Raw genomic sequence first — 52,291 nt, forward strand, 5'->3', positions numbered from 1 at the left:
CCCCGCGCGCGCAACGATGCGTTGTAGCTGGACCAGTTCGTGGTGCGATAGCGGGCGGGTGATGGCTTGTTCATACAACGCGTCTAACGGCATGGATTCACGAAGTGAATCCTTCGCCGACAGACTTTTGCAACAACGCCCATCGTCGGCCTCGTGGTCATTGTGTTGTTCATCCTCGGCTTTTTCGGCCTTCGCTGAGTGCGGATATCTTTTGTAGCGGAACAATTGGAGGCAAAGCGATGACTAAAGGGAAAACCCCGAAACCCGACACTGCCGACCACGGCCTTGGTGCCAAAGGCACCATCTCTCAAGCCGGGCGTTCCGGTGGACGTTTGCCGCGTGACATCGGCACACAGGATGAGTTGAAGCGGGCAAACGAACGCCCCGCCGGCAAGACCCGCGTCACTAAATCCGACGAAAAAGGCGAGTAGTCGGAGTGCGTGTGACGCCACAAGGATCGTCTGATCGACGCGATCATGTCGTTCGCGAGAAAAGATGAAATGAGCTCATGACAGTGTCCCGGCCGGGGTGCGGAGAACGATGCGCGGCCATTTCAAATTCATATCAAGGACATGGGACCGACTGCACAGCAGTTTCTGGTTTCTGCCGTCGGTCATGGCAATCTCGGCCATGGCAACGGCTATCTTGTTGGTCATGCTGGATGCTCTTGAGGCCGCATGGCTCGGATGGATTGACGAATGGACTTATGCCTTCGGGCCAGAAAGCGCGCGGGCGATCCTGTCGGCTATTGCTGGATCAATGATCACGGTCGCCGGCGTCACATTCTCGATGACGATGCTGACCCTGCAATTGGCATCTTCGCAGTTTGGCCCCCGAATGCTGCGCAATTTCATGCGCGACCGAGGCAATCAGATCGTGCTGGGCACATTCCTGTCCACCTTCGTCTATTGCCTGTTGGTCCTTGCGTCCGTTCGGGGAAGCGGCGACTCCTACTTCGTGCCGGTGATCGCCGTGAGCTTCGGTATGATCTTGGCCGTCGCAAGCCTCGCGACGCTCATCTACTTCATCCACCACATCGCGACCTCGATCCGCATCGAGACCATTCTGGCGAAACTCGCGGTCGAGGCCCGCAAGACCGTTGCGCGGGTCTTCCCGGAGAACGGCCGCACGCCATCCGCATCATTTCCGGAGAAATCGCTCGAGGAGGCTTTGCCACCCGACTTTGACTCAGACAGCCGCTCCGTGGTCGCGTCGGGCGGCGGCTACATTCAGTCGATTGATCTGGACCGGCTTGTGCAGGTCGCCAGAGACCACGATCTTGTTGTCCGGATCGAGGGTCGGATCGGCAATTTTGTACCTGGAGCGGGTTCCCTTGTCGTCGCCTTCCCCTATGGCCGGGTCTCGGATGCCGTTGCCGACGACCTGTCCGATGCGTTCTCGTTTGGCCCCGAGCGCACGCCCGACCACGATATCGAGTTCTCGCTCAGGCGGATTGTGGAAATCGCACAACGTGCCTTGTCGCCGGGTGTCAACGACCCGACAACCGCATTTTATTGCCTGGACCGCCTGGGTGAGGTTTTTGGGACCTTGGCGGGTCGGCATTTCCCCTCGGGTCGGATCCTGGATCAAAACATGAAGCTGCGGGTTGTTTTTGATCCGGTGGCATTAGCGGAATTAGTCTGTTCGGCGTTTGCGGCGATTGCCCGGTACGGGATCAGAGACGCCGACCTTGTCGGACGACTGCTTGATGTCATGGAGAGATGCAGCCGCAGCGCGCCCGCATCGGATCGTGAGAAGATCATGCAACTCCATGATACGATCAGGGTAGGAAGCGCTGCTTCGGATTTCGAAGACGTGACCAGGGCGACGCAACCGGCCCGTTCGTGAGCGGCTACGCCTGACGTGACGCCGGTTTTCGGCTCAGAAATCGGGCCAAAGGCGCGATCGTGAGCCCTTGAACGATTATCGAGAACACGACGACGATAAAGGTCGCGGTGAGGATCAGCGGCTTCCAGTCGCTGTCCGGCAGGCTGAGCGCGAGGGCAACCGAGATGCCTCCCTTGAGCCCGCCCCACGTCATGATGGGCACAACCCCGCGCGAATACTCTCGGAATGGCCGGATCAGGACAACCGGAACCGCAACGGCGAAAAGGCGTCCAACCAGAGACAGGCCAATCGCAGCGACTCCAGCGGAAATCGTGTCGAAGTTCAGGGTGACGACGAAGACTTCGACGCCGATAAGAAGGAACAGAACCGCATTGAGAATCTCGTCGATAACGGTCCAGAATCCGCTCAGATACGCTTGGGTCTGTTCTGACATCGCATGTTTGATGCCGATATCCCCCATGAAGAGCCCGGCAACTACGGCCATGATCGGACCTGAGAGGCCCAGTGCGACTGCGAGCTGATAGCCCCCCAGGGCCAGCCCGAGCGAGAGCAGGATCTCCAGCGGATAATCGTCGATCCGGCGCATGACCCTGTATGTCAGGAATCCCAGGACGCCGCCGAGCAGCGCACCACCGCCAACCTCTTTCAGGAAGAACATGATGATGCCGAGCGTATCGGCAGCGGCATGCCTGCCGACCGGCTGGAAAGCCAGACCGACCAGTACCAAGAATACCACGTAGCCGACCCCGTCGTTGAACAGGGATTCCCCGATAATCTTGGCCTCCAGAGACTTCGGCAGGTTGGCTTCGGCCATGACACCGAGCACGGCCACCGGATCGGTTGGTGAGATCAGTGCGCCAAAGACAAGTGCCGCCAGCAACGGCATGCCGGTGACCCAATGGAAGCCAAAGCCGACGACTGTGACCGAGAGCGCCACCCCGAGCGTCGCCATGACTGCTATTGTCCAGGCCTGTTCCTGCAGATCCTCGAGGCGGACGTGGAGGGCCCCAGCGAACAGCAGAAGGCCGAGCATTCCTTCGAGCAGGGTCCGTGAGAACTCGGCTTCGGTCACGAACTGCCGCATTTCCATGGCGACACCGAGATCGGGGCGCAGCGCATCCAGGCCTAGGACGCCGAAGGATGCGGCAAGGGCGACGATCAGGATGCCGATAGCAGATGGCAGGCGGAAGACGATGTGATTTACCGCTCCGAACACGCCGGCGAACACAATCAGAAGCGTGCCGATCTGCAAGGCGTTCATCGGGACCTACGTTTTGCTGCCCGACGGTTTCCTGGCAGGTTCGGTCCTGCCATCTGGCTCGGGCCCACCCCAGCGGGGGATTGTCAGCTTGTTGTCAGGCCGGCGCCCCGGAAGCCGTCTGTCACCGGCTGTATCGGACGCATCAGCACCTAGACCCAAACCCGTTCCGGCATGTGTGTCGTCAGATGAGCCACTCAAATCAAAACCGGGTCGGTCGATCTTTTGAGTGCCTTCGTCTGGTGTGTGCGGTTCGTCTTCTACGGCCTTCCTGAGCTTGTGTTCGCCGGTTTCGTCTGGGACCTCCAGGGACCGAGACTTGGGTGAAGTGGCAGGTTTTTCGTGATCTTTCATGGTTTTCCTCCTTTTGTAGATAATGGAGCCTGCTCTCCGAACTTGGTGCGTGCGCCATCTTGGTCTGAACCAGGCGCGCCATCCGTAGAGTCACCCCCTGCGAACAGAATTCCCCCCAGCAATGATCCGTCGGAGCAATGCTGCCGCAGCCTGGTGCCTTTCGACATCGGTCGCGGAACCAACGGCGTTCTCATGGGTGGCAGCGGCATCCGTCAGAACGCCCATGATCTCTTTCTCGGGCAAAATCCCGGCGTCGTTCAGTGCGAGGAGCAGGGCCTCGCAAACTGAGAGGGCTGCCATGCCTGAATACATATGATCGTCTGTCATGGGGTTTTGACCTTTCCGGCGTGTGCGACGCCGAAAGACGCCCGCTGCTTGCAGAGCAGACTGGCAAGGAATCTGTTATGCTGCGCTGATCCACATCAGTCGTCGCTGCGGTTGTTTTGGCTAAGATTGTGTCAGGCGCTGGATGGGAACAAATGATCGAAAACACTCCGCTTGTCCGAAAGCTCGGCGCATTCGTCTGTGTCAGGCGCTGGATGGGAACAAATGATCGAAAACACTCCGCTTGTCCGAAAGCTCGGCGCATTCGTCGCCCTGTCGGACCCTGAATTGTTGGTGCTTGCGTCCTTGCACAAGCGCCGCCGCACCTTTGTGGCCGGGTGGGATCTTGTCCATCAGGGGCAATCGGATCAGGCCGCTTATATCCTCGCCTCCGGCTGGGCCTGTTCCTACAAGCTTCTTGAGGATGGTCAGCGGCAGATCGTGGATTTCCAGATCCCCGGCGACTTCCTGGGGCTGCGCAGTGTTCTTCTACATGTCTCGGATCACAGCATCGAGCCGGTGTCGGATATCGAGGTGACGGAAATCCACGTTGCAGACCTTTTGCAAGCATTTGCGCAAACTCCCCGGCTGGCCACCGCGGTTTTGTGGGCGGCGTCCCGGGACGAGGCGATGGTGGTCGAGCATCTGGTGGATGTGGGGCGTCGCGATGCGGCCGAACGCATGGCGCATTTCCTGCTGGAGCTTGGCGCAAGGCTTGCCTTGGTCGGACTGGGCAACAAGGACGGCTATTCCTGTCCGCTGACGCAATACCACCTGGCCGATTCGCTTGGGCTGAGCGCCGTCCACGTCAATCGGGTCCTGCGGCAGCTTCGCGAAGCAGGCATGATCACGTTTCGGGCCGGGTTCGTGGCGTTCGACGACTATGACCAACTGGTCAGGTTCGCCCAGTTCGATCCGTCCTACATGGATCAGAATGGGCCGCTTCTCCGCCGACTTCGCTGCGCATTGGCCTGCCGTCAGATGCGACCCAGCAGCATCAGGATGACCACGATGATCAGGATCGTGCCGAGCACACCGGTCCCGGCATGACCGAAGCCATAGCCATAGCCGCCGAAGCGCCCACTGAATCCGCCGACTAGAAAGATGATAAGAAGAACGATCAGGATCGTACCGAGTGACATGGCGCTTTCTCCTATGTTGGGGCGCGCTCGTCATGCGAGACGCTCCGATGGTGGTGTTGTCGGCAAGAGGTCGTTTCAGTTTCCCTCGATGGTCACGCCATGCTCGTTGATCTCGATGTCGATGCCGCTTTGGCGTTCCTGATAGTAGAGATAGCCTGCGCCGATGAGGCAGACCGCGAGGACTCCAATCAAGACGAGAAGAAGATTTCGGCTCATCGGAACTGCCCTCGCTGGCACGTGGAACTCTTGTCCAAGACGGAACACTGATCGCTAGGAGGCCGCGCTGCCGGGACCATTGCCTGCGAATGAGTGGACGCCCGAAGCACTGGGGCTCTAAGCGTCACGGATCGTATCCTTGATGCCGCCGACAGCGTTCTGGACCTTGCCCTCGACTTTCTCGGCTTCGCCCTCCGCTTCGAGCTTGGCATCGCCGACCGCCTTGCCGACGGCAGCCTTGACCTTGCCCTTGACCACCTTGGCGGAGCCGATCACCCGATCCTTGTCCATTGCGTATTCCTTTCCGAAGGTATGTGGTCGCCAAATCCGTTGCGACCAGGATTTATGCTGCCGGCGATGCCCTGCTTTCGCGTTGATGCCGGTCAGCGCGTGGGCGTGATCACGATTTCGACGCGACGGTTCTGCGCCCGGCCGACAGCCGTGGCGTTCGTCGTGATCGGTTCGTTATAACCGCGACCGGAATAGGTAATCCGCGAAGCGGACACGCCATCCCTAATCAGGATGCGGGCGACGGCCAGAGCGCGATCTTGACTCAGCTGTTGGTTATAGGCAGCAGAACCGACGTTGTCGCTATGACCCACAACACGGACCGTCGAGTTCGGGTGCGCATTCAGTGAACGTGCGACTTCGCGCAGGGCAGGCCGGAAACTTGAGGCTACAGTGGCGGACCCCGTCGGGAAGGTCACGCCTTCGGGCAGGATGACACGCAGCTGGCTGCCGGTATTGGTGATGACCGCGCCGCTGCCCGCCAGTTGTTGATTCAACTCGCGTTCCTGTCGGGCCATATCGGCCCCGATGGCGCCGCCCACCGCAGCGCCGATTGCGCCACCGATGATCGTGGAGCGCCTATCATCCCCAATGGCGTTGCCGATGACCGCCCCTGTCACGCCACCAATGACTGCGCCCGTTGCCGGCTGGTTGGCCGTGCCATCATTGTAGGTGCAGCCTGTCAGGGCGATAACGGTTGCGGCTGAGAGAATTCCAGCAATCTTGATCATGGAACTTGTCCTTTTGGAGCGAGCCTTTCCAGAAGATGACGTGGTGCCATGTTCCGAACCCCGCGATTGAGTCTTTTTCGCCTGTCGTTCCAAGGGCCGCATTAACCCTGATTAGCCCCTGGAAAAGAAAGCTGTCGCACCGCCAGACCCATTCGACGAGATTACGCTGTGATCCCAGGCTGTGGCGGCGGAGAAGTGATGGTCGGCGACCCGGATTGCCCCCGACAGTCGCCAAATGACCAAATAGCCAAATAAAAGTCGAGTGGCTCGGCCAGAATGACCGGCCACCCGAAACGTTGAATCGGCATCGCATCAAATGGCTTCGAAGAATTGAATGGGAAACCCTGAATTGGTTCCCCGTCTGCATCTGCCCGGCTTGCAAGGCCGGGCAGACACGTCGTTACATCACGCGAGAGCGTGAGTCGCGGCGTCCAGTTCCTTGTGCGTCGCGGCGTCGTTCTTGGCCGTATGGGCCTTTTCCGCAGCCTGATAGTGCTTCAGCGCCGCGTCCTTCTTCGGGCCGGAGGGCGCCTTGTCCCATGCTGCCTTCACGGTTTTCATCTTGTCAGCAACGTTGGCCGATTTGTCGGTTTCGGGTGTCATGGAACTGTCCTTTCGTGGACGGTCCGGAAACGAGAAACACGCGGGACGGGGGACATGGGAACAGTCTGTCCCACGTGTCTCTGGATCACTCGGACTGGTTACACGTTCACCTAAGTTCGGGTGAACACTGGGGACTATCGCGCCGCCCTCGTTCTCCCACACTGATGTAGGTTGGTCTGGACCTATTATTTCCGGTAGTTCCGGATGGAAGTTCACAAACCGGCGGAGTTTAGCCGACGTCCGGTTGATGATTGCCCGGGCGGCTCCACCCAGTGTTTCGCGGTTGTCTGCCGTTGACTTGGGAACACGCACAGAAATGGCAGATACAGGAAAAGTAACCTCGATATCTTCACCGCCAAGTGCTGTTTGGGCTCCGCCGAATTGGTCCAGAAGCCCCAGCATTGCTGTATTCTCGCTGTGGACCAGGGCATTGAACTCGGTGATTCCGCCTCGCTTCGCGAATTCCGCCAGCACTCCAAGCAGAAGACTGCCCAGCCCCTGATGTTGATGACTATCCGCAATGGTGACCGCAATCTCAGCAATATGCTTTTGATCGGGCAGCCGTAAATATCGAGCGATGCCAATCGGTTCTGGTATTGGTCCATCGATGAGCAAAGCGCCGACCGCGACGTGGTCCGGGTCGTTTGTGGCTGTAAACCTGTCCAGTTCCTTCTCGGTGAGGTTCTTGTGCGCCCCCAGAAACCGGAAGTACCTCGCACGACCGGACAAATGCGCGAAACCAATCTCCAACAGATGGCGATCTGCCGGTGTCACTTCTCTTACGAGAACGGACGCGCCGTTCTCGAGGGTTGTTTTGAAGGGGGTGAGTTTCACGCGTTGCCTCGAACGCCGGATACGAATGGTTGTTGTGCTGAAGTTTCATCTGTCGCGCGTCGCCCAGCTTTGGGCTGCTCTGCTAGCACCCGAGTCCCGGCACGACCCTCTATGATGGCGCGGGCATCTGTGAGCTGTCCAATACCGGCGAGTTTGCCGCTGGCTGTTGCGAAGGCCACCGCAGCAGCGACCTTTGGACCCATCGATCCGGGCGGAAGGTCAAGGTTCCCAAGTTTTGCCGGCGTTGTCGTGCTGATAGCGCTCTGATTTGGAGCGCCAAAATCTCGGTAGACGGCTGGCACGTCAGTCAGAAGCAAAAGCGCGTCTGCGCCGAGGCCAAGGGCAAGAAGGGCTGACGTTCGGTCCTTGTCGATCACCGCCTCGACGCCCTCCATGTCACCGCTCGCATTTCGAATAACCGGAATGCCTCCGCCGCCAGCGCAGATGACTATATGCTTAGCGTCCAAAAGAACCTTTATGGCGTCCAAACCTATGATGCGAAGGGGCATTGGCGACGGCACAATGCGGCGCATGCCGCCGTTTGCTTCCTGGACCATCTGCCAGCCGTGATCGCTGGCGGCCTGCGCAGCCTCTGTATCGGTATAGACAGGACCGATGGGCTTGCTGGGAGTGCCAAAGGCAGGGTCTTTCGGGTCCACCTCCACACGGCTGAGAAGAGTTGCACAGTGCGAACCCTTTGGGAGCGCGTTCATCAATTCCTGTTCGATCAGGTAGCCAATCATGCCATCTGTCTCAGCGCCCAGTACATCCAGCGGCCATGGTTTTTGAGGATCATAGGACGCACCTTGGAGGGCCAGCAAACCAACCTGTGGTCCGTTGCCATGGGCCACGATGATTTCGTGGTCACGCGCGAGATCTGCAAGTGCAAGTGCCGCGATCCTCACGTTCGTACGCTGTACGGCTGCGGTCAGCGGCTCTCCTCTGCGTAACAATGCGTTTCCGCCAAGGGCCACAACGATGCGCATGTCAGGCCCCCATTGTGGCGACGAGGACCGCCTTGATCGTGTGCATCCGGTTTTCTGCCTGATCGAAAACGACTGACGCTGCGCTTTGAAACACCTCTTCGGTCACTTCCATGGAATCGATCCCGAATTTTTGAAACGTCGCTTCGCCGACTTCGGTATCCCTGTTGTGGAATGCGGGCAGGCAATGGAGGAACTTGGCGTAGGGATTTTTCGTCTTTTCCATGACCTCGGTTGTCACGCGGTAAGGCGACAGCAGAGCGATCCGTTCTTCCCAGACGTCATCAGGTTCGCCCATGGAGACCCAGACATCCGTATAAACGAAATCGGCCCCCTCCAATCCTTCGGCATGCTTCTCGGTCAGGGTGATCCGCGCACCCGTGGTCTCGGCGATGGTGCGACATTGCGCGACAAGGTCATCGTCGGGCCAGCAGCTTTGGGGACCACACAGGCGGATATCCATGCCGATCAGGGCGGCGCCAACCATCAGGCTTGAGCCCATGTTGTTGCCTGCATCTCCCATGAAGCAAAAGGCGATATCAGACAGGTGCTTGTGCGTGAACTCGCGCATGGTCATCAGGTCGGCGAGGATCTGTGTAGGATGAAAATCGTCCGTCAGCCCGTTGAACACCGGCACGCCGGAGAACTCCGCCAGCACCTCGGCATCCTTTTGGCCGAAGCCGCGATACTCGATGCCATCGTAGAACCGGCCCAGAACCCGCGCGGTGTCCTTCATGGTTTCCTTGTGGCCGATATGGCTGCCGGATGGTCCCAGATAAGTGACATGCGCGCCTTGATCGTACGCCGCCACCTCGAACCCGCTGCGGGTGCGCGTGCTGTCCTTCTCGAAAATGAGGGCGATGTTTTTGCCTTGAAGCATTTGCTGTTCATATCCGCCTGCTTTCGCCATCTTCAGGCTGGCGGCGAGTTGCAACAGGTGCCGGATCTCCTCCGGAGTGAAATCGAGCAGCTTGATAAAACTGCGTCCATGCAGGTTCTGTGGCATTGGATGTTCCTCAAATGGGGTCGCGGATCAGCGGACAGGTCATGCAATGTGACCCACCGCGCCCGCGCCCAAGCTCTGATCCGGGGATGGTTATGACCTCGACACCCGCCTTGCGCAGAAGGGTGTTTGAATAGACGTTGCGTTCGTACCCGACGACAACGCCGGGCTCGAGGCAGACCACGTTGTTGGCGTCGTCCCATTGTTCGCGGGCGGATTCGTAAGCATCGCCGCCGGTTGGAACGGTGCGCAGGGTCTTGAGGCCAAGGGCGTCGGCCACGACCGCCAGAAACGGTTTCGTTTCGGCCTCCACGACGACGTCCTCGCCCTTGCCGGGGCGCAGGCTGTAGCAACGGATGGCATCGGTCACCTCGGCAAAGACCGTGACCAGATCGCGGTCGCAGAAGGTAAAGACCGTATCGAGGTGCATGGACCCGCGCGCACGGGGAAACTGACAGGCAATGACACGTGTCGCACCGCCACCGGCAAACAATCCACGGGCAATCTGGCCGACGGCCTGTGGTGTCGTGCGCTCCCCCATGCCGATCAGAACGGTGCCGTTTCCGATGGGCATGACATCCCCGCCTTCGACCGTCGCCGGGCCATGATCGGCCATCGGGTCGCCCCACCAGACGGGAAAGCCCGCGTCCTTGAAGTTGGGATGAAAGCGATAGATGGCGGCGAGGTTCAGCGTCTCCAGCCGCCGCGCGGGCCAGTGCATCGGGTTGAGTGTAACGCCGCCATAGATCCAGCATGTCGTATCGCGGGTGAAGATGTGGTTGGGCAGCGGCGCCAGGATAAAATCCGCGGGCTCCAGCATGGGGGCCAGCACACCCTTTTCCGGGATCGGCAGTTCGGCCCTGCTCATGCCGCCGATCAGGATGGTCGACAGTAGATCGGCGTCGACCTCCATCAGGTGGGCCATGAGGTCATCGGCCAGGCCGACGCCGACGGTGTTGTCGCTGATCCGCGCATCGAGCAGCCATTTGCGGGCGTCCATGTCTTTCAGCGTTTCCATGAGCAATTGGCGCAGGAACACGACCTCGACGCCGCGATTGCGCATCGCATCGACGAAGGTCATGTGCTCGATCCGCGCCTGCTTCACCCAGATCACATCATCGAAGAGCAGTTCGGCGCAGTTGGCGGGCGTCAGCCGGGCCATCGCGGCGCCGGGCTTGTGAACGAGGACACGGCGCAGCTTGCCCGCCTCGGAATGGACACCGTAGGTGATGCTCATGTCGGTGTTCCTTGCAATAGAACGCCAAGGCTGAGGGCAGCCATGACGATGATCGTGAGACCCAGAAGCACCGGCCAGACGAAGCGCAACCAGCGTTCGTAAGGAACACGCCCGATGGCGAGGCCACCCATGACGACCGCAGAGGTGGGGGTGACCAGATTGACCACGCCTTCTGCCGACTGGAACGCTGTCACCACGAGGCTGCGAGATACCCCTGCAAAGTCGCCGACGGGGGCAAGGATCGGCATGGACAGGACGGCAAGGCCGGAGGTGGAGGGCACGAAGAAGGAGAGGACGACCTGAATCCAGTACATCACGTTGATGAACACGACCTCATTGAGGCCCACGACGGTGCCTTCTGCCCAGTGAAGGATCGTGTCGGTGATGTGGCCCGCGTCCATGATCACGACGATGCCACGCGCCAGCCCGATGATCAGCGCCACGCCCAAAAGGTCGCGCGCTCCGCCGACGAAGGCGTCGACAAGCCTTTTCTCTCCTAACCGTCCTATGATCCCTATGGCGATACCGGCGAACAGGAACAGCCCACTCATTTCGGCCATCCACCAGCCGCCCAGCGAGACTCCCCAGATCATCACCGCGAAGGTCGCGCCGAAAAGTAGCAGGACGATCTTGTGCAGACCGGTAAAGTCGCTGAGTCCGGCCTCGGCCGTGCTGCGGAAATGCGCCTCGTTCTCGGCCTTTCTGTCAAAGACCAGCGACTGGGACGGGTCGGCCTTGACCCGTGCGGCATAGCGCATGACGTAAGCGACGGCCGCAGCGAAGGTGAGCGCAAGCAGGACCAGCCTCAGCGTCAGCCCGTCGGTGAAGGGCACTCCGGCGGCGTCCGACGCGATCACGGTCGAAAAGGCGTTCACGGTCGAGCCGAGTACGCCCACCCCGGCACCCAACAGGATCACCGCCACGGCGGTCAGCGCGTCATAGCCCGCCGCGATCATCACCGGCGTCAGGATGACGTAGAAGGCCAGAGTTTCCTCGGCCATGCCATAGGTCGAGCCGCCCGCCGCAAAGAGCGCCATGAGGATCGGGATCATCCACTTTTCCCGCCCTTCGAGCCGCACCATTGCGCGCTTGATGCCCGCATCGATGGCCCCAGTTGCCGTGACCACTCCGATGAACCCGCCGATCATCAGAACGAACAGCGCCACGTCGATGGCATTGGCAGAATAGCTTCCCGGATCGTAGAAGCCTGCGATGGGAGCGAGTATGACGTCGAAAAAGCCTTGCGGATTGGCGTCGGTGGGCGCGTAGGTTCCCGCCACCGGAACATCCTTGCCAAGCGCCTCGGACGCAGCGCGCTCATACTGACCGGCCGGGATCACCCACGTCAGCCCTGCGATGATCACGATCAGCGCGAAAAGAATGGTATAGGCTGAGGGGAAGTGGAAACGGGGGCTGCGTTCGGCAGATGTCGTTTTGGTGGGTGGCATAATGAGGTCCTTTCCCTGTCCGGTTTTTGAAAAGAACCGGCGGCCACCCTCATCTTGATCCAGGATCGCAGATCGCGGACTGACCGAGGTTAGGCTGCGCGCATCACATAGGCCATGGATCGGAACGCGAACCGTGCCGATGCATGGCCTGAACCTTGCCGCCCTAAGGAACCCGCGCCAGACAACTCTCGCGATCAACTCAGCGGGGTCTGCTGATGCGCCAGCCGCAGCCACTTGCCGTCGTCGTTCAGGTAGGTCGAGGTGCAGAGCGCCTCATAGATCGGTTCGTCGCTCCGTTCGGCAGAGACACGATAGGCCAATACGGCAATGTTGTTCTGGCATGAGAGATAACGCTCGCTCATTTCGACCGAACGCCACCGTTGGGCGACGTCTTTTTCTCTCCAGAGCGCATCGCCCTGAAGAATGCCGGCAGGATAGGGCAAGACGAAGACAGCGCCCTTTGCGGTCGCGTGACGCGCACTGTCAGCGCCTTGTGTCCAGAAGCGTTCTTCCAGATCCCAGAGGGTGTCATCTGCAGTCATTCAAGGCTCCTTTCAAGATTGGCGGTTGTGCTTGGTGATGGCTGTTTCGCGCAGGGGTTCATCTCACTGGCCTTGTGCGAGCATGGCGACCCAGCCAACGAACAGGGCGGCCGCAACGATCCAGTAGAATGGGGATCCCTGAGGCGGCAGCGCAAGCTTGGCCGAAGTGCCGTCCTGGGGTGAAATTGCGGTCGTCGCCCGCCTCGGCAGCAGGGCAAGAAGGCCCGAGACAATCCTGCTCCGATCCGGAACAGGGGTCGGTACGTCATGGAAACGTGTCATCAGCGCCTCCAACCTTTGCCGTGCCGCCGCTGCGGGCAACCTGGAAAGCTCCGAGGCTTCGCTCCAGGGATCAACGCCGAGCCGGGCGAGCATCGATAGAACGGTGACGCTGCTTCCGCGTCGATCTTCACCCAAGGGCGCGTGCAGAAACGGCTCGAATTGCGGGTCTTGTCCAAGTTGCATCGGAGCGTGTGCCATTGCGGGATCCTTGCTGGCGCCGTTTGTATGGGCCGGATTGGCCGATGTCATGACGCCGATCGAACCAAAGCGGGCGGGTGCCACACCTTGGTTAACGACCAACATGACGCAAACCGCGCCAGCTTGTGCTGACCCAGATCAATAGGAGGCTAAGATAGCCCCGTAGCGCTCACCTTGCGCCGCGCGCGGATGCCGTGCCGGTCCCCAGTTCGATGATTTCGGCTGTGATCGCCTCTTGACGCACCCGGCGCAGAGTCGCCTCGAATTCGCCCAGCTCGCGCGTGATCTGGCCGCCTGCGGCGGACATGGCCTCCATTCTGGCCTCGTTCTCTGCTGCAAAGGCATGCAGAGCCGCCTTGCACACCAGGGCATGGAGATAGTCCCCGCTGAGACTATTGATCAGGGCGTCGGTGGGTAGCTGGGTCAGCGGACGTGTCCTTCCAGGCGGCGGCAGGGCCGACAGATCGACCGGCAACAGAACCTGCCGGAGGACTTGAGGTCGCCCGGACGCCCATCCGGCATGGATCATATCCATACGCTCAAAACGACCCTCGCCCAGGGCGCGGTAGATCGCCTTGGCAATCTGATCGGCCAGTCTCGGGATGCTAGGCGTGTGCGAGGACATCGGCGCGGACCACACCGGATGGAGACCGCGCGCGGCAGCGATCGACAGACCACGGGTGCCGATCAGAAACAGGCTGGTGGCCGGCAGGTCGTCTTGGATGCTGTCAAGAACGCGTTCGCTGAAGGCACCGGCGAAGCCCTGTTCGGCGCAGAACACCAAAAGACCGATGCGACCGTCGGTTCGGCCGCGAGAGGTCTCGGCCGGTGACGTAGGACCTGCGGGTCCAAGCGCGTTGGATATGGCGGCGGCAATTGTTGCGGCATAGCTGTCGACGGCCTTAATCTCTGCGCGGGCGGTGCTGGCGCGCGCGGCGGCGATGCCCTTCATCGCGTTTACCACGGCTCCCAACTGGCGAATGCCGTCGATCCGGGCGCTGACATCGGCCAGTCGTTCGGTCATGTCGCTGGTTCCGTATCTTCAAGCTGCGTCGCAAGGCGGGTCATCGCGGCCATCAGGGCGGCCCGCGCCGTCTCATTCAGTTCCCCGGTCTCTGAAATGGCACGCAGGGCATCGCCGGCATCCTGATCAAGATTTTCCGGCAGTTTGTCCCGAAAGGTGGCAACAGCATCGAGCGATAGGGGGTCCAGTAGCCCTGACTGCACGGCGAGCAGGAGCGCCACCTCATCTGCCAGGCGAAGGGGTGCATTCTGTGGCTGACGCAGGATTGCGCGGATCCTTTTCCCGCGCCTGAGTTGATCGCGCACGCGACCTTCGGGCATGCCGCCGAACCGGGTGAAGACCTCGAGTTCCAGAAACTGCGCATAGTCGAGCCGTAGCGTGCCGGCCGCCTCGCGCAGCACAGGCGCTTGGGTCTTGCCGCCCACACGGCTGACGCTCAGCCCCACGTCCACAGCCGGTTTCTGCCCCTGATGGAACAGAGCCGCATCCAGCACGATCTGTCCGTCCGTGATCGAGATCAGGTTGGTCGGGATATAGGCCGACAGGTTCCCCGCATCGGTTTCTGCGATCGGCAATGCGGTCAAGGATCCGCCACCACGCGCCTTGGACAGCTTGGCAGCCCGTTCCAGTAGGCGGGCATGTATGTAGAACACGTCCCCCGGATAGGCCTCGCGCCCCGGAGATTGCCGGGTCAGTAGGGCGATCTCGCGGTGGGTGGCGGCGTGTTTAGACAGATCGTCGATCACCACGAGGGCGTGACCGCCCTGGTCGCGGAAATACTCCGCCATCGTGACGCCCGCATAGGGTGCTATCCATTGCAGCCCCGGCGCCGAGGCGGAGCCCGCGACAATCACGATGCAGCGCGCGAAATTCCCATGCGCCTGCAGAGCGTCGATGGCGCGGCGTACGCTGGATGTCTTTTGCCCCACCGCGACATAGATGCAGATCATGTCGCTGTGCGCTTGGGCGATCATCGTGTCGGTGGCCAGCGTCGTCTTTCCGGTGGAATGGTCCCCGACGATCAACTCGCGCTGGCCCCGGCCAAGCGCGAACAGTGTGTCCATCACGAGTATCCCGGTTTGCACCGGCTGGGTCACGAGATCTCGTTCGATGATCGACGGCGCCGGGCGCTCGATCGGCCACCGCTCTTCGGCCTCAATTGCCCCCTTTCCGTCCAGCGGGCGGCCGAGCGGGTCCACGATGCGCCCAAGTAGCGCGTCGCCGACAGGCACGCTCACCACTTCGCCAGTGCCGAAGACGGCGTCGCCCGCCTCGACCTTGGTCGCCGCGTCGATGAACACGCAGCCAATCAGATCGGGGTCCAGAACCCGTGCGAACCCGAATTGACCGCCCTCAAACCGCAGAACCTCGTCCAACCGCACGTCGCGCAAGCCCGAGATCATCGCCACACCGTCCCCGATCTCCTCGACACGGCCCCTGTGTTCGGGTCGCGGACCCAGTGCCGCGCGACGCACTGCGCCTTGCGCCGAGGCGAACCAGTCTGGCGCGTCAGGCGGCATTCTCGACCTCCTTCAGGATATTCTCCAGATCGGCCCGCCAGCTGTTGTGAAGCACGAAATGCCCGCTGCGGAGTTCCAGTCCGGCGATCAGGTCGGGATCGGTGACAAGACGAACGCTGGGCGTGCCGTCCAACGCATCCTTTACCGCTTGTTCGATCTTGGCCCTTTCCGCGTCCTCCGGGTTTGTCGCGGTGATGATCTCGATGTCTTCTGCCGAGGCTATCAGCGCCGTTCGGTCGGAGGCGGACATGCCCGCGATCGCCTCGACAAGTTGCGCAAGGAACGTCGCCTGAACCGCAGGCGTGTTTAACCGGCCCAGAAGCCGGGCTGCAATCTCGACTGACAATTCGGCGGCCCTCGTTGCGTTCTCTTTCCGCGCTGTGTTTCTGTCGCGGTCAATGGCGGTGCGCGCGGCAGCGATCATGGCGTCCGCCTTGGTTTGCGCATCCTTCAGCGCGGCTTTCGCTACTGTGTCTGCTGTCGCTTTGGCCTCAGCAAGTATGGACTCGCGTTCGGCCGCGATGCCTGCGCGGGCCTCGGTCACCTCTGCCAGCGCCGCTTCGGCTTTCGCCTGCGCCGTCTTGCCTTCGTCCAGTATGGCCTGCGCCGCTTCCTGCCGCCGGGCGATGGCTTCGGCAACCGGACGCCAGAAGACGCGGCCGAGAAGCCAGACGAGGATCAGGACGTTGACGGCCTGAAGACCCAATCCCCACCAATCCAGCGTCATGCGCCTACCCCAGAAGCGGGTTGGCAAAGAGCAGCAGGAGCGCGATCACAAGGCAGTAGATTGCCGTCGTCTCAATCATGGCCAGGCCGACGAAAAGCGTGCGGGAGATCGTGTTCGCGGCATCGGGCTGGCGGGCGATGGCATCCATCGCGGCAGCGACGGAGCGCCCCTCGGCAAGAGCGGGGCCGATCGCGCCGAACGCCACGGCGAATGCAGCGCAGAAAATACTGACAATGGGAGCGTATTCCATCAGGTATCCTTCATGGTGTTGGGAGCGTCGGTGATGTCTTTCCGTGAGGGGCGCGGGCCGGTCTCGACGGCGGACGTGATGAACACCATCGCCAGAACCGCGAAGATGTAGGCCTGCACCAGCCCGGTCAGCAGATCGAGCGCCATCAACGGGATCGGCACCAGAAGGCCCGCGAGCGAGCCGACGATGCCGACGACGAACACACCGCTCATCACGTTGCCGAAAAGCCGGACGAACATGGAAAAGACCCGCGTCAGGCTCTGCAGGATATTTAGCGGGATCATCACCGGGTTGGGTGCGGCGAAGGATTTCAGCCAGCCGCCCACGCCACCCTGGCGAATGCCGAACCAGATCACCGACAGGAACACCAGGACGGCGAGGCCCGCATCGGTTTCCAGCCGTGCCGTCGGCGGGTCGATCCCCGGCACCAGCGAAGACCAGTTCGCCACGAGGATGAACACGAAAAGCGTTCCGATGAAGCCGCGATAGGGCGCGGGTGCAGCCCCCGTCGTCTCGGAAATCTGGATATCGAGCGTCGCGACCATCAGCTCCAGCGCAGCCTGGCGCCGGGTTGGCCGGAGCTCGAGCCGTCGCGTCAGGAGGAACCCCCCGAGAACCAGGATCACCATGATCACCCACGTCGTGACGATGGCTTGCGTAATCTGAACCGGTCCGAGCTGGAACAGAACGGTGGAGTCGAGCGGAGAGTTCATGTTTGGATATCCCCCATCCTGCGGAGCATGATCCACTTTGCGCAGAGGACCCCCGCAAGGGCCGCCAACAGGGCAAGGCCGCCTGCCAGCACGGCGATGAAGAACCCGGTGGCCAGAAGCGAGATGCGCGCGAGGGTCAGGACGATCGCCCTGAGCGGTTTGCCTCCGCCCACGATCAGGTTGGCAGTCTCGCGAAGCGCACGGAAATAGCCCCATCCGATGAAGAGCCCACCCAGAAAGCAGATCGGAAGAAGGACGATTAGCGGGAGAGTGGAGGGATCGGTCATCGTGCGTTCATCCATTTCCAAGCGGTCCAGCCGCCTATGCAAAGCCCGAGCAGCATCATCGGGGCGCTCCAGAAAATGCCCGTCTCAAATTGCGCATCGAGCCAGCGTCCGAAGAACAGGCCCGCCAGAGTCGGCACCACGAAGATCCAGCCCAGCACGCCGATCTGCGCCAAACGTCGACCGACGGACATGTCACCTTCGCGCAACCACTGCTCGCGCCGGCTGCGATGCTTGCGGATTTCCTCGACCAGAGGATCGGTTTCTGGGGGCTCAGATGGGTCTTCGGTCACCGGAACTTTCCCGTGTCTGCGCCCCGGCGCAACCCGCTGATCATCTGGCGGATGGCGTTCATTTGCAGTCGCATCGTCTCGACATGTTCGACCCGTTCTTCGTCGGCGTCGGTCTGAAACCGGGTCAGAACCTCCGCGTCCAGCGTGGCCAGATCGTCGCCCGCCACGGCCTCGCGGGTGGCGATCGCGACACTGCTACCGCCAGTCACGGTCAGCACCCCGCCGCGCAATGCGCAGAACCGCTCGAGACCGGCGGTCTTCCAACTGAGGATGGAAACCGAGAGCGCGGTCAGTAATGGGGCGTGGCCGGGCCGAATGCCGAAGCTGCCGCTGGCGTCCTGAGCCCGCAAGCTTTCGGCATCCTCGTCCACAACGACGGACAGGGGGGTCACGATGCGCAATCTCATGCCGCTTCCTCGGCGTCGGCGGCGTCCGAGGCATTTGCAGCGGCCTCTTTGTTTCTTGCGTCCTCCAGCGTGCCGACCATGTAGAGCGAGCTTTCGGACCACGCGTCGGCTTCGCCGTCCAGAATGGCGCGGCATCCCGAGAGGGTCTCGGTGAGGGGCACGCTGGCGCCCGGCGTACCAGTAAAGGCCTCGGTCACCATGAAGGGTTGGGTCAGGAACCGCTGCAACCGCCTTGCGCGTTTGACGATCAAGCGGTCGGCGGTGCCCAGTTCCTCGACTCCCAGCAGCGAAATGATGTCGGTAAGCTCGCGGAACCTTGCCAGCGCCTGCCGGACCGCCTCGGCGGTCTGGTAATGCGCGTCACCGACAACCAGCGGATCGAGCAGCATCGATGACGAGCCCAACGGGTCAATCGCCGGATAAAACCCCTCGGAGGCCTGAGCGCGCGACAGCATGATGACACAATCCATATGGCCGGAAATCGTGGTCACCGCGGGGTCGGTAAAATCGTCGGCTGGCACATAGACCGCCTGAATGGCGGTCACGGCGGAGCCCGCCACTGAAGCTATCCGTTCTTGCAGCCCCGCCACCTCGGTCGCGAGCGTCGGCTGGTAGCCCACGCGCGAGGGAAGGCGGCCCAGCAAGCTGGATACCTCGGCCCCGGCCTGAACAAAGCGGAACACGTTATCCATCAGAAGAAGGACGTTCTTGTGCTTCTGGTCGCGGAAATATTCCGAAATCGTCAAGGCTGTGAGCGGAGCCCGCCAGCGCGCGCCGGGTGGCTCGTTCATCTGACCGTAGACCAGCACGGTGCGCTCCAGCACGCCCGAGTCCTGCATTTCAGTCAGCAGCTCATGCCCCTCGCGTGATCTCTCACCAACGCCCGCGAAGACGGAGATACCTTCATATTTCTCGACCATGGCGCGGATCAGTTCCATCACCAGAACGGTTTTGCCCACGCCCGCGCCGCCGAACATCGCGGCTTTGCCGCCCTGCGCCATGGGCGTCAGCAGGTCGATCACCTTGATCCCCGTCTCGAACACGTCGGTGGCGCCAGTCTGGGATTTCAGAAGCGGTGGCAGGGCGTGGATCGACCGGCGCGGCGTATCGTCAGGCAGGGTAGGCCCGTCATCCTGCGGATTGCCCACCACATCCAGAAGCCGCCCAAGAACGGCTTCGCCCACGGGCACGGTAACCGACCCACCGCTGGAATGAACCAAAACGCCACGGGCAAGGCCCGCAGTGGATTGGAAGGCCACGGCGCGTATTGTTTTCTGATCGAGGTGGCTGTGGACTTCGAGGGTGAGGATGGTCGGGCGGTCCCATTTCACGACCAGGGCAGAATTGATCGGCGGCAGGTCGGCCCCGGCAAAGACGACATCCACGACCGCCCCCCGGACGGCATGCACCGCGCCGTCGAGAGGCAAGCCGCAATCATCCACCTTTGCGCCGTTCCCGACGCGGGTCGCGTCCATGTTCGGTGTCGGGTCTGAGCTCTTGGGTGTCAAACGGGGCCTCTTTGCTTGCCTTTCGCCGACAGCCAGCCAGAAAACAGCAGCCTGCGGGGAACACTTGAAAGAGGCATAGAACGCTCAGCGACGGTGGGCACTGATCTGCATCAATGCGGCCCCAACGGACGTTTGCCGCACAGGTCGTAAGCAAAATGCGCCGCATCCAGTTCCTAGTGGCCCGCGTGGACGACCTGGCTGGAAGAAAATAGCAGCGGCTTCGTGCCGGCACCCTTCATCGGTGCGCCGGACAAGGGCTTGGGTCCGATCGTGGCGGCGCCTGGCACCTACGTTCACCAAACCTGATCCCACGCCCGCTTTTGGCGGTGGTAGGCCGCAGTAAGTGCACGCGTCATTGGGCCATGAAACGAAGCGGCGCGATTCATGACGCCCGGGGTGAGGACGTTCGACCAAAGGCCGATTTCGGCCAACCGAACCTAAGCGAAGATAACCGTTGCACGCTGCTAACGCCGATCAGTGCGGCGAAGGTTTATCCGCGGCACACAGGGTCATGTCTTCGAGCCAGACGATGAAATGAACGGAGAGGCACCATGATCGGGTATGTTGCGAACATCGAGGAACTGACCGAAGAAAACACCGACTTCCGGCGTGTGCTTTATTCTGGGACCAAGCTGCAACTGGTTCTGATGTCGCTTGAGCCCGGGACGGAAATCGGTGGCGAGATACACGCTGACACGGATCAGTTTTTCCGCATCGAAGAGGGCAAGGGACGGGTCGTGATCGACGGCGTGCCCCACAAGGTCAAGGCTGGCGACGGTATTGTCGTGCCAGCCGGCGCGCATCACAATGTGATCTGCACGGGTCATGAGGCGCTCAAGCTCTACACCCTCTACGGTCCACCGCATCACGAGGACCAACTGGTTCAAAAGACCAAGGCCGAGGCGGATGCATTCGACGAGGCTTTCTCGGGAGAAGCCACCGAGCAGGCGGCAGAGGTGGTCCGGTTATCGGCCCAAACATGATGCGCGATGCATTCAGGCCGCTCTCGGACAGAAGGTCAGGCGGCACAATACCCCACTCCCCAACAAACAAAGGAAATCAAAATGTCACTTGATAGCAAGACGAACCCGCAAGCTACCGCCGCAACTGATGTCGAGGCGGTCAGCCGTCAATTGGCCGCCCTGCGAGAGGATTTGTCGCGACTCACCGAGACTGTCAGCGGGATCGCGGGACGGCGCAGCAGCCGTATGGCCGCGGACATCGCGGAAGGCTTTGACGAAGCGAAGCATTATGCAGCAAGCAAGGGCCGCTCTGCAGAGGCGCAACTGGAAACGTCCGTTGCAGCCCACCCTCTCATGGCAATCGGCCTCGCCGCTGGCGCGGGTTTTCTGGTTGGCGCCCTGTCGCGACGGTGATGGGTATTGTCGATCACATCGTGCACAGCATTGGCCGAAACGTCCGAAAGGAGGTGCGACCGATGCTATTGCCGATCTTGCTTGCTCTGGCCGGGGGACTGACCGCAGCCGCAGGAGTGGCGTTCCTGACGGCCTGGGCGTATCTCACGCTCAGTATTGCGGTAGGGCAAGGTCCGGCGTCCCTCTTGATCGGCCTCGGATTAACAATTTTGGCTGCGGTCCTTCTGGTCTTCGCCAGAAATCGATTTGCGAAAAGGGCTCTGACCGACCCACCGGTCTCCCAACCGGCGGCACCTGCAACCGGCGAAACCGGTTTAGCCTCTCAGATTGCGTTCACGGCAGCATTTGTTTTGGCGCGATCCCTGGGCGAGGGCAGGCGGGACTGACATTGGCCCGGTTCACCCAAGTTTGCGCGCCAAGATTCAATCTGCGCAGCCTCTCCCAGAATTATCCATTTGCAGGAGACTGAAAATGACCTTTGAGTTCAGTGACAAGACAGCCATCGTGACCGGTGCCGCCTCCGGCATCGGCGCCGCAATCGCGCAGGATCTGGCACGCTACGGGGCACGGGTAGTTCTGGCGGATATGGACGAGGCAGGGATGTCTGCCGTGGCCGAACAGATCAAGGCATCCGGTGGGGAGGCTTTCATCCACAAGACCGACACAAGCGTTGCCGCTGAGGTGGAGGCCCTTGTGGCGTTCGCTGTGGCGAAGACGGGTGGATTGCATCTTCTTGTCAACAACGCCGGTATCGGTGGCCCCGCGCATCCGGTTGGGGAATATCCTCTGGATGGTTGGCAGCAGGTCATCGACGTCAACCTGACCGGTGTGTTTCATGGCATGCGCTTCGGCCTTCCCGAAATGGTCAAGGCGGGCGGCGGCGCGATCGTCAATATGGCGTCTATCCTCGGGTCGGTCGGTTTTGCGACGGCCGGTGCCTATGTCGCCGCGAAACATGGGGTTGTTGGCCTGACAAAGGTTGCGGCCATCGAATACGCCAAGGCCGGGGTTCGGGTAAACGCGGTTGGTCCGGGCTTCATCGCGACGCCGCTTCTGGAAAAGAACCTCGACGCAGCGGCGCTGGACGGCATCGCCGCCCTGCACCCCATCGGGCGGCTGGGTGAGGCCGCGGAGGTGTCGGCGATGACCTGTTTCCTGCTCTCGGATCAGGCCAGTTTCATCACAGGAAGCTACCACCTCATCGACGGGGGCTATACCGCGCAGTAAGCACCCGCTGCGTGGGCCTAACCGGTCACAACCCCATCGCCCACGACGATCTGTCGCCGACAGAAACCGGCAATCTCTTCGTCATGGGTCGAGATCAGGAAGGTCGTGCCTTCCTCGCGGTTGATCTGTCCGATCAGGTCCATCACCTGGTTTGCCGAGTCTCGGTCGAGGTTCCCGGTCGGCTCGTCCGCCAGCACCAGTTCCGGACTGTTCATCAAGGCACGGGCAACAGCGACTCGTTGCTTTTGCCCGCCCGAAAGGTTGGCCGAGGGGAATTCGATGCGGTCGGCCAGCCCCATGCGGGACAAGAGATCGCGGCCACGCGCACGGGCGGCAGGCGTCTCGCGCCCTTCACGTACGGCCGTGGGGAAGACCACGTTTTCGAGCGCGGTGAAATCCGGCAAAAGGTTGTGGAACTGGAAAACGAAGCCGATGTGGGCATTGCGAAACTCAGTCAGGGCCCGGTCATCGGCGGAAATCATGTCCTCGCCCAGCATGACATAGCTGCCCGATGTCGGCTTCATCAAGGTGCCCAGTATCGTCAAGAGCGTGCTCTTGCCCGACCCCGATGGCCCCAGCAGTGCCGCCATCTCACCGATGTCCAAGCGCAAGGAAAGGCCGCGCAGGACCCGTGTCGCGGCCTCTCCCGTCCCGTAGGTCTTGAAAAGGTCGGTTACCTCCAGAAGCGCGCTCATTGGCCTATCGCCGTTACGGGATCCACGCGGGCGGCCGAACGTGCGGGCAGGATCGAGGCGAGGATCGCGCCGATCACGGTCAGCGTGATGGCCAGGCCATAGGATCCTTGCGTGATGTCCATCGGCAGGGTGCCGGGCTCGAAGGCATCGCGCGAGGGGAAGGGCAAAAGTGCAAGGTATCCCAGCGCCGCGCCCATGATGCCCCCCATCAGCCCGATCAGCGCGCCCTGCGTGACGAAGACGAAGATGACGAACCCGCGCCCGGCCCCCATCGCGCGCATGATCCCGATCTCGGGGCGGCGGCGGTAGGTCGACAGCAAGAGCGCCGAGGCGACGCCGATCACGATGGTGATGAGCGCGAAGGTTTTGAGGAAATACCCGGTCTGCGCCTGTGCGTTCAGCGCCTCCATCAGTTGCTCCGCCCCGTCCGTCCAGGGCACCGCGTCAAGGCCCGTCAGGGCGCGGATCCGCAGGGCCGTGGCATCGGCCGCGTTCAGATCATCCAGCTTGATCTCGATCCGCGTGACGCCTTGCGGCATGGCATAGAGCGTCCGGGCGGTCGACAGGCTGACGAAGGCCCGCGCGCTGTCCATGCTGCCATTACCGGTCTTGAAGATACCGCTGAGCGTCAGCGCCGCCGTGACACCGTTTGAGCTTTCCAGCCGCAGCGTCTGGCCGATCGACAGCGCCAGATCATCGGCCAGATCGCGACCCAGCACGATCAGGCCCGACCCGAGCCGCACATCCCCCTCGACCATGTAGCCCGCCAGATCGAGGATGGCGGATTCGCGACCCGGCTCCACCCCGGTCACGCTGACCTGTGCGACCTGCGCCCCGCGCGTGACGAACCCCGCGCCGCTGATCTGCGGCGAGACGGCTCTGACCCCCGGAACCCCTTCGATCAGGGGCAGCCAGGTCGCGGCCTCGGACAGCGTCGCGGTGCGGGTGCGCCCCCGTTCGGCCACGACCAGCACATGGCCCTCGGGCGAGATCAGCACGGACGGGTCGTCGGTCTCGGCCTCGATGGTGATATGGCTGATGTCGCCCACGGTGCGCGACAAGATGAATTCGGCCAGCCCCCCGATCAGGGCCGACATGAAGATGAAGATGAACACGCCCACCGCCACGCCTGTGACCAACAGGGCCGTCTGGGCCTTGCTTGCCGTCAGATACCGGGTCGCGATCTTCAGGGCATAGAGCATCAGGGTTGATCCACCGCGACCGTCTGCCCATCCGCGATGCCTGTGGCGTCCACGATCACCGCCTCGCCGGCCTCAAGGCCCCCGGTCACGATCAGGCGCGCGGCTGGCCAGTCCACCACCGTCACGGGTCGCAACTCCGCCACGTCGTCCGACACCACGAAAACCCCGTCGCCGTTCAGCAAGGCGGTGCGCGGCACGGTTAGCGCGGCCTCGCGCTGCTCGACGATGACATTCGTCGCCACGGTCAGGCCGATGGGGGCCGAAACCGGGCTGTCGAAGGCGATCTTGATGGCAAGACCCCCGGTGGCCTCGTCCACGCGGTTCGACACGAAGCTGACGTGACCCTCGCGCGTGGAGGATTCCCCGGCCAGTTGCACGATGGCGGGCAGATCGACCGCGATCTGCGTCGCATAAGCCTCGTCCACATCCGCTTCGACGACCAGTTCCGTGAGATCGGCCAAGGTCAGCAAACGTGCCGACGGGCCGACGATCTGCCCCGCCTCGGCGTCAAGCTCAAGGACGGTGCCCGCAACGGGCGCCCGGATCGTGTAGGTCCCAAGCACGATCTGCGCCTGGTCGAGCAGCGCGGTCAGGCGCGCCACCTCCTGTGTCGCGGATCGCAGGGCGAAGGCATCCGCCCCCAGCACTGTCCTTGCGACGTTGTCGCCCAGCACGACAGCGCGATCATAGGCCTCCGACGCTTGTTGCTGCGTCACGAGCGCGGCGTCGAGCGCGGCCATGGCCTGCCGGACGGCGGCGGTCTGCGCGCCCGCATCGAGCTGCGCGAGGATCTGGTCTGCCTCGACCATGTCACCCTCTGCCACCGGAAGCTGCGCGAGGGTGCCGGAAACCACCGATCTGACATCGACGGATCGAACCGCCGCGATCCGGCCGTTGACGGCAAGCACACGCGTGACCGGGGTGAGGGTCGCGATCTCGACCGTGACAACGGTCGGCCGTGCCATCCAGACCTGCGACCAGACCAGGCCGCCAACCGCAAGGACCAGCAGGCCCGCACCCCCCCAAAGCCATCGGCGACGCCTTTTGACAGGCGCGGGCGCGACCGGGCGCAGGGCTGGCACGCGCGGCGCGGATGCAGCCTCGTTTTCCGTTCCGGCGCGCGGGTTATCCCTTGTCTCTATGGTGTTTGCCGAGGCCAAGCTGGATCCTTCCCGAACTTCATTCCGCATGGGCGGAGTGATGGCTCCGGTCAGACAGCGGCCGGGACAAGATATCCGGCCAGCGCGACCGCGCCCTGACATGGATCAGGGACGCCACCGGCATCGCCATGGCATTGCGAAAGGGAAGAGGCCACCTGCGCGCGTGTCGCCCGGCCTTGAGCTGGTTGTCCAATGGGAGGCCCCGATGCCCGACGATCCATATGAGGTGCTTGGCCTGACCAAGGCCGCATTGGCCGACGACATCAAGAAGGCGTATCGGAAACTGGTGCGGACAAGCCATCCTGACTTGCATCCCGACGATGCCGGGGCCGAGGCACGGTTCAAGGCGATCTCTGCTGCCTATGAGATCCTGAAAGATCCCGAGACCCGCGCCCGATATGATGCGGGAGAGATCGACGGGCTCGGCGCAGAGCGCCCGCAGCGGCAGTATTATCGCGATTTTGCAGACGCGTCGGACAACGCCTACCAGCAAACGCGCGGGTTCGGGCAGAATGCCGATCCGGCGGACATCTTCGCGGAGATCCTGCGTAACCGTGCGCGGTCGTCCGGTGGCGACTTTTCTGACCGTGGGTTTTCAGCCCATGGCCCGGATGTGCGCTATACGCTTGAGGTGCCGTTTCTGGATGCTGCACGAGGTGCCGAGACCCGTATCACGCTGCCGGATGGCCAGAGCCTCGCTGTCAAGATCCCAAGGGGCACCGAGGACGGCCAGACGCTCCGGTTGCGCGGAAAAGGCGCGCCCGGCTTCGGTGGTGGTCCGGCAGGGGATGCGCTCGTCACCATTCTGGTGCGGCCCCACCCGGTGTTCCGTCGTGACGGCGACGACATTCTCCTGACGCTCCCGATCACCATCGACGAGGCTGTTCTCGGCGGCAAGGTCACGGCACCGACCATCGACGGCCCCGTAGGTCTCACCATTCCCCCGGGGACAAGCTCGGGCCAGGTTCTGCGTCTGCGGGCGCGCGGGGTCGCACGGGCAGGGCGCCAGACAAAGGGCGACCAGCGGGTCGAGCTGAAGATCGTCGCGCCGCCTGACGTGGACGTTGGACTGCGCGAGTTCCTTGCGGAATGGCGCAAGACCCATGCCTACGACCCGCGCGGCGATCTGATGAAAGGGGCCGGGACATGACAGACCGCTATTCCGAAGACGACGTCGTTGCCATCGTGACGCGGCTGACCCGCTGCCAGCTTGTCACCTTCATCGAATGTGATTTCGTCAGGCCAGAGCGCGAAGCGGGCGCGTATGTCTTTCGCCGCATCGATCTCGCGCGGCTGGAGCTTTTGTGCGATCTGTCCCAAGATCTCGATCTGGATGAGACCGGCCTGGGCATCGTGATCTCGCTCATCGACCAATTGCACACCGCACGGCAGGAACTCGCGACCATGGCACGCGCGATAGGCGCGCTGCCGGCCGATCTGCAGGCCCGGATCATAGCGGAAATGAAAAAGTCTTGAGCGCAATTCGAACGTGACCCACGAGGGGTGCGCGTACGTCCGACAAAACGTACCGCCGGATCCCGACGCCCACGTTGGCATGCGGGTCACGCAGCGCCTGCCCCATCAAAGAACAATGATTTTTCTTGTCGCATAGTCGTCGCAACGTTTTTGCTAGCAACTGTATCTCTCATGCGGCCTGTGGTGACCATTTCTGACGCGATTTGCAGAGCGCGTTTGCGATGGTAATGAGTTTTCTGGCGACGGCAGTGATCGACGACGCGATGAATGGCTCAGCTTTTGGAGGGTGCAATCGGTTTCGAGGACAGGTGCAGCCATCCGGCCTCGGGCTTGCCTTTCCCGAGAACATGGCCGGGACCATGATGGCCCGCCCCGATGAGATCGAGGCGCAGGAGCGGCGTTTCCTCGACGCGCTCGCGCAGGTTTCGGATTACGTGCGCTATGGTGCGGGCATTGTGATGGAGGATTTCGACGGGCGTGCCGTCTTGCATTTTTTCGAGACCCCCGAGTGACAGGGTGGCCGTCTCGAAGCATCGCGTGAGTCGGCCACCTGCGCCATGACGCTCCCGGTCACCGCTGACCGGTGGTGCAACCGAGTTGGTAGCCGACGTTGCAATGCGCCTTGAGCCGCTGCGTATCTTCGGGGGTCCAATCCGGGGGCGCGGTGACCTGAACCCAAGGCCCTATATAGTCCTCCGCGAAGTAGGCATGGCCGTGGCCGGGCGGCGCGCCAAAGGACAGGGCCATTTCGAGCGCCAGCTGGAACTGCGTCACGACGGGCATGAAGATGAAGTGCTCTGTCATGTCCTCGGCCGGCGGATCCCGCATCCAGGGCGGCGCCCGCCAGAGCGACCGGGGGTCATAGAATACGACCGGGTCGCTTGAATATTGCAGGAAGACGATGCGCATGTTTCCCCAGTCCGCCGCGGCCTCGGACGCATCTGCCGTGTGGGATGCATACCCGTCCGGGCTCGACATGGCTACTCTTTCAGAAACCACTGGACTTCCTGCGCAACGGAAGTGGTAGTCGCAGGCAGGCAAGCCGCGACGCGCGGCAATTCTCGGCCCGGAGCACCCGGGCCTTCGGTCAGTGCCAGGCGACGCATCGGGCGACGCCGAGGATGGAGAGACCGAAGATGACAAAGCTCACGAAACTTCAGACGGCCCTGATCGAACAGGCGACGAAGCGCGCGGATGGTGCTCTGCTGCCTGTGTCGGAGATGGCCTGCGTGACGGACGCGGCGCTGACCCGCGCCATGGATGGCCTCGTGCAAAAGGGATTTGCGACGCGGATCGAGATGCCCGACGCCGATGATAGAGAGGGGCCCGCTTTCTTCTTGACCCAGATCGGGCGGAATGTCGCCGCGAACGAGGGCAGAGACGTGACTTGCGGCAAAAAGATCCCATCGGCCGACGAGCCCAAACGACCGAGCGGCAAGCTTGGCGCGGTTCTGAAGGCAATCGGCCGTAAGCGCGGCGCGACCCTCGCCGAACTCACTGAGGCAACGGGCTGGCAACCCCACACCACGCGGTCTGCGCTTACACGGCTCCGCCAGAGGGGCTTCCGCGCCGAATTGACCGAGGAGGGCGGGCGCAAGGCTTACCGGCTCCAGGGCTGATCCGGTGCGCGTGAAGAAGAGTGGGAGCCGGAGTCCCGGCGTCGATCTCAATGAGCTTGTGGCGCTCAGCGCACGCGATCTGAAGCAACTTTGGGAAGCGCGGCGGGGCAGCCCGCCGCCGGCGACACTTACGGCTCGGGTGCTGCGCGTGGCGCTTGCTTGGGACGTTCAGGCGGAGTCGCAGGGCGGTGAGGTGAGCGCGGTCCGGCGACAGTGGCAGGCTGTGATGCAGCGACGCGCAGAGGGTGCAGGCGCGGAGGAGGCGGTGAGCGGGCTGGCCGCGCCATCCACCTCTGTGGGCACACGGCTCCTGAAGACCTGGGGCGGGGAAACGCATGAGGTGATCGTTCGGGAAGACGGTGTCGTCTGGAACGGCCATACCTATACTTCGCTCTCCGCTGTGGCCCGTGCGATGACCGGGACGCCCCGAAATGGCCCCAGGTTCTTCGGGCTACGCGAGGACACATTATGATCCGGCAGCGCTGCGCCATCTATACCCGGAAGTCGACTGAGGAGGGGCTCGACCAGAGCTTCAATACGCTCGATGCCCAACGCGAGGCCTGTGCCGCCTACATTCTGAGCCAGCGGCACGAGGGCTGGTTGGAGCTCTCCGATGCCTACGACGACGGTGGCTTTTCGGGCGGGTCCATGGAGCGGCCGGGCCTCCAGCGTCTGGTTGCGGACATCCGGGCCGGGCGTATCGACGTGGTCGTGGTCTACAAGGTCGATCGGCTGACGCGTGCGCTGGCAGACTTCGCGAAGCTCGTCGAGATCTTCGACGGGGCAGGGGTCTCCTTCGTGTCGGTAACCCAGGCCTTCAATACCACCACGTCGATGGGGCGGCTGACGCTCAACGTGCTCCTTTCCTTCGCGCAGTTCGAACGGGAGGTCACGGCAGAGCGGATCCGTGACAAGGTGGCGGCCCCGAAGAAGAAGGGCATGTGGATGGGCGGGGCTGTGCCCATGGGCTACGACGCAAAGGACAAGGCGCTGGTCATCAAAGACACGGAAGCCGAAGCGGTCCGGACGATCTTCCGGGAGTACCTGACGCTCGGATCGGTGCCCGCCCTGCGAAAGCGCCTTTCCACACTCGGCATCGTCAGCAAGTGCCGGACGGACCGGCACGGCCGGGAGACTGGCGGCTGCGCCTTCTCCACGGGGGCCCTCTATCATCTGCTCCGGAACCCGGTCTATGCAGGCAAGGTGAGACACGGGGATGTGCTGCACGAAGGTCAGCACTCGCCGATCGTCGACTGGGCTTCCTGGCAACAGGTGCAGGACCTCCTCGACCGCAATGGCGGTGGCCCGATCTCGGGGCGACGCAAAGCGGCGGCACGGTGGCTCGATGGGCGACTCTTCGATCCGAAAGGCAGGCCGATGCGGACGACCTATGCCACGCGCGCCGTCCGCGCAGGCTCGGTTCGCCAGTCGAAGCGCTACTGGTACTACGTTTCGAAGGCTGATGCCGCAGACGAACGAGCGAAGGACCGTCTTCCCGCTGCCCCACTCGAAACCATCGTGCACGATGCTATACTTGATCAGCTGTCCGACCGGGCCTGGATTGCCAACTCGCTCTCCGCTGCAAATGTCGGTTCCGAGGTGCTCGGCCCGGCCCTCGCGCGAGCGCAGTCTATCGCAGCGCAAGGCAGCAAACGCGCCAGAGATGACGGAGAAACATCGATTGAAGCCTTCGCCCAGCGGATCGATGTGAGCGAAGGAAAGCTGCAGATCACGCTCGACCTCGCGCCGCTGCTCGAAGATGAACCCGAGCGGGCGATCCTGGCGCCCCCCGTCACCATTCCCATGTCGCTCCGGCGGCAGGGTCGCAACCGGAGCATCGTCCTCCATGCAGAGACCGGCGCGCCGCGCCGCGATGCGGACCTGATCGCGCTTGTCGCAGATGCGCGACGCTGGATGGCAGATCTCCTCGAAGGACGGGCTTCCTCGGTCGCCGAGATCACCCAACGCGAAAAAGTACGACCCGGTACTGTCAGTCGCATCCTGCCGCTCGCCTGGCTTGCCCCAGACATTGCTAAGGCAATCCTGGAAGGGCGCCAGCCCTCAGATCTCCCGGCCAGGCACCTGCGTGAAATCTCCCATCTCCCGTTGGATTGGGAAGATCAACGCCGGATTCTCGGCTTCCCTGGGGTCTGAAACGCAGCGCCTTCCGGGCCAAGATATCACGCGGAATCCGCCCCCAGAGACATTCACCAGGTTGTCGGCGAATTGCCCGGATAGAGAGACGATACCGGCACCCTCGACAGCCTCAATTCCCTGCAGGGCGCTGAAATATCAAGACATTATCTTGCGCGCAAATATCAGATTGTTCTCTGAGGTGAGAATGGTGGGCGACCTAGGAATCGAACCTAGCGTGCGTCTCCGCGAGGGAGTTACAGTCCCCTGCCACACCTTGCGGCCTGTCGCCCACTTTCACGCCGCGAAACCCGACGTGAGCGGGTGATTACCGCTGACCCCGGGTTGCGTCAACCGGAAAATCCCTTGCAGGCCGCGGGACGCGGTGCCAAGGATCGGAGCCTGACAAAGAAGGGCCGGACGATGGTGAAAAAACCGAAATGGGTGGTGGCGAAAGAGCAGGCGAAAAAGGCCTCTGCCGCCGAAACGGTGTGGCTCTTCGGGCTACATGCTGTGCGCGACGCGCTGCAGAATCCGGCCCGCGACAAGCTCCGTCTGATCCTGACGCCCAACGCGGCGGCCAAGCTGGCCGATGCGGTGGCCGGGGCGGGGATGGAGCCCGAGATCGTCGATCCGCGCAAGTTCAGCGCGCCGCTCGATCCGCAATCGGTGCACCAGGGGGCGGCGCTCGAGGTCCGGCCGCTGAACTGGGGGCGGCTGGAGGACGTGGCGCTGGGCGACGGCGCCCGCCCGCCGCGGGTGGTGCTGCTGGACCGGGTCACCGATCCGCATAACGTTGGCGCGATCCTGCGCTCGGCCGAGGTGTTCGGCGCGCTGGCGGTTGTGGGCACGCTGCACCATTCCGCGCCCGAAACCGGGGCGCTGGCCAAGACCGCAAGCGGCGCGCTGGAGCGCCAGCCCTACCTGCGCGAGCGCAATCTGGCTGACGCGATGGAGCGGCTGCGCGCCATGGGCTATCTGCTGCTGGGTCTGGACGGCGAGGCCGAGCAGACCATCGAGGCCGCGCTGGAGGGCAGGCGCGACCGGGCCGTGGCGCTGGTGCTGGGGGCCGAAGGGCCGGGCCTGCGGCAAAAGACGCGCGAGACCTGCGACGCGCTGGTGCGGATCGACTTCGCAGGCGGGTTCGGGTCGCTGAACGTGTCGAACGCGGCGGCGGTGGCGCTTTACGCGGCTCGGGGCTGAGTGCGGCGCATATCGCGGTCGGTGCCTGACGTGAATCGGATCGGAGCCAGCGTCGGCGCGTGCCCCTTGTCCCGGCCCGCCAGCCGCCCGATATGGTAGAGCGGACCAAAGAGGAGGCCCCATGCCCCATGCGACGAAGATTGCCACTTGCAGCTATTGCGGCGCGCGCGCGGCACTGGTGCTGAAGGGGCAAGTGCGGCACGAGCTGGCCTGCGCCTCCTGCGGCGCGCCGCTGCACGACATGAAGATGCTGCGCGCCGATGCGGTCGATCCTGATGCGGCCATTCACCGGCCCGCGCGACCGCGGCGCGAGGTCCACGCAACGCCGCTGCCGGCCTGGGAAAAGGAACGCCGCAAGGATCCCCGGAAGGTGAAGAAGAAAAAGCGCAAGAGCCTTGCGAAACGGTTCTTCGAAGAGGCCTTCGACGCGATCGAGGACATCTTCGACTGAGCCGCGACTGACCCGAGGAAAGGCCGCAAGGGCTTGACGAGGGGCCGCTCCTCCGCCCTTGCGGGCGTCCTCGATTGGAACGACCCAAGGTTCCGCTTTCCAAGACACGCCCCTTTCTGTATCCCGCGCCCAAGAGATGACGGAGGCCCCATGGTCGATTACGAAACCCCCGGTCCTGTGGAGGACGATTGGCGCGATGCGATCTCGTCGGTGGAAGAGATCATCGAGGACGCCCGCAACGGGCGCATGTTCATCCTGATCGACCACGAGGATCGCGAGAACGAAGGCGATCTGGTGATCCCCGCGCAATGGGCCACGCCCGATGCGATCAATTTCATGGCGATGTACGGGCGCGGTCTGATCTGTCTGGCCATGACGTCGGACCGGATCGCGCAGCTTGGTCTGACGCTGATGTCGACCAACAATTCCTCGCGCCACGAGACCGCCTTTACCACGTCGATCGAGGCGCGCGAAGGTGTCACCACCGGCATCAGCGCCGCGGATCGTGCGCGCACGGTCGCGGTGGCCATCGACGCCTCAAAGGGCGCGCAGGACATCGCCACGCCTGGCCATGTCTTTCCGCTGCGCGCGCGCGACGGCGGCGTTCTGGTCCGCGCCGGCCATACCGAGGCGGCGGTGGATGTCAGCCGGCTGGCCGGCCTCAACCCCGCGGGTGTGATCTGCGAGATCATGAACGACGACGGAACCATGTCGCGGCTGCCCGAGCTGGTGGCCTTCGCACAGCGCCATGGGCTCAAGATCGGCACGATCAGCGACCTGATCGCCTACCGGCGGCGCAACGATAACCTGGTGCGGGTGCGCAAGCATGAGACCATCGTCAGCGAATTCGGCGGCGAGTGGGACATGCGTATTTATACCGACGAGACCCATGGCGACGAGCATATCGTGCTGACCAAGGGCGATCTGGAAGGCGACGAACCGGTGCTGGTGCGGATGCATGCGATGGACCCGATGCTGGACGTGGTGGGCACCGGCCCCCAAGGCCGGGCGCATGAGTTCCACAACGCGATGGAGGCCGTCGCGCGCGAAGGGCGCGGCGTGGTCGTGTTGCTGCGCGACACTTCGATGAAGCTGGATGTCCACGACGATGTCAGCCCCAAGACGCTGCGCCAATATGGCCTTGGCGCGCAGATTCTGTCGTCGCTGGGTCTGTCGAAACTGGTGCTGCTGACGAATTCGCCCACGCCCAAGGTCGTGGGGCTAGAGGCCTATGGCCTCGAGATCGTGGGCACGCGCAAAATCTCGGAGCTTGGATAATGGCCGCCAACGAACAGCACTACACCCTGCCGCGTCCCGCGTTCGACAAACCTGTGAAGCTCTTGATCGTGGTGGCGCCCTATTATCGTGACATCGCCGACGACCTGCTGGCCGGAGCCCGGGCCGAGATCGAGGCGGCGGGAGGCACGCATGACACGGTAGAGGTTCCCGGCGCTTTGGAGGTTCCAACCGCCATCGGCATCGCTGAACGGCTGAGCAATTTCGACGGCTACGTCGCGCTGGGCTGCATCATACGGGGCGAGACCACGCATTACGATACCGTGTGCAACGACAGCTCGCGCGGGCTGACGCTGCTGGGGCTGCAGGGGCTGTGCATCGGCAACGGGATCCTGACGGTCGAGAACCGCGGCCAGGCCGAAGTGCGCGCCGATCCCCAGGGCCAGAACAAGGGCGGCGGTGCGGCGGCGGCGGCCTTGCATCTGATCGCGCTCGGCCGTAAGTGGGGCGGCCAGTCCAAGGGGGTGGGCTTTAAGCCAGCCCGGGACGAGTACCAGATCGCAGGCGACACAAAAGGCCCGACCACCGCATGACCGCCCTCTCCGGCAATCAGAAACGCAAGATGAAATCCGCCTCGCGGCTCTATGCCGTGCAGGCGCTTTTCCAGATGGAGCATTCGGGCCAGGCCGCGGATGCGGTGCGGCGCGAATTCCTCGACTTCCGCTTCGGGGCGGAGGTGGGCGAGGGCGAAGAGATGATCGACGGCGACATCGAGCTTTTCGCGCGTCTGCTCGACGAGGCGGTGAACTGGCAGGCCAAGATCGACCAGATGACCGACCGGGCGCTGGTGGCGAAATGGCCGATCACGCGGATCGATCCGACGCTGCGGGCGCTCTTCCGCGCGGCCGGGGCTGAGATGCTGACGCAGGACACGCCGCCGCGCGTGGTGATCAGCGAATATCTCGATGTCGCGCGGGCGTTCTTCCCGGACGGGAAAGAGCCGAAATTCGTCAACGCGGTGCTGGATCACATGGCGCGCGAGGCCAAGCCCGAGGCGTTCTGAGCAATTGCCCGGCCCGGCGTGAACCGATCGGCAGCGGGGGCCAGCCCCCGCACCCCCGGGATATTTTCGACCAGATGAAGAGGGGCGGGGCGCCGCGTATGGGCGCTGCGCGGTTCAGCCGTATCTGGCGACGAAGTTGCGCAGGATGCGTTCGGGCCAGAGGATGTCGGCGGCGTGCACCTTTTCGGTGAGGGCCGCGGCCTCGTCGGGCGGAAAATAGCCGCGGTCCTTGTAGATTTCGATCCGCGTTGCGAAGACCTCGGCATCCGCTTCGGGATGGAATTGCGTGGCATAGACGTTCTTGCCGTGGCGGATCATCTGGTAGGGGCAGGGCGCGCTTTGCAGCAGGTGGACGCTTCCCTCGGGCAGATGCTGGACCGCTTCCTTGTGGCCGACGAGGGCGTCGAAACTGTGCGGCAGCCCGGCGAGCAGCGGGTCGCTTGACCCCTCGGGCGTCACCTCGCAGGTCACCGCGCCGACGGGTTCGCCATAGGCGGCCTTGCTGACCGTGGCGCCCAGGTGATGGCCGAGAATGCCGATCCCGTAGCAGCAGCCGAGAAAGGGCAGATCCTGCGCGGTGATCGCGGGCATCAGCGACAGGCAGGCGGTCTCGATCCGGGCCTCCAAGGGCGATTTCTGCTCGGGCGGGTCGCTGACGCATCCCGGGCCGCCGCCGACGATTACGCCGGCGTAGTCGGCAGGGTCGAGGCCCGCGGGCAGGTCCTCGCAATCCAGACGGATGCGGTGGGTGCGCGCGGCATCGAGCCCGGATTTTTCCAGGATGGCGGTGTATTCATTGTCGCTGGCCGCGGTTTCGGGGCGCAGCTGCAGGATCAGAAAACGGCTCATGCAGGCGGTTTAGGCTGCGTCGGACTTGTTGTCGAGCACCGACAGCAGCGCCGTTTCCAGCTCTTTCTCGAGCTCCTGGGCGCGGGCGATATAGGCGGCGTTCTCGGAGGCGGGGATGTTGGGATCCCAGAGCTTGGCCAGTTCGCGCACCGTCATGCGGTCGTGGTGGAAGAAGGTCGTCTCGGCCTCGGCGGCCTCGAATTCGGTCAGGCCGATGTTTTCGAGCACGTAGCGCCCCGCGCGCAGCGACGAGTCGAAGGTTTCGCGCACGATGTCGTCCGCCCCGGCCTGGTAAAGCCGGTAGACATGGGTCCGGTCGCGCGCCCGGGCGACGATGTGGATGTCCGGGCGCAGACGGCGGGCATAGGTGGTGAGCGTCACTGCGGCCTCGGGGTCGTCCAGCGCCACCACCAGCACCTTGGCGGTGTCGAGCCCCGCGGCATGCAGCAGTTCGGGGCGGGTCGGATCGCCGAAGAAGCCCTTGAACCCGAAGCGCCGCATAAGCTCGATCGTCTTTATGTCGTGGTCCAGCACCACGGTGGGAAAGCCGGTGGATTGCACCAGCCGGTTCACGATCTGCCCGAAGCGCCCGATCCCGGCGATGATGATCTGGCCCTGTTCGTCGATCTCGTCGGGCTGGGCGTCGTGGGCGCTTTCCTCCATCCGGCGCGACATCCAGTCGTAGAGGATGAAGAGCAGCGGCGTGATCAGCATCGAAAGCGCTACGACCAGCAGCAGCGTCTGCCCCAGCCGCGACGTCAGCACACCGGTCTGAAGCGAAAACGAGATCAGCACAAAGCCGAATTCCCCGGCCTGCGCGAGGCCGAGCGTAAAGAGCCACTGGTTGCGCCGCCGCAGCCCGAAAAGCCATCCCAATGCGTAGAGGATCGTGCCCTTGAGCACGATCACCCCAAGCGCCAGCCCCAGGATCGTGATCGGATCGCGGAAGAAGGCGGCAAAGTCGATGCCCGCGCCCACGGTGATGAAGAAAAGCCCCAAGAGCAGGCCCTTGAAGGGTTCGATGTCGGATTCCAGCTCGTGCCGGAATTCCGAGTTGGCCAGCACCACCCCCGCAAGGAAGGTGCCAAGCGCCGGCGACAGCCCCACCAGCATCATCAGAAACGCGATGCCCAGCACGATCAGCAGCGCCAGCGCGGTATACATCTCGCGCAGGCGGGCGGCGTGGATGAAGCGGAAGAGCGGGCGCGCGCCATAGACCCCGGCCACGATGATCAGCGCGATCACCCCCAGCGTGACCAGCGCCACACCCCAGCCGGGCAGGCCTTCGACCAGCGACATGGAGTGGTGACCCGCGTCGGCATGGGCTTCGGTCGCGCGTTTGATGGACCCGTCGGGGCCCAGCGTGGCCGTGGGAACCACGGCCAGCAGCGGCAGGACGATCAGCATCGGGATCACTGCGATGTCCTGCGTCAGCAGCACCGAAAAGGTCGACCGCCCGCCGCCGGTCTGCATCAGCCCCTTTTCGCTCAGCGTTTGCAGCACGATGGCGGTCGAGGACAGGGCAAAGATCATGCCCACGGCCAGCGCGGGCTGCCATTGCAGCCCCAGCGCGATGCCCGCGCCCATTACTGCCAGCATGGTCACGCTGATCTGCAGCCCTCCGAGCCCGATCAGCCGGTGCCGCATGTTCCAAAGCGCGCGGGGCTCCAGCTCGAGCCCGATGAGAAAGAGCATCATCACCACGCCGAATTCCGCGAAATGCTGTAAATCTGCGGTCGCGGCCACGAGCCCCAGCATCGGGCCGATCACGATCCCGGCCAGCAGGTAGCCCAGCACCGATCCCAGCCCCAGCCGTGCCGCGATCGGCACAGCGATCACGGCAGCCAGCAGGTAGATCGACGCCTGAAACAGAAAGCTTTCCATGAAATCGCCCGCGCTTTTGACATGCCCTGCCCCATGATGTGGCGGCGAGGGGGGAAAGGGCAACAGGCAACGGGGAATACGGATGAAATTTCGCGCAAAAGGCGTATGATCGGGCAAATCTTCTCTTGACCCCGAGGTTGAAATGACCCGTTTTGCCGCTGCTCTTCTCTTGGTCCTGATCGGCCTGGGCGGGCCGGGGCAGGCACAATCGACCGCGGATGTCGCGGCCATGGCCCGCGCGCCGGACCGTTTCGCCATCTGCGCCGAGCCGTCGCGCTGGCGCACCAGCGCCGATTACCTGCAGAGCACCGCGCGCTGCGCCTATGGCGCCTCGGAAGACCCCGAGGATCTCAGGCGCGTGTCGCTGATCGAGGACATCTATATAAAAAGCTGGTCCTTCGCGATCCTCAACAAGGTGGCGTTCTGGCTGTCGATCGTGCTGGCCGTGCTGGTGCTGATCTGGCCTTCGCTGGTCGCGCTTTTCGCGCCGCCCGATGCGGACAAGGGGGAAGAGCCCGCCACACCGAAACCGCGCAAAACGCTGCTGCAACGCGCGGTGGCGGCATCCAGCGTGCAAACTTCGATCACGGCGCTGGCGGCGCTCTCTTTTGCGTTCTACGCCCATTACAAGAGCAATCAGATGCAGTCGGAAAACCTGATGCGCGAGGTGCTTTACGCCGAAACCCTGGACGCGGCGCTGATCGACAGGGTGATCGCGACGATGCAAGAGATGGACGCGGGGTTCGGCTTTGCCACGCTGAAATCGCTGCAGTCCGATCAGAGCGGGTAGGGCGCGTCAGGCTTGGTCTGGTCCATGACGATCTGGCTTTGCACCCGGGCCACGGTGGGATGGGCCAGCAGAACCTCGTGGATCAGCAGGTTAAGCTCGGGCAGATCGGCGCAATAGACGCGCAGCAGGTAATCGGCCTCGCCGGTCATGGTCCAGGCGCTGGTGACCTCGGGACGGGTGCGCAGCAGCCGGGCAAAGGCGCGGCCTTCGTCCGCGCCGTGGCGGGCCAGTTGCACCTGGATGAAGGCCTGCACCTTGAGACCAAGCGCCGAAGGGTCCAGCCGGGCGGAATAGCCCAGGATCAGCCCCGCCTCTTCCAGCCGCTGCCGCCGCCGCCCGGCCTGACTGGCCGAAAGGTTCAACTCGGCCCCCAGTTCCTGCGCGGTGGCCTGCCCGTCGCGTTGCACGGCGCGCAGCAGGGCGAGATCGGTTTCATCCAGGGTCATGCGCAATCTCCGCGTTTTAATGCAATATAGCGAGCAAAATGCGCATATCTAAGGTGAATTGTCAAAAATTCGCGCCCATTCCGCATCGGTGACCGGATACATTTTCCGAAACGAGTGAATCAGTCAATCTTAGGAGGTCCGACATGGGTCCGTTTCCGCACGACGCGCCGCAATCCACCATCACCGCCGAAAACCCCGCCGGCACCGACGGCTTCGAGTTCGTGGAATTCGCCCATCCAGACCCGCAGGAACTGCGCGATCTCTTTACCCGTATGGGGTACGAGCATGTTGCCAACCACAAAACCAAGGCCATCGAGCTTTGGCAGCAGGGTGACATCACCTATGTGCTGAACGCCGAGCCCGGCAGCTTTGCCGCGCGCTTTGTCGAAGAGCACGGCCCCTGCGCGCCGTCCATGGCCTGGCGCGTGGCCGATGCGCAGCATGCTTTCGAGCACGCGGTCAAGAATGGCGCCGAACCCTATGAGGGCGCGGACAAGACCGTCGACTGGCCCGCGATCAAGGGGATCGGCGGCAGCCTGATCTACTTCACCGACCAGTATTACGACACCTCGCCCTACAACACCGAATTTCAGTGGATCGCCCAGTCCAAGCCGCGCGGCGTGGGCTTCTATTACCTCGACCACCTGACCCACAACGTGTTCAAGGGCAACATGGACACCTGGTTCAATTTCTACGGCAAGCTCTTCAATTTCCGTGAAATCCGGTTCTTCGACATCGAGGGCAAGTTCACCGGACTGTTCAGCCGCGCGCTGACCTCGCCCTGCGGCCGCATCCGCATCCCGATCAACGAGGACCGTGGCGAGACGGGCCAGATCGTGGCCTACCTCAAGAAGTACAAGGGCGAGGGCATCCAGCACATCGCCGTGGGCGCGCGCGACATCTACGATGCCACCGATGCCATCGCGGACAACGGTCTGAAATTCATGCCGGGCCCGCCGGACGCCTATTACGACCTGTCCAAGACCCGCGTGCAGGACCACGAAGAACCCATCGACCGGATGAAGAAGCACGGCATCCTGATCGACGGCGAAGGCGTCGTGGACGGGGGCGAGACGCGGATCCTCTTGCAGATCTTCTCGAAGACCGTGATCGGGCCGATCTTTTTCGAATTCATCCAGCGCAAGGGGGATGACGGTTTCGGCGAGGGCAACTTCAAGGCGCTCTTCGAATCCATCGAACAGGAGCAGATCGACAACGGCGAGCTGACCGCCGCCGAATGATCCTCTGCGCCGCCGGTGGGGAAAACCACCATTGGCGGCGCGATCTTCTTCTGGTTGAATGGGCGCGTTTTCAAGACCGCCTTTTCAAACAAGGAGATTTGCCATGCCCCTCGTGGACTGGATCAAGAACGTTCATCATCAGCAGGATGTCTGGACCAAGAACCGCTTCAGCGGCGCGCCGCTGGTCACCCATGCGGTGTCGAAATCCTTCAAGGGCGAAAAACGCAACGATCTGATCCGGACCGTTTGCGAGTCGCCCGAAAAATGCGCCCATGTCCATTTCCCCGGTTCGTTCGACTGCAAGAGCCTCGAGCTGCACCGCTGCGACAGCGAATTCAGCCGCAAGCATCTGAGCGGCGCGCTGAAGGCGGGTTTTGAGGCCACGTTCGGCCAGGTGGACGACGCGCCCTTCGCGCAGAAGGACGGCAAGTTCATCGAGGACCGGGGCTTTTTCTTCGGCAATTTCGATATCGAGGATGACCGGGGCAACAAGATCGCCGACGGTGTGATCGACGGGATGGTCAACGTCGGGATCGTGCGCGAGCCTCTGCGCGAGCCCGCCGAGGAATGCCATCACGTGGGCCGCTGGTACGGCCGCATCCATGCCGATGTCCACCTGCCGGAGGAAGAGCGCGCCCTGCTCGTGGGAATGCTGGCCTTCGATGTGGACTACAACCTGACCCCCAGCGCGCTGGGGATCGCCTTTGTCGGTACGCTTGAGGGGATGCTGATCCGCGAATGCAGAAAGGGCGGCCGAGGCTGACAGCGGCCATAGGGCCCCGGGGGCGTCAGCCCTTGGGCATCTTGAGCACGACGTTGCGCCCGCCCTTGGAATAGCGCAGCTCGGCCTCGCCGATGGCGGTCACGCGGCCGCCGTCGATCCGGTCGCCCACCTCGACCTTCTGGTAGCGACCGTTGGCCAGCCGCACCAGGGCGCGGCGGCTCGAGGCCGTGCCATAGACCCCGATCAGGTTCAGGCGGCGCAGGTTGATCGCGTTGCGCACCGTGGCCTCGCGCGTGACGCTGGCCGACGAGGGGATGCTGGGGGCGACCGTGCGCGGGGCCACCGCTGCGACCTGCGTGGGCTCGGGCGGGCTGGTCTCGGCCTCTTGCACGATGGCGGCAAAGTTGCGCGGACGCGAGATCGGCGTGCGTGACCGGTCGACGGCGCGTTCGGTGGCCGTGGTGTCTTCTTCGGCGGCCTGTTTGACCGTCTCGGGCCGCAGGCGCGGACGCATGGCAGAAAGCTCGGACCGCGAGATGCCACCAAGCGTCGCGCGTTCGTTCTGTTCGATCAGGTTTTCGGGGCGCAGGTTCGGACGCACGAGGCTCAGCGCTGTCTGCACCAGGTCGGGCGTATCGACCGCTCCGGCGTCCTCCGGCAGGCGCGCGTCATCGGGGCGCGCCGGCGGCACGGCGGGCGGGCGGCCCGAGAAGATCCGCACCCCGTCGGGGTTGAGCGCGCCTTCGGGCGTGGCCCGCACCAGCCCGCGCTCGTCCAGATCGAAGGTCACGCCGGGCCCCAGCGGCGGGCGCGGGGCCTCGATCGGGGTATCGTTGCGCTGCAGTTGCGGCGCGGGCAGGGCGACCGCGTCGAACTGCTCGACCCGGCGGTCGATCGAGGCCACGTAGAGGTCGTCGACCTCGGTCTGAAGGGGCTCGAGCGGGGCGGTTGGCGCGCGCTGCCAGATGCCGGTCGCCGCATAGGTGGTTTCGGCCTCTTCCGCGGTCAGGGCGCGGGGGCGTTCCACCTGCGACAGCGCCTCGGGCGCGGTGGCGACGGTATCGGTGTCAGCGGCCATGTCGGTGTCGGCGTCGAGCGCGGCAAGCTCGACATCGGCGGCGGCCTCGTCGACGACCGGCACCTCTTCGACGGTTGGCAGTTCGGCAACCGCAACGGGTCGGTCGGATTTGAAGAACCGCGCAAGCCCATTGTCGAGAAAGACCGAAGCCCAGGCCGCCACCCCTGCCAGCACCAGCAATAGCACGGCCGTCAGGATCAGCCCCAGATAGCGCGGCTTGCCGCCGACCTGCGTGGCGTCGCGCGCGCCGAAGACGGTCATGCGGCGGCGTTCGTCCTGCGCCGCGGCGTCGGGCGTTGCAGGCTTTGGCTTAATCGGGGCAGGGCCCGGTGCCGGTTCGGCGGCTTTGGGGCGGGCGGTCTTTTTGGCGACCGGCGGTGGCGCTTTGGCGGGCTTCGGTTCAGTCCCTGCCTTGTCGGCTTTGTCGGCCTTGTCCGCGCGCCGGCGGCTGAAGAACCCGCCCTTGCCTTCGGTCTCGGGGGCCTGCACCGCGGGGGCGGTCACGCCGACCCCGGCCGCGGCCTTTTCAGGGCTCTGCGCCAAGGGCGTGATCCGTGCGCCGGTGTCGCGCGGCGGGGCTGCGGTCGCGCCGCCCAGTTTCGGGGTCTCCGCCGTGGGGGGCGCCGGTTCGTCGCGCGACGCGCGGACGCTGGCAAAGGCCGTGGCCGGTGCGGCCTCATGCGAGGGCGGGACGCGCAGAACTTCAGCTTCGGCCGCCGGTTCCGGTGCGGTATTTGGCTCTGGCGCGTCCTTGCCCTTGGGCTTGGCGTCCGCGGCTTCGGTTTTCGCCGACTCCTCGACCCTCTGCGGTTCAGGCGCGGGTTCGGGTTCCGGCGGTTCGGAGGGTTCCTCAACTGCGCCCGTCTCCGCGGGTTCCTCCGGGGCCGGTTCCGGTTCGGCACTGGCCTCTGGCGCCGGCTCCTCGGCAGCGCCGGGGGCGTCTTTCTCGACCGCGGCGTCGGGCTCCGCCCGGGTTGCCTTATCCTCGACCGGCTCTTCAGCGGCTTCGACGGTCTCATGCGTGTCCGCGGCATCCTCCACCACCGGTTCGGCCTCGTCGGCGGGTTCGTCCACGATCACCATTCCCAGAGGATCGCGCTCGGGCTCGGCCCCGGTCCAATCCGCCGCTGCGCCGAAAATCACCTCTGTCGGGAAGTTCCCTTCGACCGGGCGGGCGACATGCGCGGCGGGCACAAAGCCGTGGCCCTTGGCGAATTCCTCGGCCTCGTCCAGCGTTTCGCGCGCCACCGCCGCCACGAAAAGCCTGCCGCCCGCCACGGTCCAGTCGATCGCCAGATCGTCCACCGCATAGGGCGTGGCCCCATCGAGCGCGGTGCGGGCCGCGTCGGCGCGCGCGGCGTCGTCGCCGCCGGGATCGGCCAGATCGAGATAGCGGATCTGTTCGTTCGGGATGACGAGGCGCACCGCGCCGTCGCCTGCGACCTGTGCGCGCATCGCGTCCAGCGCGCCGTCGAGGTCGGGCGCATCCAGCGCCACGTCGGCCAGACGAACCCAGCCCCGCGCACGACGTTCCAACAGGCCAATGCCTTCGAAAGACAGGGAAAGTGCGTGCGTTGGTGTCATGCGGCGGTCTTTAGCATTCATCCTTGGGGGATGGGAGTCGTAACCCCATTCGCACCATTCTAAGGCAGGTCTTTGCCAAGGCAAAGAAAAGACAGGTTGTCTGGCCGCCCGCCGCAGGCGACACTGGGCCAAGCCGTCGCGAAAGGAGAAACCCATGCCGCGTATCGTTCTATTGCTCGTTTGGATTCTGTCCGCCGGGGCGCTTTACGCGCAGGAACCCGCGCAGCCCACCCTGACCGTCACCGGCGAAGGGCAGGCAGCGGCGGTGCCCGATATGGCGACCATCACCCTGGGGGTGACGGCGCAGAGCGAAAATGCCGCCGAGGCGATGGACCAGACCTCGGAGGCGGTGGCGGCGATCCTCGAGCGTCTGGACGGGCTTGGCCTGCAGCCGCGCGACATCCAGACCTCGGACGTGTCGCTGAACCCGATCTGGTCGCGGCGCATGAACAACGACACCCCGCCCCGGATCGAGGGGTTCGAGGCGTCGAACCGCCTGAGGCTGCGCGTGCGCGATCTGGAAAAGCTTGGGGTGATATTAGAGGCCGCGCTGGAAGATGGCGCGAACCGTCTGGGCGGGCTCAGCTTCGGTCTGCGCGATCCAGACCCCGTGATGGACGAGGCGCGCGCGGCTGCCGTCGCCGATGCGCAGCGTCGTGCGCGTGTCTATGCGCAGGCCGCAGGGGTGACACTGGGCCCGGTGCTGCGGATCCACGAAGGCGGCGAGTTTTTCCCGGTCGAGGCGCCGATGATGGAGATGGCCCGCGCCGCGGACGTGCCCATAGCGACGGGCGAGACATCGCTGACCGCGCGGGTCACCATGGTCTTTGCACTGGAGCAATAGGCGCGCGTTAAAGAAAAAGCGGCCGCAGGGTGATATGCCCGGCGGCCGCCCAAAGCGTGGTCCGGCGGGTCAGCCGGCGGCGTTCAGCGCCTGATCGAGATCGGCGATCAGATCGTCCGCATCCTCGATCCCGATGGAAATCCGCACCACGTTCGGCGCGGCCCCGGCGGCGACCTGCTGTTCCTGCGTCAGCTGCCGGTGGGTGGTCGAGGCCGAATGGATCACGAGGCTGCGGGTGTCGCCGAGGTTGGCCACGTGGCTGAAGATCTCGAGCGTATCGACGAATTTGACGCAGGCCTCATAGCCGCCCTTCAGCGCTACGGTGAAAAGCCCGCCCGCGCCGTTGGGGCAGATCCGCGCCACCCGGTCGTTATAGGGCGAGGACGGCAGCCCGGCATAGGTCACCTGCTCGACCGCCGGGTGGTTTTCCAGCCAGCTGGCGACGCGCATGGCGTTCTCGACATGGCGCTGCATGCGCAGCGATAGCGTCTCGATCCCCATCAGGGTGTAATGCGCCGCCTGCGGGTTCAGCGTCATGCCCAGATCGCGAAGGCCGACGGCGATACCGTGGAAGGTGAAGGCCAGCGGGCCGAAGGTCTCGTGGAATTTCAGGCCGTGATAGGCCGGTTCGGGTTCCGACAGCGACGGGAACTTGTCGGACGCGGACCAGTCGAACTTGCCCGAGTCGACGACGACGCCGCCGGTGACCGTGCCGTTGCCGGTCAGGTACTTGGTCATCGAATGCACCACCAGAGTGGCGCCATGCTCGATCGGGCGGCAGAGGTAGGGCGTGGCGCTGGTGTTATCGACGATCAGCGGCAGGCCCGCCTTGTCCGCCACCGCCGCCATCGCGTCGAGATCGGTGATATAGCCGCCCGGGTTGGCGATGGATTCGCAGAACACCGCGCGGGTGTCGTCGTCGATGGCCGCGGCGATGGCGTCGAGATCATCGAAATCGACAAAGGTCGCCGACCAGCCGAAGCGCTTGATGGTCTGGCTGAACTGGGTGACCGACCCGCCGTAAAGCCGGGTCGAGACCACCACGTTCTTGCCCGGCGACATCAGCGGGAAAAGCGCCATGATCTGCGCCGCGTGGCCCGACGAACAGCACACCGCGCCGACACCGCCCTCGAGCGTGGCGACGCGTTCCTGCAGCGCGGCCACCGTGGGGTTGGTCAGGCGCGAATAGATATAGCCCACCTCTTGCAGATTGAAGAGCGCCGCGGCGTGCTCGGCGTCGCGGAACACATAGGCCGTGGTCTGGTAGATCGGCACTTGCCGCGCGCCGGTCGCCGGATCGGGGCGCGCGCCGGCGTGGATTTGCAGCGTGTCGAAGCCGTAGGTGGGGCCGTCGGTCATGGGGTTTGTCCTCCTGATGGGGTGTTTGGCCAGAGTCGTAGGCGAAAGCTGGCCGGCTCACAACGGATCATCTGCGTGCAAGCCGTTTCATCCCGGCACGGCTGAATGGCGTCCGGGCCACACTGGGCGCAGCATACTTGTAAAGTATGTTGACGGACGCGGCGCCTCAGCATAATCGTAAAGTATGTTGAGGCAGAAAGGACCATGAGCATGGCCACCACCGACCCCAAGACCGCCGCCCCGGACACCGACGCGGGCAAGACCAAATCCAAACGCGCCGTTCGGCTGGCCAAGGCCACGAACGTTGCCTTCAGCCTGGAACCCGAGGTGCGCGCGCGCTTCTCGCAAGAGGCGAAGGACCAGGGCATGGAGCTGGGCCATTACCTGCAGAAGGTGCTGGAAAACCACCTGCTGGACAGCGCGCCCGAGGACGATCCGCTGGCCGAACGCATCCGCGCCAAGCGCGCGGTGATCGACCATGTGGTCAACCTGGCGCAGGAACTCGACGGGAAGGGCAAGTTCGACGAGCATTTCGTCGTGACCGTGATGAAAGAGGCCGCCAAGGACGACACCTTCATGGGGCTCTATCACATCGCCATCGGCGGCGAGGGCAAGGCCGCAGCGCGGGCGCAGAAGCCGCTGAACCAGCAATTGGGCCGGCTGATCCGCAAATCCGTCGGCGCGCGCGGTCTGCGCACCGATGCCGGCCGCGTCGCCCGCGCGCAGGTATCGGGCGAGATCATCTCGTCCTACACGTTGCTGACGAAAACGTCCTGACAGGCACTGACCCCCGCGCCGTCGAATGGCGCGGGGGTTCCAGAAATTTGCCATAGTCGTCGGGTGTGAGGTTTCACGCCAAGGCCTCTTTGCCGGATCAGATCTGGGCAATCTTTCTGAAACGCTTGTAACAGGCGGCGGAAATCCTCGCCGTTGTGCTGCTTTTTGTGGGTGTCGCGCTCGTCTGCCATGGTCTGACCGTCGGCATCACCTATCGTAAGGTGCCCGTCGTCAGCGTGACGCAGGTGCCGGGGAAGGATATGTTGGAACGGCTTGTGGTGGTCGATCTGGGCCACAGGCTCTGGCCGATCCGAACCGACGACCGTTTGCTGCGCGTGCGTGCGGGCGGGACGGTGTGCCCGATGTCGCGCCGGATTTTGTTGCGTCGCTGGCAAAGCCGCAGTCTGGCGTTGCCGGGCGATTACCGCAACCGCTAGGCCGGGCGCGTCAGCGTTTCCACGCACAGCACCGTTGGAAGGTGGCGCGCGATCTCGTGCCAGTTGTCGCCCTCGTCGTCGCTGGCGAAGACCGACCCGGAATTGGTACCGAAATAAAGCGCGGCGTTTTCGTCGACGCACATGGCCTGACGCAACACGGTGAAAAAGCAGTTTTCCTGCGGCAGGCCATTCCGCGTGGCCTACCATGTCGCGCCGCCGTCGCGCGACCGCCAGACCGCCGCGGCGGCCCCGGGCGGATAGCGCCCGGCGGAATCGCCGTTCAGCGGCAGGGTCCAGATCGTCTGGGGCTTGCCCGGATGCACGGCCATCGGAAAGCCGAAGGTCGAGGGCAGGCCCGGCGTGATGTCGTCCCAGCTGCGCCCGCCATCGGCCGAACGCCAGACGCCGTGGTGGTTCTGCTGATAAAGCAGATCGGCCTCGCCCGCCGCGCGGACCATGTTGTGCACGCAATGGCCGGTCTCGCCATCGCGCGGCGCGGCGGGGTGGGGGTGGTCGGCGCAGGCCCCGGCGTTGGAAAGCCGGTTGCGCCGCTGCCAGCTTGCGCCGCCGTCCTCGGTCGCAAAGACCCCGGCGGCGGAAATGCCGACCCAGAGCTTTTGTGGATCGTCAGGGCAGGGAACGATGGTGTGCAGGGTCAGGCCTGCAGCACCCGGGTTCCAGTCCTTGGCTGAAGGGTGGTCGGTCAGCCCCTCCAGCACCTGCCAGGTTTCGCCGCCGTCGTCGCTGACCAGCAGAGTGGCCGGTTTCGCCCCGGCGTAAAGCCGCCCATGCGCATGGCAGACCGACTAGAGCGCCGAGAAACGGTCGCCCATCGGCGCTGGTGGCGGAGGTTTCATCCCGAGTTGCGCAGCGACCTCGGGCTCTGCCAGAATCCAGGCATCCGCTTGTCCCTGTGTTAGCTTGGCCAGCGTCCAGTCCGTTCCGTCCGACCGCCAAATCCCGGCTCCGTGCCAGTCGCTGCCGCCCGCGGCCCAGATGCGCCCGGTTTCGGGGTCGCCGGTGGCGTGATTGATCGGCCAGAGATCGCAATGCGGCCCGCTTTGCCGCCAGCCGCCGCCCTCCTGCGTCAGCAGGAAGAGCCCCTTGGTGGTGCCGATCAGAAGGGTCGTGGTGTCCGGCATGGTCGCGCCCCGGCAATGCGCGGCCAGCATACCGCAAGAGCGGCGAAATCCGAAGCGAATGGTTGCCGGTGGCGACGCGCTCAGCGCATCCAGAAGCCTTCGCGCTTGAGCTGGTTGCGCAGGTTCTGTTCACGCGGCGGCAGGTCGTCGCGGTCGAACATGGCGCGCACCTTGTGGCCGCGATTCTGGTAGATCATGCGCTTGAACGGGTCGTATTGCTTGAGCAGTTTCTTGATCCGGTTGGGCGCGCTCACCTCTTCCAGCACCTCGACCACGCGGTCGTCCTCGCGCGCATAAAGCAGCGGCAGCAGGCGGTAATGGCAGGTGGTGCCCCCGTCGAGCCAGCCGGGCTCGAGAGCGTCGCGCCCGCCGCCGAAGGAGTGGATCACCAGCGGCAGCGCGATCTGGTCGAGCCAGGGATCGAGGCTCTGGCAGACCAGTTCGGGCACCGGATCGTCGCGGATCGACAGGGCGTAGTCCAGGAACCGCTGCCCGAATTTGTGCGGGCAGGAGTAATAGAAAAAGCCTGCGTTGAAATAGAGATAGCGCCGCCAGTATTCGTCGGGCTGGGTGAGGTCGAGCGAGCTTTCGAAATCCAGCCCGAAGCGGTCGTATAGCGCTTTCCAGGTCCGGGTGTAGCCGGGGCCGTAAAGCTCGATCACCGGCCAGGTGCCTTCGCGGCGCAGGGACGCGCTGGGGCGGGCGTAGTCGATGGGCACCTGATGCAGATCGTCCAGCACCAGCGTGTCGGTGTCGAAAAAGAGGAACGGCTTGCCCTTGGGCAGGGCGCTTAACGCCTCGATCTTGTTGCCGTAGGCATAGGCATGGCCGAAGTGGTGCGATGTGAAGGGCACGATTGTGGCGCCCAGGGCCTGCAAATGCTCGCGCACGGCGGGGTCGTTGATGCGTGGATCGTTCGGCCAGAGCGGCCCGGGCTGCGGTTCGGCCACATAGAGCCGAAAGCGCCCCGGCGGCGTCGTGTGCGCCAGCGACGCGGCAAAAAGCAGCGCCTCGTATTGCAGGCGGCCGGCCTGGGCCACGATCAGGAGATTGACGGCTTTGGGCGCCGCTTTCTTTCGTGCCATACTTGGGGCGTCCTGTCTGCTCGGCCTCTTTGGGGGCAGTATAGACGGCCTCGGGCCGGTCGCAAAGCGGGACGGCGGGGCGTGGAGCGAAAGGATTTGAAATGCTGGATATTCTGTTGCTGATTCTCACGATCGCCATTCAGGGCGGCGGCGGTGGCGCCACGAGCACCGCGTCGGTCGCGGTGCCCCAGACGGCGCCGGCCCTGGTGGCCGAACCGCAAGTGCCCACCGGCCAGTTCACCACCGCCGTCGAGATCAAGCCGATCCTGACCATGACGCAGAGCAACTGGGTCGCGGTGCGCGATTTCAACGGGCAGGACCTGGTGTACTTTTCGCACCTGCTGTCCTGGCGCTGCGGGCTGTTGCGGCTGCGCTGGGGCGTGAACGACGGCCCCCTTCAGGACTGGCCGCTGCCGCCCTGCTATGAGGGCACCAACGCGCCGAACGCAATCAAGACCGAGGACGGGCTGCCCTATGTGGCCCAGCCCGCCGGGTCGGTGCAGAGCGTGACCATCGAGATCACCTACGACGATCTGGAGGTCCAGACCGCGCGGTTCGAGCGGGCGCAGATCCTGATGCCGTGACGGCGCGGTCGCGCCCGCAAAGGCTCAGAGCGCGATCGGCTGCATCACCTGCGGTTCGATCACGTCGACCCCGGGCAGGCCGGCGGCCAGCGCTGTGGCATCCTGCTCGAGCAGGGGGAAGGTGCGGTAATGGCAGGGGATCACGGTCTTGAAGTCGAAATACCGCTTGGCCGCCCAGGCGGCCTGCGCCATGTCCATGGTGAAATGCCCGCCCGCCGACAGGATGCCGATGTCGGGTTTGAAATAGGCCCCGATCCAGTCCATGTCGGCCATGATCGCGGTGTCGCCGGACAGATAGATCGTGCGGCCCTCGCCCTTGATCACGAAACCGGATTCGCAGCCCACGTACATCGGCTTGTCGTCCACCATCATCGACGAGGAATGCGAGGCGGGCACCATGGTGACGCTGACATCGCCGAAGGTGACCGTGCCGCCCTTGTTGAAGCCAGCGCCCTCGACCGCGCCCTGGGCCGTCAGCCAGTTGGCCAGTTCGTACATGCCCGAGACCGGCGCGCCGGTCTTTTGGCTGATCGCGACCGCATCGGCGGTGTGGTCGAAATGGCCATGGGTGATCAGCATCTGCGTCGCCCCCTCGATCGCGGCGTCGTGCTGGTCTTCGGGCAGCACCGGATTGCCGTTCAGCCACGGGTCGACCAGCAGGATCTGATCGCCGATCTCGATCCGGAAGGATCCGTGCCCCAGCCAGATGATGTTCATATGTAACCTCCCTTCGCTTGTTCGGATCAGCCTAGCACGCCCGACGCGGCGGTCCAGCGCCAAGGCAGGCTTGCCCTCGGTCGCCGCGATGGCCTATAGAGCGCGACGAGTTTCCAACCTTTGCAAGTCGAGAGGCACGTCACATGGCCGGCCATTCCAAATGGGCAAACATCCAGCACCGCAAGGGCCGTCAGGACGCCGTGCGCGCCAAGCTGTTCTCAAAGCTGTCGAAAGAGATCACGGTCGCCGCCAAGATGGGCGATCCCGACCCCGAAAAGAACCCGCGCCTGCGGTTGGCGGTGAAAGAGGCCAAGGGCCAGTCGATGCCCAAGGACAATATCGAGCGCGCCATCAAGAAGGCGATGGGCGGTGAGGGCGACAATTACGAAGAGATCCGCTATGAGGGGTACGGCCCCAACGGCGTGGCGGTGATCGTCGAGGCGATGACCGACAACCGCAACCGCACCGCGTCGAACGTGCGCTCGACCTTTTCCAAGAACGGCGGCAATCTGGGCGAGACCGGATCGGTGGCCTTCATGTTCGAACGCAAGGGCGAGGTGGTTTATCCGGCCGATGCGGGCGACGCCGATACGGTGATGATGGCCGCCATCGAGGCCGGCGCCGAGGATGTCGAAAGCGGCGAGGACGGCCATTACATCTGGTGCCAGGACACCGATCTGAACGAGGTCGCCACCGCGCTGGAGGCGGCGCTGGGCGAAAGCGAGGCGACGCGTCTGGTCTGGAAGCCGGGCAACACGACCGAGCTCGATCTCGAGCAGATGCAGTCGCTCATGCGGCTGGTCGAGGCGCTGGAGGACGACGACGACGTGCAGCGCGTGACGACGAATTTCGAAGCCTCCGACGAGGTCATGGCGCAGCTCTGAGGCCCCGGGCCGCGCAGCTCTTCCTGGCAATATCCGGCACGCCCCCGACCGGGGGCGTGTTTTCGTTTTGGAGGAGGCGGTGCGCGAACCCGCGCCTGCGGCGCGGAACCGCACACCCTACGGCGGCGCACCCGGCCCCGCGCGCCAAGCGATTGTTCAGAGGATGGAACCAGAGCGGTGCTGCGGATGCGGTGGCCTTTTTGCGGGCCGGTGCTGAAATCCGCATCGTTTCGTGTTAGGCTCTTCGACGGATTTTTCAGTGTTTGTATATTGGAGTTCGGGGGAATGGATATTCGGCGGCGGGTGTTTCTGGGCCTGATGCTGGCCGGATTGGCAGAACCGGCGCGGGCGTTCGACGCCCGTCATTCGCTGGCCGACCGGCAAAGGTTCCGCAGTTTCGGCGGCGGTGACTGGGTCTTCGACGATCCGTTCGAACGCTCGCGCCCGGGCGCGCGGGCCTTGCCGCTGTCCGCCTGGCGGCGGAACCGGCGCGACCGGCCGACCGACCAGCTTTTGGATCTGATCGGCTTTGCCGAGGCGGGGCGGCTGCAATACGATGCGGTGCACATGTCGGCCCGACGCAAGCCGCCCGCACGGCCGACCGAGCTGACCATCGGCCAGATCAAGCGCTGGATCCGCGCCACCCCCGGTCAGCATCACGCCATCGGGCGGTATCAGTTCATCCCTTCGACGCTGACGTTCCTGGTGCGCCGCGCCGGGCTTGCGCATGGCCATCCTTTCCAGCCCGCGGTGCAGGATCATCTGGCCCGGATGCTGCTGCGCGACGCGGGCTACGAGAAGTTCCTTGCAGGGCAGATGAGCCTGGCGCGCTTCATGGACAGCCTTGCGCTGATCTGGGCCGGGCTGCCGCTGCAGAGCGGCAAATCCGCCTATCGCGGCGTTGCGGGGAACCGGGCAACGATCTCGCGCCGGTTTTATGCCGAGCAGATGCAGGCGATCTTTGCCTGATCCCCAAGGGGTGAGCCAACCTGCCACGCGGCGCTTTGC

At 63.9% G+C, this 52,291-nt stretch carries 64 protein-coding genes, 1 tRNA gene and 1 pseudogene; 27 read left to right on the forward strand and 39 right to left on the reverse strand.

The window, feature by feature from the left end:
• Positions 1–225 (reverse strand): annotated as a pseudogene (locus RXV88_RS16280) (hypothetical protein); the annotation flags it as partial.
• A 14-nt stretch (positions 226–239) separates the two neighbouring features.
• Here RXV88_RS16280 and RXV88_RS16285 point away from each other — a divergent pair.
• Positions 240–431 (forward strand): hypothetical protein, encoded by a 192-nt coding sequence (locus RXV88_RS16285; protein ID WP_316294552.1) that lies wholly within the window; start codon positions 240–242, stop codon positions 429–431.
• Positions 432–506: 75 nt separating this feature from the next.
• Here RXV88_RS16285 and RXV88_RS16290 read toward each other — a convergent pair whose 3' ends face one another.
• Positions 507–656, reverse strand: coding sequence for a hypothetical protein (locus RXV88_RS16290; protein ID WP_316294619.1), 150 nt, complete (start codon positions 654–656; stop codon positions 507–509).
• Between RXV88_RS16290 and RXV88_RS16295 the strand changes: the two genes are divergently transcribed.
• Positions 631–1,848 carry a DUF2254 domain-containing protein gene (locus RXV88_RS16295; RefSeq protein ID WP_316294616.1) on the forward strand — a complete coding sequence of 406 codons (1,218 nt, stop codon included), beginning with the start codon at positions 631–633 and terminating at the stop codon, positions 1,846–1,848. The genes RXV88_RS16290 and RXV88_RS16295 overlap by 26 nt on opposite strands.
• A gap of 4 nt (positions 1,849–1,852) precedes the next feature.
• Here RXV88_RS16295 and RXV88_RS16300 read toward each other — a convergent pair whose 3' ends face one another.
• Together RXV88_RS16300 and RXV88_RS16305 are read right to left on the reverse strand one after the other, a co-directional pair.
• Positions 1,853–3,109: a sodium:proton antiporter gene (locus RXV88_RS16300; RefSeq protein WP_316294553.1), complete on the reverse strand. Its 1,257-nt coding sequence runs from the start codon at positions 3,107–3,109 to the stop codon at positions 1,853–1,855.
• A 441-nt stretch (positions 3,110–3,550) separates the two neighbouring features.
• On the reverse strand, positions 3,551–3,787 hold the full coding sequence (locus tag RXV88_RS16305) for a hypothetical protein (RefSeq protein WP_316294554.1): 237 nt from the start codon (positions 3,785–3,787) through the stop codon (positions 3,551–3,553).
• Positions 3,788–4,009: 222 nt separating this feature from the next.
• On the opposite strand from RXV88_RS16305, the gene RXV88_RS16310 reads away from it, so the two are divergent.
• Entirely contained in the window at positions 4,010–4,834 is an 825-nt protein-coding gene (locus tag RXV88_RS16310) for a Crp/Fnr family transcriptional regulator (protein WP_316294617.1), read from the forward strand.
• On the opposite strand, the gene RXV88_RS16315 is transcribed toward RXV88_RS16310, so the two are convergent.
• From RXV88_RS16315 to atpD, 20 genes are all read right to left on the reverse strand, one after another.
• Positions 4,762–4,926: a DUF3309 family protein gene (locus RXV88_RS16315; RefSeq protein WP_316294555.1), complete on the reverse strand. Its 165-nt coding sequence runs from the start codon at positions 4,924–4,926 to the stop codon at positions 4,762–4,764. The two genes, RXV88_RS16310 and RXV88_RS16315, sit on opposite strands and share 73 nt — an antisense overlap.
• A gap of 75 nt (positions 4,927–5,001) precedes the next feature.
• On the reverse strand, positions 5,002–5,142 hold the full coding sequence (locus RXV88_RS16320; protein ID WP_316294556.1) for a hypothetical protein: 141 nt from the start codon (positions 5,140–5,142) through the stop codon (positions 5,002–5,004).
• A gap of 117 nt (positions 5,143–5,259) precedes the next feature.
• A complete protein-coding gene (locus tag RXV88_RS16325) occupies positions 5,260–5,433 on the reverse strand; it encodes a CsbD family protein (RefSeq protein ID WP_316294557.1) in 174 nt (57 codons plus the stop codon).
• 92 nt (positions 5,434–5,525) lie between these two features.
• On the reverse strand, positions 5,526–6,161 hold the full coding sequence (locus RXV88_RS16330; protein ID WP_316294558.1) for an OmpA family protein: 636 nt from the start codon (positions 6,159–6,161) through the stop codon (positions 5,526–5,528).
• A 405-nt stretch (positions 6,162–6,566) separates the two neighbouring features.
• Entirely contained in the window at positions 6,567–7,598 is a 1,032-nt protein-coding gene (locus RXV88_RS16335) for a GNAT family N-acetyltransferase (protein WP_316294559.1), read from the reverse strand.
• A complete protein-coding gene (locus RXV88_RS16340; RefSeq protein ID WP_316294560.1) occupies positions 7,595–8,584 on the reverse strand; it encodes a carbamate kinase in 990 nt (329 codons plus the stop codon). Before RXV88_RS16340 ends, RXV88_RS16335 begins: the two co-directional genes overlap by 4 nt.
• A 1-nt stretch (position 8,585) precedes the next feature.
• Positions 8,586–9,587, reverse strand: coding sequence for an ornithine carbamoyltransferase (gene argF / locus RXV88_RS16345; protein WP_316294561.1), 1,002 nt, complete (start codon positions 9,585–9,587; stop codon positions 8,586–8,588).
• Between the two features lie 10 nt (positions 9,588–9,597).
• Complete coding sequence (locus RXV88_RS16350; RefSeq protein WP_316294562.1) at positions 9,598–10,821, reverse strand: arginine deiminase; 1,224 nt, start codon at positions 10,819–10,821, stop codon at positions 9,598–9,600.
• Entirely contained in the window at positions 10,818–12,269 is a 1,452-nt protein-coding gene (locus tag RXV88_RS16355) for a YfcC family protein (protein WP_316294563.1), read from the reverse strand. Before RXV88_RS16355 ends, RXV88_RS16350 begins: the two co-directional genes overlap by 4 nt.
• A 194-nt stretch (positions 12,270–12,463) precedes the next feature.
• Positions 12,464–12,811 (reverse strand): hypothetical protein, encoded by a 348-nt coding sequence (locus RXV88_RS16360; protein WP_316294564.1) that lies wholly within the window; start codon positions 12,809–12,811, stop codon positions 12,464–12,466.
• A 63-nt stretch (positions 12,812–12,874) separates the two neighbouring features.
• On the reverse strand, positions 12,875–13,396 hold the full coding sequence (locus RXV88_RS16365; RefSeq protein ID WP_316294565.1) for a hypothetical protein: 522 nt from the start codon (positions 13,394–13,396) through the stop codon (positions 12,875–12,877).
• 64 nt (positions 13,397–13,460) lie between these two features.
• Complete coding sequence (locus RXV88_RS16370; RefSeq protein ID WP_316294566.1) at positions 13,461–14,315, reverse strand: FoF1 ATP synthase subunit gamma; 855 nt, start codon at positions 14,313–14,315, stop codon at positions 13,461–13,463.
• Complete coding sequence (locus tag RXV88_RS16375; protein WP_316294567.1) at positions 14,312–15,835, reverse strand: F0F1 ATP synthase subunit alpha; 1,524 nt, start codon at positions 15,833–15,835, stop codon at positions 14,312–14,314. Before RXV88_RS16375 ends, RXV88_RS16370 begins: the two co-directional genes overlap by 4 nt.
• On the reverse strand, positions 15,825–16,562 hold the full coding sequence (locus tag RXV88_RS16380) for a F0F1 ATP synthase subunit delta (RefSeq protein WP_316294568.1): 738 nt from the start codon (positions 16,560–16,562) through the stop codon (positions 15,825–15,827). The genes RXV88_RS16375 and RXV88_RS16380 overlap by 11 nt, the downstream gene beginning before the upstream one ends.
• Before the next feature lie 4 nt (positions 16,563–16,566).
• Complete coding sequence (locus tag RXV88_RS16385) at positions 16,567–16,812, reverse strand: F0F1 ATP synthase subunit C (protein WP_316294569.1); 246 nt, start codon at positions 16,810–16,812, stop codon at positions 16,567–16,569.
• The gene (locus RXV88_RS16390; protein WP_316294570.1) at positions 16,812–17,525 is read right to left on the reverse strand and encodes a F0F1 ATP synthase subunit A; all 714 of its coding nucleotides are present in this window, start codon (positions 17,523–17,525) and stop codon (positions 16,812–16,814) included. The genes RXV88_RS16385 and RXV88_RS16390 overlap by 1 nt, the downstream gene beginning before the upstream one ends.
• A complete protein-coding gene (locus tag RXV88_RS16395; RefSeq protein WP_316294571.1) occupies positions 17,522–17,812 on the reverse strand; it encodes an ATP synthase subunit I in 291 nt (96 codons plus the stop codon). The genes RXV88_RS16390 and RXV88_RS16395 overlap by 4 nt, the downstream gene beginning before the upstream one ends.
• Positions 17,809–18,102 (reverse strand): AtpZ/AtpI family protein, encoded by a 294-nt coding sequence (locus RXV88_RS16400; protein ID WP_218631249.1) that lies wholly within the window; start codon positions 18,100–18,102, stop codon positions 17,809–17,811. The genes RXV88_RS16395 and RXV88_RS16400 overlap by 4 nt, the downstream gene beginning before the upstream one ends.
• A complete protein-coding gene (locus RXV88_RS16405; protein ID WP_316294572.1) occupies positions 18,099–18,509 on the reverse strand; it encodes a F0F1 ATP synthase subunit epsilon in 411 nt (136 codons plus the stop codon). The genes RXV88_RS16400 and RXV88_RS16405 overlap by 4 nt, the downstream gene beginning before the upstream one ends.
• Complete coding sequence (gene atpD, locus RXV88_RS16410; protein ID WP_316294573.1) at positions 18,506–19,984, reverse strand: F0F1 ATP synthase subunit beta; 1,479 nt, start codon at positions 19,982–19,984, stop codon at positions 18,506–18,508. The genes RXV88_RS16405 and atpD overlap by 4 nt, the downstream gene beginning before the upstream one ends.
• 584 nt (positions 19,985–20,568) lie before the next feature.
• On the opposite strand from atpD, the gene RXV88_RS16415 reads away from it, so the two are divergent.
• The 4 genes from RXV88_RS16415 to RXV88_RS16430 all read left to right on the forward strand — a co-directional run bounded on the left by RXV88_RS16415 (position 20,569) and on the right by RXV88_RS16430 (position 22,620).
• On the forward strand, positions 20,569–21,000 hold the full coding sequence (locus RXV88_RS16415; RefSeq protein WP_316294574.1) for a cupin domain-containing protein: 432 nt from the start codon (positions 20,569–20,571) through the stop codon (positions 20,998–21,000).
• A gap of 81 nt (positions 21,001–21,081) precedes the next feature.
• Positions 21,082–21,393: a glycine zipper domain-containing protein gene (locus RXV88_RS16420; RefSeq protein ID WP_316294575.1), complete on the forward strand. Its 312-nt coding sequence runs from the start codon at positions 21,082–21,084 to the stop codon at positions 21,391–21,393.
• 62 nt (positions 21,394–21,455) lie between these two features.
• Positions 21,456–21,779 carry a hypothetical protein gene (locus tag RXV88_RS16425; RefSeq protein ID WP_316294576.1) on the forward strand — a complete coding sequence of 108 codons (324 nt, stop codon included), beginning with the start codon at positions 21,456–21,458 and terminating at the stop codon, positions 21,777–21,779.
• Between the two features lie 85 nt (positions 21,780–21,864).
• Complete coding sequence (locus RXV88_RS16430; protein ID WP_316294577.1) at positions 21,865–22,620, forward strand: SDR family NAD(P)-dependent oxidoreductase; 756 nt, start codon at positions 21,865–21,867, stop codon at positions 22,618–22,620.
• Positions 22,621–22,637: 17 nt separating this feature from the next.
• Here the strand turns inward: RXV88_RS16430 and RXV88_RS16435 are convergent, their stop codons facing one another.
• Genes RXV88_RS16435 through RXV88_RS16445 form a run of 3 tightly spaced genes read right to left on the reverse strand, consistent with a single transcriptional unit; the run spans position 22,638 to position 25,482 of the window.
• Complete coding sequence (locus RXV88_RS16435; RefSeq protein ID WP_316294578.1) at positions 22,638–23,315, reverse strand: ABC transporter ATP-binding protein; 678 nt, start codon at positions 23,313–23,315, stop codon at positions 22,638–22,640.
• Positions 23,312–24,517, reverse strand: coding sequence for an ABC transporter permease (locus RXV88_RS16440; RefSeq protein ID WP_316294579.1), 1,206 nt, complete (start codon positions 24,515–24,517; stop codon positions 23,312–23,314). The genes RXV88_RS16435 and RXV88_RS16440 overlap by 4 nt, the downstream gene beginning before the upstream one ends.
• On the reverse strand, positions 24,517–25,482 hold the full coding sequence (locus RXV88_RS16445; RefSeq protein WP_316294580.1) for an efflux RND transporter periplasmic adaptor subunit: 966 nt from the start codon (positions 25,480–25,482) through the stop codon (positions 24,517–24,519). Before RXV88_RS16445 ends, RXV88_RS16440 begins: the two co-directional genes overlap by 1 nt.
• 400 nt (positions 25,483–25,882) lie before the next feature.
• Here RXV88_RS16445 and RXV88_RS16450 point away from each other — a divergent pair, with 400 nt between their 5' ends.
• From RXV88_RS16450 to RXV88_RS16460, 3 genes are all read left to right on the forward strand, one after another.
• The gene (locus tag RXV88_RS16450) at positions 25,883–26,827 is read left to right on the forward strand and encodes a J domain-containing protein (RefSeq protein WP_316294581.1); all 945 of its coding nucleotides are present in this window, start codon (positions 25,883–25,885) and stop codon (positions 26,825–26,827) included.
• A complete protein-coding gene (locus RXV88_RS16455; RefSeq protein ID WP_316294582.1) occupies positions 26,824–27,153 on the forward strand; it encodes a chaperone modulator CbpM in 330 nt (109 codons plus the stop codon). Before RXV88_RS16450 ends, RXV88_RS16455 begins: the two co-directional genes overlap by 4 nt.
• Before the next feature lie 227 nt (positions 27,154–27,380).
• On the forward strand, positions 27,381–27,665 hold the full coding sequence (locus RXV88_RS16460; protein WP_316294583.1) for an META domain-containing protein: 285 nt from the start codon (positions 27,381–27,383) through the stop codon (positions 27,663–27,665).
• 58 nt (positions 27,666–27,723) lie between these two features.
• Here RXV88_RS16460 and RXV88_RS16465 read toward each other — a convergent pair whose 3' ends face one another.
• The gene (locus RXV88_RS16465) at positions 27,724–28,296 is read right to left on the reverse strand and encodes an alpha/beta-hydrolase family protein (protein ID WP_316294584.1); all 573 of its coding nucleotides are present in this window, start codon (positions 28,294–28,296) and stop codon (positions 27,724–27,726) included.
• Between RXV88_RS16465 and RXV88_RS16470 the strand changes: the two genes are divergently transcribed.
• Genes RXV88_RS16470 through RXV88_RS16480 form a run of 3 tightly spaced genes read left to right on the forward strand, consistent with a single transcriptional unit; the run spans position 28,290 to position 30,926 of the window.
• On the forward strand, positions 28,290–28,772 hold the full coding sequence (locus RXV88_RS16470) for a DUF3489 domain-containing protein (RefSeq protein WP_316294585.1): 483 nt from the start codon (positions 28,290–28,292) through the stop codon (positions 28,770–28,772). The genes RXV88_RS16465 and RXV88_RS16470 overlap by 7 nt on opposite strands.
• A 58-nt stretch (positions 28,773–28,830) precedes the next feature.
• Positions 28,831–29,244 carry a DUF2924 domain-containing protein gene (locus RXV88_RS16475; RefSeq protein WP_316294618.1) on the forward strand — a complete coding sequence of 138 codons (414 nt, stop codon included), beginning with the start codon at positions 28,831–28,833 and terminating at the stop codon, positions 29,242–29,244.
• Entirely contained in the window at positions 29,241–30,926 is a 1,686-nt protein-coding gene (locus RXV88_RS16480; RefSeq protein ID WP_316294586.1) for a recombinase family protein, read from the forward strand. Before RXV88_RS16475 ends, RXV88_RS16480 begins: the two co-directional genes overlap by 4 nt.
• A 188-nt stretch (positions 30,927–31,114) precedes the next feature.
• Here the strand turns inward: RXV88_RS16480 and RXV88_RS16485 are convergent.
• A tRNA-Tyr gene (locus RXV88_RS16485) sits at positions 31,115–31,198 on the reverse strand.
• A 130-nt stretch (positions 31,199–31,328) separates the two neighbouring features.
• On the opposite strand from RXV88_RS16485, the gene RXV88_RS16490 reads away from it, so the two are divergent.
• The 5 genes from RXV88_RS16490 to nusB all read left to right on the forward strand — a co-directional run bounded on the left by RXV88_RS16490 (position 31,329) and on the right by nusB (position 34,858).
• Positions 31,329–32,108 carry an RNA methyltransferase gene (locus RXV88_RS16490; protein WP_316294587.1) on the forward strand — a complete coding sequence of 260 codons (780 nt, stop codon included), beginning with the start codon at positions 31,329–31,331 and terminating at the stop codon, positions 32,106–32,108.
• 121 nt (positions 32,109–32,229) lie between these two features.
• Positions 32,230–32,559: a hypothetical protein gene (locus RXV88_RS16495; protein ID WP_316294588.1), complete on the forward strand. Its 330-nt coding sequence runs from the start codon at positions 32,230–32,232 to the stop codon at positions 32,557–32,559.
• A 150-nt stretch (positions 32,560–32,709) separates the two neighbouring features.
• A complete protein-coding gene (gene ribB / locus RXV88_RS16500; RefSeq protein ID WP_316294589.1) occupies positions 32,710–33,837 on the forward strand; it encodes a 3,4-dihydroxy-2-butanone-4-phosphate synthase in 1,128 nt (375 codons plus the stop codon).
• On the forward strand, positions 33,837–34,388 hold the full coding sequence (locus tag RXV88_RS16505; RefSeq protein ID WP_316294590.1) for a 6,7-dimethyl-8-ribityllumazine synthase: 552 nt from the start codon (positions 33,837–33,839) through the stop codon (positions 34,386–34,388). Before ribB ends, RXV88_RS16505 begins: the two co-directional genes overlap by 1 nt.
• On the forward strand, positions 34,385–34,858 hold the full coding sequence (gene nusB / locus RXV88_RS16510; RefSeq protein WP_316294591.1) for a transcription antitermination factor NusB: 474 nt from the start codon (positions 34,385–34,387) through the stop codon (positions 34,856–34,858). The genes RXV88_RS16505 and nusB overlap by 4 nt, the downstream gene beginning before the upstream one ends.
• Before the next feature lie 114 nt (positions 34,859–34,972).
• Here nusB and RXV88_RS16515 read toward each other — a convergent pair whose 3' ends face one another.
• The gene (locus RXV88_RS16515) at positions 34,973–35,707 is read right to left on the reverse strand and encodes a glutamine amidotransferase (RefSeq protein ID WP_316294592.1); all 735 of its coding nucleotides are present in this window, start codon (positions 35,705–35,707) and stop codon (positions 34,973–34,975) included.
• A gap of 9 nt (positions 35,708–35,716) precedes the next feature.
• Complete coding sequence (locus RXV88_RS16520) at positions 35,717–37,591, reverse strand: monovalent cation:proton antiporter-2 (CPA2) family protein (protein WP_316294593.1); 1,875 nt, start codon at positions 37,589–37,591, stop codon at positions 35,717–35,719.
• A gap of 142 nt (positions 37,592–37,733) precedes the next feature.
• On the opposite strand from RXV88_RS16520, the gene RXV88_RS16525 reads away from it, so the two are divergent.
• Positions 37,734–38,381: a hypothetical protein gene (locus tag RXV88_RS16525; protein WP_316294594.1), complete on the forward strand. Its 648-nt coding sequence runs from the start codon at positions 37,734–37,736 to the stop codon at positions 38,379–38,381.
• On the opposite strand, the gene RXV88_RS16530 is transcribed toward RXV88_RS16525, so the two are convergent.
• A complete protein-coding gene (locus tag RXV88_RS16530) occupies positions 38,369–38,827 on the reverse strand; it encodes an Lrp/AsnC family transcriptional regulator (RefSeq protein ID WP_316294595.1) in 459 nt (152 codons plus the stop codon). The two genes, RXV88_RS16525 and RXV88_RS16530, sit on opposite strands and share 13 nt — an antisense overlap.
• Positions 38,828–38,970: 143 nt before the next feature.
• Here RXV88_RS16530 and hppD point away from each other — a divergent pair, with 143 nt between their 5' ends.
• Both hppD and RXV88_RS16540 read left to right on the forward strand, forming a co-directional pair.
• A complete protein-coding gene (gene hppD, locus RXV88_RS16535; RefSeq protein ID WP_316294596.1) occupies positions 38,971–40,068 on the forward strand; it encodes a 4-hydroxyphenylpyruvate dioxygenase in 1,098 nt (365 codons plus the stop codon).
• Between the two features lie 103 nt (positions 40,069–40,171).
• Entirely contained in the window at positions 40,172–40,831 is a 660-nt protein-coding gene (locus RXV88_RS16540) for a hypothetical protein (protein ID WP_316294597.1), read from the forward strand.
• A 25-nt stretch (positions 40,832–40,856) separates the two neighbouring features.
• Here RXV88_RS16540 and RXV88_RS16545 read toward each other — a convergent pair whose 3' ends face one another.
• Positions 40,857–43,454 (reverse strand): hypothetical protein, encoded by a 2,598-nt coding sequence (locus RXV88_RS16545; protein ID WP_316294598.1) that lies wholly within the window; start codon positions 43,452–43,454, stop codon positions 40,857–40,859.
• A gap of 154 nt (positions 43,455–43,608) precedes the next feature.
• Here RXV88_RS16545 and RXV88_RS16550 point away from each other — a divergent pair, with 154 nt between their 5' ends.
• A complete protein-coding gene (locus RXV88_RS16550; protein ID WP_316294599.1) occupies positions 43,609–44,298 on the forward strand; it encodes an SIMPL domain-containing protein in 690 nt (229 codons plus the stop codon).
• A gap of 69 nt (positions 44,299–44,367) precedes the next feature.
• Here the strand turns inward: RXV88_RS16550 and RXV88_RS16555 are convergent, their stop codons facing one another.
• A complete protein-coding gene (locus tag RXV88_RS16555) occupies positions 44,368–45,657 on the reverse strand; it encodes an O-acetylhomoserine aminocarboxypropyltransferase/cysteine synthase family protein (RefSeq protein WP_316294600.1) in 1,290 nt (429 codons plus the stop codon).
• Positions 45,658–45,867: 210 nt separating this feature from the next.
• Here RXV88_RS16555 and RXV88_RS16560 point away from each other — a divergent pair, with 210 nt between their 5' ends.
• Positions 45,868–46,434 carry a hypothetical protein gene (locus tag RXV88_RS16560; protein ID WP_316294601.1) on the forward strand — a complete coding sequence of 189 codons (567 nt, stop codon included), beginning with the start codon at positions 45,868–45,870 and terminating at the stop codon, positions 46,432–46,434.
• A 155-nt stretch (positions 46,435–46,589) separates the two neighbouring features.
• A complete protein-coding gene (locus RXV88_RS16565; RefSeq protein ID WP_316294602.1) occupies positions 46,590–46,871 on the forward strand; it encodes a hypothetical protein in 282 nt (93 codons plus the stop codon).
• Here the strand turns inward: RXV88_RS16565 and RXV88_RS16570 are convergent.
• From RXV88_RS16570 to RXV88_RS16585, 4 genes are all read right to left on the reverse strand, one after another.
• Positions 46,868–47,014 (reverse strand): hypothetical protein, encoded by a 147-nt coding sequence (locus RXV88_RS16570; RefSeq protein WP_316294603.1) that lies wholly within the window; start codon positions 47,012–47,014, stop codon positions 46,868–46,870. The genes RXV88_RS16565 and RXV88_RS16570 overlap by 4 nt on opposite strands.
• Before the next feature lie 57 nt (positions 47,015–47,071).
• On the reverse strand, positions 47,072–47,590 hold the full coding sequence (locus tag RXV88_RS16575; RefSeq protein WP_316294604.1) for a hypothetical protein: 519 nt from the start codon (positions 47,588–47,590) through the stop codon (positions 47,072–47,074).
• 87 nt (positions 47,591–47,677) lie between these two features.
• The gene (locus RXV88_RS16580) at positions 47,678–48,013 is read right to left on the reverse strand and encodes a hypothetical protein (RefSeq protein WP_316294605.1); all 336 of its coding nucleotides are present in this window, start codon (positions 48,011–48,013) and stop codon (positions 47,678–47,680) included.
• Positions 48,014–48,093: 80 nt separating this feature from the next.
• Positions 48,094–49,098 (reverse strand): hypothetical protein, encoded by a 1,005-nt coding sequence (locus RXV88_RS16585; protein WP_316294606.1) that lies wholly within the window; start codon positions 49,096–49,098, stop codon positions 48,094–48,096.
• 101 nt (positions 49,099–49,199) lie between these two features.
• Between RXV88_RS16585 and RXV88_RS16590 the strand changes: the two genes are divergently transcribed.
• Positions 49,200–49,682, forward strand: coding sequence for a hypothetical protein (locus RXV88_RS16590; protein ID WP_316294607.1), 483 nt, complete (start codon positions 49,200–49,202; stop codon positions 49,680–49,682).
• Positions 49,683–49,706: 24 nt separating this feature from the next.
• Here the strand turns inward: RXV88_RS16590 and RXV88_RS16595 are convergent, their stop codons facing one another.
• Complete coding sequence (locus RXV88_RS16595; RefSeq protein WP_316294608.1) at positions 49,707–50,399, reverse strand: metal-dependent hydrolase; 693 nt, start codon at positions 50,397–50,399, stop codon at positions 49,707–49,709.
• Between the two features lie 143 nt (positions 50,400–50,542).
• Here RXV88_RS16595 and RXV88_RS16600 point away from each other — a divergent pair, with 143 nt between their 5' ends.
• Together RXV88_RS16600 and RXV88_RS16605 are read left to right on the forward strand one after the other, a co-directional pair.
• Positions 50,543–51,283, forward strand: a complete 741-nt coding sequence (locus RXV88_RS16600) for a YebC/PmpR family DNA-binding transcriptional regulator (protein WP_316294609.1) — start codon at positions 50,543–50,545, stop codon at positions 51,281–51,283.
• 285 nt (positions 51,284–51,568) lie between these two features.
• Entirely contained in the window at positions 51,569–52,252 is a 684-nt protein-coding gene (locus RXV88_RS16605; RefSeq protein WP_316294610.1) for a hypothetical protein, read from the forward strand.
• Positions 52,253–52,291 lie beyond the last annotated feature (39 nt).

Origin of the sequence: Aestuariicoccus sp. MJ-SS9, from assembly GCF_032586235.1 — a bacterium.
GTDB lineage: Bacteria > Pseudomonadota > Alphaproteobacteria > Rhodobacterales > Rhodobacteraceae > Aestuariicoccus.

What these genes read in the sequence shown, in the direction of transcription:
- RXV88_RS16590 (WP_316294607.1), top strand. Translation starts at nt 49,200, where the DNA reads ATGCTGGATATTCTGTTGCTGATTCTCACGATCGCCATTCAGGGCGGC.
- RXV88_RS16570 (WP_316294603.1), bottom strand. Translation starts at nt 47,014, where the DNA reads ATGTGCGTCGACGAAAACGCCGCGCTTTATTTCGGTACCAATTCCGGG.
- RXV88_RS16405 (WP_316294572.1), bottom strand. Translation starts at nt 18,509, where the DNA reads ATGAGATTGCGCATCGTGACCCCCCTGTCCGTCGTTGTGGACGAGGAT.
- RXV88_RS16305 (WP_316294554.1), bottom strand. Translation starts at nt 3,787, where the DNA reads ATGACAGACGATCATATGTATTCAGGCATGGCAGCCCTCTCAGTTTGC.
- RXV88_RS16495 (WP_316294588.1), top strand. Translation starts at nt 32,230, where the DNA reads ATGCCCCATGCGACGAAGATTGCCACTTGCAGCTATTGCGGCGCGCGC.
- atpD (WP_316294573.1), bottom strand. Translation starts at nt 19,984, where the DNA reads ATGGACGCGACCCGCGTCGGGAACGGCGCAAAGGTGGATGATTGCGGC.
- RXV88_RS16310 (WP_316294617.1), top strand. Translation starts at nt 4,010, where the DNA reads ATGATCGAAAACACTCCGCTTGTCCGAAAGCTCGGCGCATTCGTCGCC.
- RXV88_RS16455 (WP_316294582.1), top strand. Translation starts at nt 26,824, where the DNA reads ATGACAGACCGCTATTCCGAAGACGACGTCGTTGCCATCGTGACGCGG.
- RXV88_RS16480 (WP_316294586.1), top strand. Translation starts at nt 29,241, where the DNA reads ATGATCCGGCAGCGCTGCGCCATCTATACCCGGAAGTCGACTGAGGAG.
- RXV88_RS16375 (WP_316294567.1), bottom strand. Translation starts at nt 15,835, where the DNA reads ATGCCGCCTGACGCGCCAGACTGGTTCGCCTCGGCGCAAGGCGCAGTG.
- RXV88_RS16380 (WP_316294568.1), bottom strand. Translation starts at nt 16,562, where the DNA reads ATGACGCTGGATTGGTGGGGATTGGGTCTTCAGGCCGTCAACGTCCTG.
- RXV88_RS16325 (WP_316294557.1), bottom strand. Translation starts at nt 5,433, where the DNA reads ATGGACAAGGATCGGGTGATCGGCTCCGCCAAGGTGGTCAAGGGCAAG.
- RXV88_RS16365 (WP_316294565.1), bottom strand. Translation starts at nt 13,396, where the DNA reads ATGTTGGTCGTTAACCAAGGTGTGGCACCCGCCCGCTTTGGTTCGATC.
- RXV88_RS16540 (WP_316294597.1), top strand. Translation starts at nt 40,172, where the DNA reads ATGCCCCTCGTGGACTGGATCAAGAACGTTCATCATCAGCAGGATGTC.
- RXV88_RS16470 (WP_316294585.1), top strand. Translation starts at nt 28,290, where the DNA reads ATGACAAAGCTCACGAAACTTCAGACGGCCCTGATCGAACAGGCGACG.
- RXV88_RS16360 (WP_316294564.1), bottom strand. Translation starts at nt 12,811, where the DNA reads ATGACTGCAGATGACACCCTCTGGGATCTGGAAGAACGCTTCTGGACA.
- RXV88_RS16390 (WP_316294570.1), bottom strand. Translation starts at nt 17,525, where the DNA reads ATGAACTCTCCGCTCGACTCCACCGTTCTGTTCCAGCTCGGACCGGTT.
- RXV88_RS16545 (WP_316294598.1), bottom strand. Translation starts at nt 43,454, where the DNA reads ATGACACCAACGCACGCACTTTCCCTGTCTTTCGAAGGCATTGGCCTG.
- RXV88_RS16525 (WP_316294594.1), top strand. Translation starts at nt 37,734, where the DNA reads ATGACCCGTTTTGCCGCTGCTCTTCTCTTGGTCCTGATCGGCCTGGGC.
- RXV88_RS16585 (WP_316294606.1), bottom strand. Translation starts at nt 49,098, where the DNA reads ATGGCACGAAAGAAAGCGGCGCCCAAAGCCGTCAATCTCCTGATCGTG.
- RXV88_RS16560 (WP_316294601.1), top strand. Translation starts at nt 45,868, where the DNA reads ATGGCCACCACCGACCCCAAGACCGCCGCCCCGGACACCGACGCGGGC.
- RXV88_RS16450 (WP_316294581.1), top strand. Translation starts at nt 25,883, where the DNA reads ATGCCCGACGATCCATATGAGGTGCTTGGCCTGACCAAGGCCGCATTG.
- RXV88_RS16605 (WP_316294610.1), top strand. Translation starts at nt 51,569, where the DNA reads ATGGATATTCGGCGGCGGGTGTTTCTGGGCCTGATGCTGGCCGGATTG.
- RXV88_RS16600 (WP_316294609.1), top strand. Translation starts at nt 50,543, where the DNA reads ATGGCCGGCCATTCCAAATGGGCAAACATCCAGCACCGCAAGGGCCGT.
- RXV88_RS16350 (WP_316294562.1), bottom strand. Translation starts at nt 10,821, where the DNA reads ATGAGCATCACCTACGGTGTCCATTCCGAGGCGGGCAAGCTGCGCCGT.
- RXV88_RS16355 (WP_316294563.1), bottom strand. Translation starts at nt 12,269, where the DNA reads ATGCCACCCACCAAAACGACATCTGCCGAACGCAGCCCCCGTTTCCAC.
- RXV88_RS16330 (WP_316294558.1), bottom strand. Translation starts at nt 6,161, where the DNA reads ATGATCAAGATTGCTGGAATTCTCTCAGCCGCAACCGTTATCGCCCTG.
- RXV88_RS16370 (WP_316294566.1), bottom strand. Translation starts at nt 14,315, where the DNA reads ATGACCGAACGACTGGCCGATGTCAGCGCCCGGATCGACGGCATTCGC.
- RXV88_RS16580 (WP_316294605.1), bottom strand. Translation starts at nt 48,013, where the DNA reads ATGCCGGACACCACGACCCTTCTGATCGGCACCACCAAGGGGCTCTTC.
- RXV88_RS16445 (WP_316294580.1), bottom strand. Translation starts at nt 25,482, where the DNA reads ATGGCACGGCCGACCGTTGTCACGGTCGAGATCGCGACCCTCACCCCG.
- RXV88_RS16315 (WP_316294555.1), bottom strand. Translation starts at nt 4,926, where the DNA reads ATGTCACTCGGTACGATCCTGATCGTTCTTCTTATCATCTTTCTAGTC.
- RXV88_RS16550 (WP_316294599.1), top strand. Translation starts at nt 43,609, where the DNA reads ATGCCGCGTATCGTTCTATTGCTCGTTTGGATTCTGTCCGCCGGGGCG.
- hppD (WP_316294596.1), top strand. Translation starts at nt 38,971, where the DNA reads ATGGGTCCGTTTCCGCACGACGCGCCGCAATCCACCATCACCGCCGAA.
- nusB (WP_316294591.1), top strand. Translation starts at nt 34,385, where the DNA reads ATGACCGCCCTCTCCGGCAATCAGAAACGCAAGATGAAATCCGCCTCG.
- RXV88_RS16395 (WP_316294571.1), bottom strand. Translation starts at nt 17,812, where the DNA reads ATGACCGATCCCTCCACTCTCCCGCTAATCGTCCTTCTTCCGATCTGC.
- RXV88_RS16420 (WP_316294575.1), top strand. Translation starts at nt 21,082, where the DNA reads ATGTCACTTGATAGCAAGACGAACCCGCAAGCTACCGCCGCAACTGAT.
- RXV88_RS16295 (WP_316294616.1), top strand. Translation starts at nt 631, where the DNA reads ATGGCAACGGCTATCTTGTTGGTCATGCTGGATGCTCTTGAGGCCGCA.
- RXV88_RS16300 (WP_316294553.1), bottom strand. Translation starts at nt 3,109, where the DNA reads ATGAACGCCTTGCAGATCGGCACGCTTCTGATTGTGTTCGCCGGCGTG.
- RXV88_RS16530 (WP_316294595.1), bottom strand. Translation starts at nt 38,827, where the DNA reads ATGACCCTGGATGAAACCGATCTCGCCCTGCTGCGCGCCGTGCAACGC.
- RXV88_RS16385 (WP_316294569.1), bottom strand. Translation starts at nt 16,812, where the DNA reads ATGGAATACGCTCCCATTGTCAGTATTTTCTGCGCTGCATTCGCCGTG.
- RXV88_RS16340 (WP_316294560.1), bottom strand. Translation starts at nt 8,584, where the DNA reads ATGCGCATCGTTGTGGCCCTTGGCGGAAACGCATTGTTACGCAGAGGA.
- RXV88_RS16320 (WP_316294556.1), bottom strand. Translation starts at nt 5,142, where the DNA reads ATGAGCCGAAATCTTCTTCTCGTCTTGATTGGAGTCCTCGCGGTCTGC.
- RXV88_RS16435 (WP_316294578.1), bottom strand. Translation starts at nt 23,315, where the DNA reads ATGAGCGCGCTTCTGGAGGTAACCGACCTTTTCAAGACCTACGGGACG.
- RXV88_RS16430 (WP_316294577.1), top strand. Translation starts at nt 21,865, where the DNA reads ATGACCTTTGAGTTCAGTGACAAGACAGCCATCGTGACCGGTGCCGCC.
- RXV88_RS16505 (WP_316294590.1), top strand. Translation starts at nt 33,837, where the DNA reads ATGGCCGCCAACGAACAGCACTACACCCTGCCGCGTCCCGCGTTCGAC.
- RXV88_RS16285 (WP_316294552.1), top strand. Translation starts at nt 240, where the DNA reads ATGACTAAAGGGAAAACCCCGAAACCCGACACTGCCGACCACGGCCTT.
- RXV88_RS16290 (WP_316294619.1), bottom strand. Translation starts at nt 656, where the DNA reads ATGACCAACAAGATAGCCGTTGCCATGGCCGAGATTGCCATGACCGAC.
- argF (WP_316294561.1), bottom strand. Translation starts at nt 9,587, where the DNA reads ATGCCACAGAACCTGCATGGACGCAGTTTTATCAAGCTGCTCGATTTC.
- RXV88_RS16440 (WP_316294579.1), bottom strand. Translation starts at nt 24,517, where the DNA reads ATGCTCTATGCCCTGAAGATCGCGACCCGGTATCTGACGGCAAGCAAG.
- RXV88_RS16520 (WP_316294593.1), bottom strand. Translation starts at nt 37,591, where the DNA reads ATGGAAAGCTTTCTGTTTCAGGCGTCGATCTACCTGCTGGCTGCCGTG.
- RXV88_RS16490 (WP_316294587.1), top strand. Translation starts at nt 31,329, where the DNA reads ATGGTGAAAAAACCGAAATGGGTGGTGGCGAAAGAGCAGGCGAAAAAG.
- RXV88_RS16555 (WP_316294600.1), bottom strand. Translation starts at nt 45,657, where the DNA reads ATGACCGACGGCCCCACCTACGGCTTCGACACGCTGCAAATCCACGCC.
- RXV88_RS16425 (WP_316294576.1), top strand. Translation starts at nt 21,456, where the DNA reads ATGCTATTGCCGATCTTGCTTGCTCTGGCCGGGGGACTGACCGCAGCC.
- RXV88_RS16460 (WP_316294583.1), top strand. Translation starts at nt 27,381, where the DNA reads ATGAGTTTTCTGGCGACGGCAGTGATCGACGACGCGATGAATGGCTCA.
- RXV88_RS16515 (WP_316294592.1), bottom strand. Translation starts at nt 35,707, where the DNA reads ATGAGCCGTTTTCTGATCCTGCAGCTGCGCCCCGAAACCGCGGCCAGC.
- RXV88_RS16595 (WP_316294608.1), bottom strand. Translation starts at nt 50,399, where the DNA reads ATGAACATCATCTGGCTGGGGCACGGATCCTTCCGGATCGAGATCGGC.
- RXV88_RS16415 (WP_316294574.1), top strand. Translation starts at nt 20,569, where the DNA reads ATGATCGGGTATGTTGCGAACATCGAGGAACTGACCGAAGAAAACACC.
- ribB (WP_316294589.1), top strand. Translation starts at nt 32,710, where the DNA reads ATGGTCGATTACGAAACCCCCGGTCCTGTGGAGGACGATTGGCGCGAT.